Here is a 57671-nt window from a genome sequence, read left to right as displayed (position 1 = left end):
TCAGCCGCGTGGTCGAGCAGCAATCGCATAGGTACAAGCGCCATAGATATTCCTCCTAATTATTTGTGATTTTTGGGCAGTGAATTTTGGACAAGCTTAATTCTTACGATAATATTAAGACAATTTGCCACCGATCGCGCACTATCTTTCCAGATTTACTTAAAAGTTCAAAAAACAAAATTTTGAGTTCCGAGCATTCCACTCAAAACTCAAAATTTTTAACTCACAAATTTTTTATGGGTCGCCCGGGATTTGAACCCGAGACCAATCGGTTAAAAGCCGAATGCTCTACCGCTGAGCTAGCGACCCGCGAAAACATTGTTACCGCACACAATTTCAAATAGTAGCACCCCTCATTTGAAATAGCAAGTGTTTTTTAAATAAAATTTGCAGTCATGCGAACCAGCATCTCGCAAGTCGCTCCCGGCTGCAAATAAATCAAGTGTTCGCCAGTGTTGAGGGCATTTCTAGGAGCAGTCCAAGGTTCCAAACAGTAAAAATCCTTGCCCTTCACCATCCAGAAAACCAACTTCCCATAGCTGGAGTTGTAACTGAGGGTGAGCCGCAAGCCGCTCGCCGCGTCAGTGACAGTAGCAGCCAGACCGGTGAGCTCGTCAAAGGAAACATCAATTTCATCCAGCGTCGGGTCAAAAACCCCAGTGAAGTAACCCTTTTCATGGGTGTTCTGATCTCTGTACTGCATCCCCGGAATCTCAAAGCGGAGCTTAGATTTGTCCGTCGCCAAAAAATAGGGGTGCAAACCACTAGAAAACGGCATCGGTTCGGCAGACAGATTGGTGTATCGCTGAAAAATTTCCAAAGAATTGCCTTTAATCTGATAAGTGAAGGCTAGTTGGAAATCAAAGGGATAAACAGCCAGCGTCTTGTCGCTGCTGTCGAGAATCAGCGTCAGAGCGGCGCAACCCTCCGTAACTTGTTCGCCTATTGTCCAAGGCAAGTCTCGAGCAAAGCCGTGCTGTTTGAGCTTACGCTCCACTCCCTTGTGGGTGTAAGTATTCTCCGGGAGATTGCTGCAGATGGGAAACAGGATGGGAATCCCGCCGCGTACAGTTAGAGCGGGATTGGCGAACCGTTCCGCGTCCAAGTAGAAGATTTCTTTGCCTTCAACCAGCCAGCTAGTGGCAATACCGCCCCGTTCCGGCACAACTTCTAGAGTAGAGTTAGCGGTTTCGTCGGAGAGGATATAGGTTTTGTACTGCTTTTGCTTGAGCGCGATCGCAAACACATTTGTCATCGGTAGTAGGTCATTGATCATTGGTTGTCAGTAAATCGATCGTTAATCATTGGTCGCTAGTATCTTGATGTTCACCCATTACCGCCCCTATCCTCCCCCTGCATCCTCGCTCCTGCCCCCATCGGCTAACCAATCCTCCCAGCTATAGGAGGCAGGGCGATCCGGTGCTTGGAGCGGTTGCTGCTGGTAGCTGGAACGATCGCGGAGGCCGGCTGCTTTTTGAGTGCGACTTCAAAAGATACAGCCCGAGTGGGGGGAAGATAGCTTTGGGGACTCGGCACTGCTCCTTGACTGGGAGATGGGGGCGAAATAAACGGTTCTTTGATGAATGGCTCTTTTGTAAACGGCTCTGGTTCCCGGCTGGGATTTTGAGGTTGAGTGGGGTAGATGCGCGGCGGCAAATTTTGATTCCCAGGTGGGTTGGATTCAATTGCAGGCCCCGTCCCGTTCGGGAAAAATGAGGAGTTGTCCGGCTGTTGGGGCGCAGCCGGCAAAGCCGGCAAAATCAAAGTAGGTTTGGGTTGTCCGGGGCCTTGCAGATTGCTTTCACCGTCGCTGGCCCCGGAACCTCGCCCGGGCTGGGATGTACCGCTCTTTGCTGCTCCTGGCAATGGAGAATTTGGAGTTTTTGATGCCGCTCCTGGCTGGACTAGGGCATCGAGAACTACAGAAGAGCGCATCGGTCGATCGAAAATACTAGAAATTTGCTCGATGCGTTTGAGGATGCGATCTCCTGCGGCTCCCTTCACCACCTTCGGCTGAAACTTTTTCACCTCCACAGGCAGAAACTCTACCTTCATATTCCTGTCTTTGAGCGATACTTTCAGGACTGCGGTATCGTAATCCCTGCGAGCATTCGGGCCGAATATAAAATTACCCAGCGAGTAAACTATCGGGCGGCCCTTGTAAATTTCTGCACCTTGCAGTACCTGGGGATGGTGTCCCACTACCAAATCAGCTCCTTGGTCGATCGTGAACCGAGCCAAATCAATCTGCCAGTCCCCCGGATAATCTGCCAATTCGACTCCCCAGTGGTAATTAACAATAATCCAGTCTACCTGACCCCTAAGAGCTCGAATATCCTCGGCCACGCGATTGTTGCGGCGGGGGTTCGTGCCCGCTTTCCCTTGCTCGGCGACGTTAAGCTCGGAATCGTAATAACCGAGGTAGGCAATCCGCTGACCCTTAACTTCAATAATATCTGGACGCCTCGCTTCTTTAATATCTCTGCCGGCTCCCAGGTGTTGAATCCCACTATTATCTAGAGTATTCATAGTCTCCACCAGCCCCGGTTCCTCGTAATCCATAGCGCGGCTGTTTGCCAGATTGACAATATCCACTCCTCCGGCGGTTAATACTTTTACCGATTCTGGAGCGGCTTTAAAATTTAATTGTTTTTTGCCAGAGCCCAATGTAGAGCGAGTCAGGGAGTTTTCTAGGTTAACCATCGCCACATCTGCTTGCCGGTACTCGTCCATATTGGCGAAAGCCCATTGGTGATCGTTGGCAGCAGATGCTCCGAGCGCATCCGATAGATTCACATTTCCTCCGAACATCAGCGTTACTGTTGGGTCGTAAGGATTAGCAACTTGCTTTTGCTGTACTACTGGTACCACTTCTAAGGCCGCTTGCACCGTATCCGCACGTTTTGGAGGCGGCCCCGAAATTACAGCAGCTTGCTGGTAGCCGGATGCTGGAGAGCCTAACTGCAGGGCCACAGCCTCGTGGTAGCTGACCCAACACCCTAAAATAAATGAGGCAAGTGCCGATCCCACTAGCAGCAGAGAACGATACGTTTTAAATTTAACCCAATCGACGACCGGTAGGGAACGGTAACGCCGCCGCTGGCGGTTTGCCGGAGTGACAATTCGCACTGACTGTTTCCAGAGAATGTCTGCATCCCCAGCCAAGCGCGCGTGAATTCGCACTCCTTCTACTGCTGGCGAGTTGAGTCTCCAGAGTTGGTGGCAAATAAATTTGACTAAGCCTTCCCGGAGAGTGCTCCCGATTAATGCAGGATCTGGCGCAAATTCGCGCTGGAATTCTACGAGGATTTGGACGCAGCCGGCCTGAGCCTGTTCGACGCGGGCATAAATCCCTTCGGGGCGCAGCAAGCTGTCAATCCAGTAATTCAGGGCTTGAAAGTTGCCCGATCGCGCTAGCTCCAAGATAGACGGCTGCGACCAATTTTCTGCGTACACCATCAATTAGCCTCCTTAATACGCACGAGCGATGACTCCAATTTGTTTTGAACGGAACCGCAATTCTTTTAGCTTAACCGCCACAGGTTCCGCTGCCCGTTTTGAAGCTAGTTGTTGGCCGCCACCATTTTCTACATTTAGGGGCTGCCTGCTGTCAGTGATTTTTATCACACTCGGCTCGCTCGATTTGAGATTTGAGATTTGAGATGTTAGGTTGAGTTCACAGAGGGTACTCGGGGTCAGAACAAAAGTCGAAACAAAAGGTTTCTGGGGGAGTTGAGGTAGAAAAGAGGGAGATTTATGAGGCAGAGCCTGTTTTTATTGTCGCTGTTTGAGTGTCGCTTTAGAGCTTTGGCTTTGAGATTTGAGCTTTGAGCTTGAGCCTTGACGGCCTTAGCGGGCGATCGAACAAACGTCGCCACCAGAAAAGTTTCTGGGGGACTTGAGGCAAAAGAGATCGAGATTTATGAGGCAGAGTCTGTTGTTATTGTCGCTGTTAATCGCGTGCCGTCGTCAAGTCCTAATGTTTCGATCTGTGCTGGCAAATGCCTCTCACGAGGGATGCCACTGGCTGCACAACCTGTAATTGGATAAATGGCGTACTCGATAGATTTGGTGGTAAAATTAAATTTGGTAACTCCCATCGGTACAAAAGTTGCGGAAAACGTGAAACTGGCCAGTCCATACGGCTGTGCCTTCCGATGTAAAACCCAAAGTACGTTACGGTAAACAGGCCATATTTTAAGCAAGTTACACTGCGCAGGAGAACTGACAAATGCTACAGCGCAAAATCTATCAACTCTGTTGTGATGGTCGTGAGGTTTCTATTTTTCTTCGAGATCAGCAACGTTGGATAGAGCGCGCTCGTATCCTAGATATTGAAGGGGATCTAGTCACGCTGCGCTACGAAACCGACGAAGAAGACGAAATCAGCTCCTGGGAAGAAATGGTGCGTCTCGAAAGTATTGGATCTGTGTCCCAGAAGTTGGCTTCGGTATCCCGAACTAACTGCGAACCCCTAGTTTCTGACGATTGTCCCGAAGCCGAACAAATTCGCAATCACTACCCGGACTCGAATTTGGAATAGTTTTGACCTCGCGCTTGAGGCACAAGGAAAACTTGGGGGAAAAGAAAACGACTTTTCTCCCTTTTTTGTGGAGAAAGTATGCAAAAAACCCGGTTGAGGCCAAACATATTCTGGGTTGTGACCCCATCAGCTATTTTGCCTTTAAATTTAAGCTTGATGGCGGGAGATCCTGCCTACCCCACAAGAGCGTAAGTACACAGTAGTTTAAAAATTCAATCCGCGACACCCTAGCCCTGCTGAAACCGGGTTTTTTGTCTGGGTGCGTCCAGGACTGTTCTTTTGTTTTCTTTGCCTGCGGACTGGTTTCGAGCTGCCCGAGAGCTCATTCGCCGTCTGTTTCGCCATCTAGGAAAAGTTCGGACTCCGGTATCGCTTTAAACACCGGACAGAAACCGTCGGGGGTTACTTTAAAGCCAAACAAAGCACTCGACTGGTTCCAACAGCGCTGGCTGCGGTAGTGCTGGCAATTGCCGCAGCATTCGAGGTTTGCCTGAACGGCGCTGCCTTGAAAAAGGAGTTCCCGCTGGGAGATGCCGCGCAGTACCAGTTCTTCGCCTTGCCAGCGCGCTTCTACCAAGCCGGTATCGGCAAAATTTACCCACCGAGGATCGGCTGTAATCGGACTCGGCAAGCTAATTGCTACCTCTGTCCCCAATTCGCTGAGTTCTCCCTCATAGTTAGTTTCTGGGATAGCGGGCTGCAAAAACATTTCCCCGATCGGCAATTCGACCAGTGTTCCGGCCGCCGGAGTGTGCAACTGGTAGCGGTTTCGCAGCTCGTCCAAGTTAGCCAAGTCAGCTAAATATGCAGGGGAACCGTGGACTAAAATTACGTGCTGGGGACGCAAATTGTGGATGAGTTGGGTAGTCCCCGGCCCGTCGCAGTGTTCGGCTAGCAGATAAGTTTCGACACTTCTGATTCCAGATTCGGGGCTGTTGCCCAGCCAGTCGCTGACGGGATATCCTGGTTTTTGAGGCGCGAGCAAAATCCAAGGATTTGTGCCATCGGCAACATACAAAGCCAAATCAGCTAACTTGTCTGTAATTACAATACAGGGCGTGGCTCCCAATCCGGGGCGCTGTTCGGCAGACAGCCGGCGGACGCGGGGTTTCACTCTTTCGTCCCAAAACAAAGGTTGGTGCAGAGCAAAATTTTGGACGGCGGTGGGAAATTGGGGTAAGAGTTCCAGATAAGCGTCGCACCCGTCGGCGACAGTGCCGTCCACCCAAATATCCAAGTCGCGGCCAGTAAAGTAGTGGTGGCTGCGGAGCAGCATCAGCATTTCTTGGCCCAAACCAAGGGCCGGCGCGGGCAGGAGTACCGAGTACCCGTCGGCGATGGCGCGGTGGATGCGATCGGCTAATTGATTTTCCAGTTGTCGGCGGTGAGGGTGGCGCGCCGTGCCGTAACTGCCTTCCAAAATTAACACATCCGGCTTCATGCCCCTGAGTTCTCCCAGGGGCAAACCTTCCACCAAACGAGAATTGGACAGGAAAAAGTCGCCGGTGTAAACCACTGTGTAGGTGCGGTGCGGGGCGGCATAAGTCAGCAGCACAGTCGCCGCTCCGGGCAAATGGCCCGACGGGAACAACTGCACGCTCAGTCCAGGGCGCACTTCGAGCGGCGACTGCCAGGGCAGTCCCTGACAGAACCGGGACTCAGGCTGCTGAGGGAGTTCTGGCCAGTTGAGCGGTAGCAGTCGCGCTGTCACTTCGCTGGCGTAAATTGGCAAGTGGGGGAAAGATTGATGGAGTGCTAGCAAACCTCTGGCATGATCGGAGTGGGCGTGGGTACACACCACAAAATCGGCTGGCAGCGATCGATTTAGTGTCGCTGACAGCGGTGCAATATCCTCTATACCGCAGTCGAGTAAAATTCGGTGCGGCCCCATTCGGACTAGCAGACAGACCCCTTCCTGTGCGTGGCCTGCGCCGTAAGGTAAACAATCGAGATCCATCACTGCGGTTAGCTCCCTGCTTTGCACGCAACTTGCACTATCGCCACTTTTAAACATCGGTTGCGACTGCATTCATTCGATCGAGTTCAGTCTCGGACGCAGAAACCGGGGAAAGATGAACGAAAACACTTTGTTGCCGCCCTCGCTCCCGGTAAAAAAACCCAGTTTATCAAAGTTCTGGTGCGTAAGCCCCGGAGTTAAATGTTTGCTCGAAGGCTCCGGCTCTCGTGCAAGGAAAGTAATTGCACTTAAGATTTGATGCAGCGCCAAGAAAGCGATTTTCCGAAGGCATTGGCCCGACGGGCATTCTGCCTTCGACAAAGTTCAGGCTACTGGTTCTGGCATCAAAAGTTACATTTTATTGCACCATGTAAGAGCAGCGAACTCGATCTCATATTCTGAGTTTTAAACCTTTTTCCACAATTTGCGCCTGCTAAAAGCTAGTCTTTTTTATGAGAAGATTTTAATTCAGATGCCCAAACATCTTGATAAAACTTTACAATTCTTCATTTTTAGGGTTGTGAGGGCGGTGTAGAGTCCAATCTGAAAAACGGAGAACCGCATCATGCTAGCTAACTCCTTTTGTCAGGGCAGAGAGAGACTTTATGAGTTTGCTCGGTTTCTTTGTAAAAGTTTGATACATTCTTCTCAGCAAACCTTGTGGCTATCGAGGACAGAGCTTAAATGGCTTTTTGACACCGCCCAAAAACGGATATAAGTTTCCGACAGGAATCGCCAGCAGCCCAAAGTTTTAGACTCGTGTTCAAGCTCCAGATTCATCTGTGAAGTAAATCTCAAATCGTTCGACTGAGGGCGACTCGACGGCTCGCCCAAAGTCTGAGCGCGGCTCGACTGAGCTAGACTCGACGGCTCGCCCAAAGTCTCCCCGAAGTCTCAAAACTAAAATCTAAAATCGGCTGACTGGCCCATAATTAGGTTTGTTTACTCCGCTTTTTGACTACGGGACAAAACGATGTGTTTTTTTGTTTTACCCCAAACATAGCCACATCAATCCCCCGATAAGGGAGGATATTTATCCTGTACAAATCCCACTAACTTGCCAGAAATAATCTCAGGTAGATAAGTCTCCAACCAGTCTGTAATCTTCGGTTTTTTATCATTTCAGGGTCTTCTTTGGGGTGGGTTTTTGAGTCTTTTTTCAGCTAACCCGTGGCGGCTTAAACAAAGTGTAATAGCTTGGTTTTAAGTCAGACATCACATCGTAGTTCTCTAATAGTATCGTTGGAGTTGTGCTAAATTCCTGTTTTTTGACTGCTGTCAGCAAATGACTGCTGAGCTTTGCACAGATTCTAGATAAGCTGGCGTGCATCTAATTTGTATAGTAATTTTTATTAAAAGTCTTGTGGGGTGGGCGTCCCGCCCGCCCTAAAAATCTAATTTAGATGCGCGACAGCTTAACTGACTGAGCCTCGTCGTTCTGCCAATTTTAACCTAGAGATACCAGTAGTTTATAGAGTTTAGTTTATTAACGTAACGAATGATGCCGTAACTGACTTATTTAACCTGCTGAATCTCGGTATTTATAGCCTTTAGTAAAATCTTTAATTGGATGGATAATACTGCTTCAATTGACGTGGCATATCTAGGGATATATCACTCATTTATGTGGTTAAATAAGTAGGTAAAGTCTAGCTAACGTAGGTCAATGCTTGATTTTATCAATTGTTGTGTAGAGGATGAAATTTTAGATTAAACGACCGCTAAAAAACCTACCAAGTAATTTTTTTATACTTGATTTATTATTTTAGGTTAACAAATTAATAAATAATTATCTATTTTAACACCTGGCGGGGGATTGTTATAGTATAATTAATACTTGCGGAAGTTGCAATTGCAAGAAAGTTTAATTGTTTAATATGTTTGAGAGCATAGTACCCGATCGCAATTAAAGCGGAAATGAGGAGCGATCGCACAAACCGGGTTTTGTCAAAAAATCTGGTTTTTAGCTAGACAGACGGGAATCCCCACACCATACCGATCAAGGTTGGTGTGGGATGAAAGGCGCGTGAGACGAGGATTCCATCTGTCCACAATCTCAAGGCGCAGCTTTGAGCGGTGGACAGATGGATGACGAGACGAACAAATCTTATTCTACAGGTCTATCTTGCCCCTCAATATACTTCTTTAATTGCTCAACCGTCACGCCACCACATGAAGCAATAAAATATCCATTTGTCCAAAAAACATCTTTCCAGTAAACTTTTTCAACTTCATCTACAAACTCTTTCCGCAAATAGCGACTAGATACAGTCTTAAGATTGTTGATAAGCTTACTTGGTTCAGTTTGCGGTGTATATTGAAGCAGCAAATGTACGTGGTCACGCTCACCATTAAATTCTACCAATCTTCCTTCCCATTTTTCCATTAAGTTCTTGAAAATTTCCTCAAGCCTAGACAACATTTGATCGGTCAGAACTTTCCGCCGATACTTGGTTGTCAACACTAAATGACACTTGAGATCGGAAACTCCTCTGGCTTTATGGATAAAATCTGTACTCATAGACTTGACACCAAACAACATTCTCTGATAAATTAACACTAATTAATGCGTATCGGCTACGATGCAATGAAAGCGACCTACCAGTACCAGTTCTATCCCGACACTAATCAAAAGTTAACCCTCAACCATTGGCTGAGAATCTGTCGCTATTGGTATAATCGACAGTTAGGTGATCGATTTGATTGGTGGGAGATGAACCGCACTGCTATAAATGCTTGTCCATTGATTGCTAGCATCTCTGCGCCCCGTGCGAAGCCCAACTACTACTCCCAAAAACAACAATTGCCCGTCATTAAGAAAGACCTAGTAAAAGTTTTTCATAGTGGCGAACTTTTGGATTTTAAGCAGGTAGATTCAACCGTACTGCAAGATGTCTCTAAGCGAGTAGACAAAGCTTTCGAGCGGTTTGTCATAGGGGATAGTAAGGGCGGAAGATCGGGTAAACCCCGCTTCAAGACTGAGGCAGACTACCGGACGATGACTTTTTCTACAGCTAACAGCGACTGGATTAAGTTGGTTCGTAAGAATTGGCTTTATATCCGACTGCCAAAGCTAGGCATCATAAAAGTTCGGATGCACCGTCTAATCCCTGATGGGTTTAGCGTCAAGCAAATCAGCGTAACTAGGAAGGCTGACGGTTGGTTCATCCAAATAATGCTTGAAGACGCTTCAGTACCGCAGTTTATTCCTGATAAAATTACCCCAAACTGGAACAACTCGATCGGGTTGGATGCGGTACTGCATGAAGATGTCTACCTGGCATCATCATCGGGCGAAAAGTTGCCTTCGTTAAAACCACTTTGTAAAAACCAATCTAAGTTAGACCGCATTTCAAGGAAGCGGAATAAGCAAAAACGTGGCTCTAAATCTCGACGAAAATTAGCCAAAAAAGAAGCGAGACAACACCAAAAAATAGCGCGTTCTCGCCAAGACTTCCATTACAAAACGGCTCACAAACTTGTCAAGTCTGGAGCTAAGTTTTTCTTTCACGAAGATTTGAACTTAAAGGGCTTAACAAAGCGGAATAAAGTTAAGCAAGACGATGAGGGTAATTACCTTCCGAACGGTCAATCAGCAAAATCAGGATTGAATAAATCTTGGTTGGATGCTGCGTTCGGTCAATTTTTCAAGACGCTGGAATACATAGCCGAAAAAGCTGGATCAGTCGTCGTTTCGCAAAAACCTGCTTATACTTCAATGGTTCTGTGCTATCGGAATGAAATCATTTTTACCGATTGTGGGATACGGAATTATTGGGATGAGCAAAACTCTCTGATGGTTGATCGCGATATTAATGCTGCGATAAATCTAAAGAGACTTGGGTTGGACATTTTCCCAAGTATAAAACGCCGTAGCGGGAATCTTTCTGTGGTGGGAACTATGGATGACAGTACCGTAAAGGAAATCTTGCACACCCTTCATCGGGCTGCTAAGAAGCCCACATCATAACTGTACTCAGTTTGATGTGGGAGTATGTCACATGTGGTATTCATGGGGAGACTGAGGAGGAACCCGACGGCCAATAACGCCTGCAATTGAAACGTGCATCGAGGTGCGAAGGTTTTCCATAAAAAATATTCTGTAGGAAAAAACTTGACATCAGCGGGCGATCGAAAGTTAAAATAAATAATAGCCACAACAAAATGAGGCTTTATGTTTGATTCGCGATCGGCGATCGGCAAGTATGGCATTGAGAAGTTGCTATCCCCTAAAACAATTTCTGCTAAAATACATCCGGTAATATACGGAGTTTCTAGGATTTTTTCGCAATCTAAAATCTAAAATCTAAAATCTAAAATGGCAACAGCTATTCTTGAGCTGGAAATCTCCAAACTCCCGCCAGAAATTACGGTTGAGGAGCGTTACAGCAAAGCCTTGATCTTAATTCGACTGCACGGAAAACCGATCGGTCAAGCTCTTTTGCCCGTAGTCGGAGGCCGCTTTGGCGGTGACGAATTACGGGAAACACTGATGAATGCTGCTGGTGACAACTTGTGGAAAAACTGGCTCTACGACACTCTAGAATGGGATGAGCGGGGGCCGGTGGAGGCATTGCCGATCGCCACAGTAGCGGTTTGCACGCGCGATCGCCCGGAAGATTTGCGGCGCACTCTTGACGCGCTGATGCAGCTCCCAGACGAGGGTCAGGAATACTTAGTAATTGACAATTGTCCCAGCACGGACGCTACCAAGGAACTGGTCAAAAATTACCCACAAGTCCGCTATGTGCGCGAAGACTTACCAGGCTCCAGCGCTGCCCGCAACCGAGCTTTACGCGAAGCTAAACATGAATTCGTAGCCTTTACAGATGACGATGCGGCCCCCGATCCGAACTGGCTGCGATCGCTCTTGGGGAATTTTAGCGATCCGCGAGTCATGTGCGTCACGGGGCTGGTGATGCCCTTGGAACTGGAAACCGAAGCGCAAGAATGGTTTGAGTGCTACAGCCCCCACGGGCGGGGATTTGAGCGCCGAGTTTTTGACGGGGCGCAGTGCAATCCCCTGATTGTGCATCTTGTGGGAGTTTCGGCGAGTATGGCTGTGCGGAAAAGTTCGATCGACTACATTGGCCTGTTTGACGAAGCTTTGGGGGCGGGAACACCTACGGTGGGCGGCGAAGACTGTGAACTTTTTGCCCGCATTTTGCGCGCGGGCTACTGCATTGTCTACGAGCCGAGAGCATTGAGCTGGCACCGCCATCGGCGCACTTGGGAAGAATTGCGAAAAACGCTCCAAGGCTACGGCATCGGAGTCTATGCTTTCTGGACGCGGATGTTTGTAATCAACAAAGAATTCAGTGTGCCTCTATTAGCTTGGGGATGGCTGCGGTACAAGCAAATTCCTGAATTAATTGCTTCTTTGCGAAAGCAACCGGATGCGGTTCCGAGGGATTTGCTGTGGGCTCAATTCCGGGGCTGCATTAGCGGGCCGATGGCTTATTTTGCTTCTCGGAAGTTGTTACAAAAAATTAAGGGGAGCATTGAATAGGGATTTTTAGATTATTTTTAACGGCAGATGAAGGGAGATGAAATGCAGATGAAGTTAATTGTTGTAATGTAAATATGGAAAATCTAACAGTTAGCATAATTATTCCCAGCCACAACCGAAGTTCTTCGCTGCGGCGGGCTTTGGATGCTTTGCACTTGCAGACTTATCCGATCGACCTGCTCGAAGTTATTGTAGTGGCAGATAGCTGCATTGACGATACTTTGGCAATGCTACAAGATTACAAAGCTCCGTTTAAACTGCAGGTAATTGAGGTAAATTGCCGGAGTGCTTCGATCGCCCGCAATACGGGAGCGGCTTCGGCTAGCGGGAAATTGCTGCTGTTTCTCGACGACGATATCGAAGCGCTGCCACCTTTGGTGGAAAGCCACGCGCGGGTTCACTCTTTGCGTCCGGGAGCGGCTGTCATGGGGCCCTATCCGCCTAAGTTGCACGGAGGAACTAGGTTTTTTGACGTGGAAGTGCGCTCGTGGTGGGAACAGAAGTTTTATCAGATGAGGCAACCCGGTCACCGATTTACTTATCAAGATTTGCTCAGCGGCAACCTTTCTTTGGATGCAGAACTGTTTGCTCGTCTCGATGGGTTTGATTCGGCTTTTGGGAACTGCGGCGGAGAAGATTACGAGTTTGGGGTGCGTTTGCTGAAAGCTGGTGTACCTTTTGCTGTAGCGGGGGATGCTGTGGGCTATCATTACGAACACGAAACTAACAATCTCGATCGCTCTTTCCGCCGATGTCGTCAGGAAGGGCGATCGGATGTTTTGATCGGCCGCCGACACCCGGAACTCAGACCGACGCTGCAGATAAAAGACTACGAAACTCCTGATTTTTTGGTAGACAAGATTGTGGTGGCGATCGCGTTTTTATGGCCGGCGGTTGTGGATTGGCTGGCTGTGGGACTCAGGAAATCTCTGGATTTGCTCGAAAGCTTGGGGATGCGGGGAACTTGGCGGTGGTTGCGGGCAAAATTGCGCGGTTATTGGTATTTGCGGGGTGTGATTGATGAGCTAAAAAGTCGCTCTGCTATTTCTCGTTTTATGCAAGGGGGCCCGGCCCGTGCTGATTTGGGCGGACATGAAATTAACATTGATTTGCAGCAAGGTTGGGAAGCGGCAGAAAGTCTGCTGGACGCGGAACGACCGGCTGGGGTTTACCTGTATTACGACAAACTAACAGTCGGCCATATTTTTCCGCAAGCGGGCGCGGAACCGCTGCGGGGCGCTCACTTGCGATCGATTCTGGCGCTTCACTTTGCTCAACCGCTGGCTGGGGCGATCGCGGTTAACGGTATGCCCCGCAGTGCTGACACGCTTGAAGAAAAACCTTTAGTTGCTTTTGAAACTTACGAGTTAGCAATTAAGAGCTAAGTAAATAGGTGCAAATAAAGATTACATGATTCGGGCAGGTGAGTGCCTTCATCTTCTCGCTTATATCTCGTTATGCTTAACTAAACTAGCCCCTAGAAGATATTTTTTTAGTTTATATCTACTGAATTCGGGGAAGTTAAACCAAAAACTCCAACCTCAAAAGTTGGGAAATTGGAAAATTGCCATCCCAAACTTAAAAGTCCCAAGTCAAAAGTTTTCTATCTAGTGCCCGCTGCAAAATTTTCAGGAGCAAGTTATGGCAATAAAAGTGATGGAAATTGAGTTTACCGAACAGATTAATCCGATTCGGCAACTCGAACAATACGAAGGAGTTCGCATTTTAGTTCGCTACCGGGGACGGCCTCTGGGCTGGGCTTGTGTTAGTAACAATCCCTGGGAACAAACAATTTCCGCTGAGCGAGTGCGACAAACAATTGTGGATCAGTTAGGAAAAGAGTTGGTGCGATCGACTTTAGGAGAGCAATTCGGCGCTGTTTCTGAAGCAGTGGCGGATCGCTACCTGCCGTCAATTAGCGTTGTCATCTGCACGCGCGATCGCACGGACTTGCTCAAAGGCGCTCTGGAAGCTCTGCTCGCTCTCGACTATCCGCACCGCGAAATTATCGTTATAGACAACGCTCCTGCAAGCAGCAGCACCGCTGAATTAGTCGCGGATGCGCCTGTACGCTACATCAAGGAAGAACGGCCAGGATTGGACTGGGCGCGCAATCGCGCGATCGCGGAAGCGCGGCATGAGATTATTGCTTTTACTGACGACGACGTGCGGCCCGATCGCGGTTGGCTGCGGGGTATTGCTTCGGCGTTTGCTAACCCAGAAATTATGGCAGTTAGCGGTTTAGTCGCGCCGGCGGAACTAGAAACAGAGGCCCAAATTCAATTTGAACTCCGCTACGGGGGAATGCTGCAATACCTCCACAGTTTTAAATTTGATGGTAGCAAGCTCTCGACGCGGGAGTTGCTGTGGGCGAGCAAATACGGCGTGGGGGCGAATATGGCTTTCCGGCGGCAAGTTTTCGAGGCTGTGGGCAATTTTGACGTTGCTCTCGATGTGGGGACTGCGACTCGCGGTGGTGGGGATCTTGAGATGTTTCATCGGATTTTGGCTAAGGGATACTCGACTTTTTATGAGCCGAGAGCTTTTGTGTGGCACCTGCACCGGCGCAGCGCCGAGGCTTTGAGCAAGCAGTTGCAGGATAACGGGCGCGGTTTTGGGGCTTATTTACTCACGTGCTATCGCAACCGCACTGTGCCGCGCTGGGAAATTTGGAAATTTGCTGTGTTTCAGTGGCTTGGTTGGTGGCTGGTGCGCCGCTTGGGGGCTCCGGGTTTGCTGCCGCGCAAGTTGGTAGTCAGCGAGTTGCTGGGAGCTCTCGACAGTCCTTTTGCTTACAGAAAAGCGCAGTTGCAGGCGCAGCAGTTAGCTGAGATTGAGCCGAAAGAGCAGCTACAGTTGGAACCCGAGCAAGTTGTCGGAGGTGTGCGATGAGAAGTGTTCCAAGGCTGGTTGACAGGCGCAAAATCGCTCATTTCTTCGATTTGCTGCGGGTGTTGGTCGATCGCGATATAAAATTACTTTACAAGCGATCGACTTTGGGGATTGCTTGGACTTTAATCAATCCGCTGTTGCAGTTAGCTGTATTTTCCTTTGTATTTCGCTCTGTTGTACCGATTAACATTCCGCAATTTTCTTCCTTTGCTTTCAGCGGTTTGTTAATCTGGAGTTGGTCTCAAACCGCATTATTTCAAGCAACGGGATTAATTACCAACAATAAAGCGCTAATCAGACAGCCGAATTTCCCCACGGCAATTTTGCCGGTAGTCACGACTATGACGGGGCTAATTCACTTTCTGTTAGCTTTGCCGGTGTTAATTATCTTTCTGGCAATTGATGGCGTTCAGCCGAGTTTAGTGCTGTTTGTGTTGCCGCTGCTGATGGTTATTCAGTTTATTTTGACAGTCAGTTTGGCTTATCCCCTCGCCGCTTTAAATGTGACTTTTCGCGATACTCAGCACACTTTGGGCGTAGTTTTGCAGATGCTGTTTTACCTGACTCCGATTTTCTACGACCTCAACAGCGTCCCGAAACAATTTCAGCCTATTTATCAGTTAAATCCTATGGTGCCACTGCTGGGAGCTTACCGCGCCATACTGCTCAAAGGTACGCAGCCGGATTGGCTGGCGCTGTTAATTGTTAGCTTGGTTGTGGCTGCTCTTTTGCCGATCGGACTGGGAATTTTTAGACGGCAAAGCAATACTTTTGTGGAGGAATTGTAAATGCGTCCAGCTATTGTTGTCAAGGGTTTGGGGAAACGTTTCAATCGCTACTCTGCCGATCGACCTTATACGATTATGCAGGCCGCTTTGGCGGGTTTTCGGCAGATGAAACCGCAGGCGCGTTTTTGGGCACTGCGGGATATCAATTTCACTGTTTCTCCCGGGGAAATGCTGGGAATTCTCGGCAAGAATGGCGCGGGAAAATCGACGCTGCTGCAACTTATTGGCGGTATCGGTCACGCTCAAGAAGGAACTATTGAAGTTAATGGCAGAATTGGCGGTTTATTGGATTTGGGTGCGGGTTTTCACTCGGATTTAACGGGCAGAGAAAATGTGTTTGTGGGTGCGGTGGTGGCCGGTTTGACTCGTCGGGAAGCGGCGCGCCGGTTTGATGATATTGTTGAATTTGCGGAATTGCAACAGTTTATTGAGAGTCCGATGCGGACTTACAGTACCGGGATGCAAATGCGGCTGGCTTTTTCGGTGGCGGTGCACACCGATCCAGAAGTGCTGTTAGTTGATGAACATTTGTCGGTTGGTGATGTGGCTTTTCAAACTAAATGTTTGAACAGAATCTCGGAGTTTAAAAGTCAAGGATGTGCGATTGTTTTGATTTCTCACAACGCGATGCAAATTCAGAAAATGTGCGATCGGGCTTTGTGGCTGAAATCAGGTGAAATCGTGGCTTACGGGGAACCGGAAGTGGTAGTCGGTCAGTATTTGTCGGAAATGCGCCCAGCCACCGAAAAACCCACTCCCATCCGTCCTCCTGAAGTGACGAGTACGGGTTCGCAACTGCGAATCAATGACAATCGCTTCGGTTCTTTGGAAGTAGAAATTACGGATGTTAAAGTGTTGCCGGATGATGAGATAAACAGTGGCGATCCTATTACTGTGGAAATTCATTATTCTGTCCCGAAGCCAATTTATGCTGCTATTTTTGGCGTGACAATCAGCCGGGAAGACGGTCAAAGTTGTTTTGAGACTAATACTAATCAAATGGGCAGATTGCTGCCGCTGGCGGAAGGGAAAGGCACAATCCGCCTGCACGTAGACAGGCTGGATTTAGGCAACGGTCAGTATTACGTGAATGCTGGGGTTTACGAGAAGAGTTTGGCCTACGCCTACGATTATCATTGGCACCTTTATCCGCTGTACGTGCGATCGACTGTAAACCAAAAAACGATTCTTTGTCCGCCGTACCGCTGGGAATTTGAGGGCAAAATGCCGCTTTTGGATTTAGCCGAACCAGCCGCTGTAACTTACGATTTGGATAAGAATAATCCCGGGTACGCCAAGATTTTAACTCAGTTGGAAAATAAGCAAAAACCTGACTTTTTAATGATTGGCGCTCAAAACTGCGGCACGGAATCTCTATACAGCCATCTCGAAAATCACTTGCAAATTATCAAAGAAGGTTCCCGGGACATTCACTTTTTTGATTTAAATTTTGAGCGCGGTGTTAATTGGTATAACAAACAGTTGACTCGCAGTGTAATCGGTGAAAAGGTATTGCTGTGGGAGATGACTCCTTACTATATTTATCATCCTTTGGTGGCCGAGCGGGTTTACAAGTGTTTCCCGGATGTTAAGCTAATTGTAATGCTGCGAAACCCGGTAAAACGAGCTTGGCTTAACTATCATCTAGAAGTCGCGATCGGCTGCGAAAAGCTGGATTTTGAAAAGGCGATCGCCTCCGAGCCCGATCGCCTAAAAGGTGAAATTGAAAAGATCAAAGCAGATGAAAGTTATTACAGTTTCAACCACCAACATTATTCTTATTTGTCGCGAGGAATTTATGTTGAACAAATCAGGAATTGGCTCGATTATTTTGCGAGGGAACAGTTGCTAATTCTCAAAAGCGAAGATTTTGAGGCAAATACCGACAAGGTTTTTTCGGAAGTGTTAGATTTCTTGGATCTTAGTGCGCTCGCAAGTAAAGAATATGACATTAATGCGATGATCGAGGAGTACAGCAAAATACCAGCAGCAATCGAACAACAACTGACAGATTATTTCAAACCTTACAATCAGGAACTTTCTGATTTGTTAAAACAGGATTTTACTTGGAGTTAGAATGGGCAGGTTGGGTTCAGAGAACGAAACCCAACCCACCTCAAAATCTACCGTTAAGTTAATTATAGCAAAATGTTGTTATGAAACGCATATTTCTCCTAGGCTCGCCTCGCAGTGGCACAACAATTCTTCAAAGCTTATTAGCTGCTCATCCCGAAGTTATTTCTTTTCCGGAATCTAAGTTTTTTCACTATTTGCTATACGATCAGTTTGCGGGCAAGTTGCCAGGTAGAATGGAAGCTTTTTTTAAGGATGAGATTAAACGTCCTGAACTTTTGAAAGATTTTGATGACAGCCAAACTGTGGAAGCTAAAGCTAGTTGGTTTGTGAGAGTTTTGGATGGTTTGGCTGCCGAACAAAAAAAAAGCATTTGGTTGGAAAAAACGCCGGAACACATATATTTTATTGATGACATAGAGCGCTTTTTGCCGGATGCGAAATTTATACATATTTTGCGAAACGGTATGGATACAATAGCTTCTATGTATGAGGCTACTAGGAGTTTTAACGAATTGTGGGGCGCTGGTTGGGATTTAAACCACTGTATCAATCGCTGGGAACACGCGATGTTAACTAGCCACAAATATATTAATAAATCCCATCATATATTAGTTCAATATGAGGAGCTTTTAGATAACAAAACACAAATTCTAGGAGAAATTTGTAATTTCATGGGCATTGAATATGACGGTACAATGCTCGTTAATTATCAAGAAAAAGCCGCGAAGCTCAGTTTAAATCTACCTTGGCACAAAGGAATTGAGAGAGATGTCAAAAGTAGTAACGTTCACAAGTATCATAAAATTTTTACTCGAAATGAAATCAGATATATTTTAGAGAAAATTCAGCGAGTCAAGGGTGAAATTGCCTGGAAAGTTGCGGTGGAAGTGAGCGAACCAATTTCGGATATTTACGCTCTGCAAATATGCGATCGCCTGTCCTGTACGATCCAACTAGAAGGAATTAAACTCGGTATTATTGAATTGCCGATTTGCGATGGCATGGTTGCGGCTGCGGTTTTGGCGGATGCGGTTGCAGCCCAGTTTGCTTGGCAAATTCTCGATCGCTTCTTTCAACGCAATCGCTGCGAAAAAGGCAATAAATTGTGGGAAAATTTGCTGGAACCATTCCATCCTAAACATGACTGGACGCTATTTCTGCAAGAATTATGGGGGCGTCCGCATTGGCATTTGGAGGATTTCTACAAGCCAGAAATAGCAGATGAAGTTCCAACAATTACCCTCGAAAAAGATTTGATTGCTGTAGAAGTTAGCGAAGAATTTGCTAATATAAAAGTTGAGCTTTCTGAAATAGACGTGCTGGTGAAAGTAGGCGGCGTTGCTGTCGGTATTGTCACTGTGGCGGTGGAAAATAATTTTGTGTCGGCTCAAAAATTGCGATCGACAATTACTCGAAATATGGGTTTTGAGTTGTGCGTCGCCGCCGTGCGAGAAGCTTTGATGGGAAAACCACTCAACGGCAAGCAGTGGCTGCGATCGCGCTTAGCCTCTTGTGCTCGACAAAGGTCTAATTTGCCCGACTGGTTGAATGCACCGGGTGCTGGGGGCATTTACCCCCAAAATGCGGTGATGTTCGGCAGGCGATCGGGTGCGATCGGGACGAGTGTCAGCCGCCGCGCCTCACTCCCGGCGGCGGCGCTTCAGGAAATCGAGTCAGCCGCGGCAATCGCGGGGGAACCGACAATGCAAATTCCCCAAGAAAACGAGTTTCCCAAGCAAGTATTTTACGCACCGGAAATCATTTGCTCAAAATCTTCTTATCGGGAAGTTTCTCACTCGGTGAAACCTCAACTTTTGGACAATCATAGCGTTACACAAAAACTCCCGATTCTCTCCTACCGCCGCATTTCTCCTGACGGTTTAGACGCAGTTACTCCCCAAATTTTTGAACAACAGTTACACAATCTCAAAAATCTGGGTTATTACAGTGCGAGTTGGGAAAATTGGCGAAGCGCAAAACTGGCTAAAACTCCTTTACCCGGTAAAGCTGTATTGATGACATTTGACGGGGGCTATCTCGACTTTTTCCAATATGCTTGGCCTCTGCTAAAACGCTTTGATTTTACAGCAACTGTTTTTCTCGTAGCGGAGTCAATAGGAAAGACAAATAGTTGGGAAAAAGCCGAATTTGAAGAAGTGCCGTTAATGGGATGGCCAGAAATTTTGCAACTGCGGGATGCAGGAATTGAATTCGGTTCTATGTCTGCTACTCATCAACCTTTGACTGCATTGTCGCCGACAGAAATTGTGCGGGAGGCGGCCAAATCCCGTGCTATCTTGGAACGGGGATTAGAGAAATCTGTTAAATGTTTTGCCTATCCTTACGGCGATGTCGATCCAATTGTAGCGCATTTAATTGGAGCGAGTGGATATACATTTGGTGTATCATATACATTAAATTTTAGCAGTTTTGACGATTCTTTATTGTCGCTGCCCCGCATTCAAGTCACCGCAGAAAATGCCTTAAAATTAGCTTAGGATCGTCAATTAAATAATTTCCCTTTTTTCTTGTGGGATGGGCGTCCCGCCCGTCCCCGATAGACGGGATAGGAAGGCCCATCCCACAACAGTCATGAAAAGTGGATTTTATTTAATTCACGATCCTTAGTAAGGTACGTCAATCGATTTTAGATTTTAGATTTTAGATTAAAGAATTGAAGCATTGACCCCACGGATAAATTCGGGGGGAAAGTTTCATTGGATACAGGTTTTTTCTTCCTGAACGGATGAATCCGGGGGCTTGTATCCTGGATGCTTTCGGTCAATCAGCGAGATTTTTCCCTCCACTAAAATCTCTTAACGGGCGCACCTTACCAGTGAAATTTCTTAATCAATTCCTTGATTTTTCTCTGCAAATAACCGCCTAACCCTCGGGAAATTTTCTCAAATTTATAATAAAATAAAATATCCATCACCTCTTCAGTTTTCATATACTTTAAATAAGAAATTATTTTATCGGTAAGTTCATCATTAACATCATCGATATACTTTCTCACCGCCAACCGTTCCGAAATATGCCATTTCCGATCGAACTTGCGGTGCATTTCCGTCTCATAATCCCGAAAATCTGAGATTTTCCCCTCCAAATACCTTTGAATATATTTCCCGGCGATTTGGGCACCATCCATCCCGTGTCTAATGCCTTCGCCACCCAAAAAATTTACTGTCGAAACACTATCGCCGATCGCAATTATATTATCCTTGTAATAAATATCCTTCAAACCACGACTGTACTTCAGCATGGAACCGTGTTTGTCAAGAATTTTATAATTTTTAGACTTCAGATATTCATCAATCAGTAAATCAATATATTTTTTCAGCGGTGACAAATGCCTCAGCGTTTTCTGCTCTAAAAAAATGCGTCCCGCACCAACTTTCAGCCTATTTTGTTCCATTGGAAATATCCAAGAATAACCTTTAGGCATCCATTTATCACCCACAAACAAGATTAAATCACCGCTATATTTAGCATAAACTTCTGGTTCAACTTCAATTAAATATTCGATTCCGGTTCCCGACAAAAAATCAGGCTTATCATTCTCTTTTTCGTACATAATCGCCCTAGCAAAGCCAGTAGCATCAACCAATACTTTAGTGCTAACTTTGATAATTTGACCGTCGGATAACTGTTTAAATTCGACAGTAGTTTCGCCCTTGCTTTGTGAATGTCCGGTGTAGCGATAACCAAGCCAAACTTCACCGCCAAATCGCTCAACTTCGCTGGCCAAAAATGCTCTAAATTTAGCAAAGTTGAGAACAACTCCCAAGCTTTCGGGAGACTCCCAAGTTTGACTGACTTTGCTAGTTTCAATAGTAAGTTTGTGCCAAAAACTGCCGATAACGGACTCTGGTAAATCGAATTTAGCGAGGGTTTCTAGAGGCGTGGCGGCGCTAGAAAAGTCATTTTTATAAAAATTGTCGTTTTGCTCTGCCAGCAAGACTTTGTGGCCGGATTGGGCTAGGATTCTCGCACAGTGACCGCCTGCTGGGCCTGCTCCTACTATTACTATGTCAACACTTTTTAAATTCATTTTGCTTTTAACTCGCTTCCAATGTCAAAATATCTGCAGACATATCAACTACTAACCGCCGAGTTTTCAGCCACTGTCGGCCTATTAAAATTTCCGGTACTCCGTCACCCACATGAACGGGAATGTCAAATTCTAGGTACTCAATACGCACTTTTCCTACATAAATTTCAAAATCGAATTCTCCCTTAGCTGTTCGCATTTTTTCTTGTTTCACATATGTCCAATCAAGTGCCTCTAAATCCTGACTGTCCATTGCTAGCCAGCCAGAAAAACCAGTATCAAGCAGAGCATCAACAGGTAATTCTAAGCCGTTCTCAGCAATAAGTTCAACTTCCAAAAATAGCTCGTCCTCCTCACCAAATCTTCCTTGAATCATATTGTGCCACAAACTCCGGTTTCATTGATCCGAAAAACGTGCAATTTAGCTTTCGGGTATTTCTCATGGGCTATGTTTGCAACTTGCATATCATCCTTGTCGATAAAATATTCCCCACTGTCGGGTTCAACGGCCATGTACCAGTTGTAGTGGGTTTTAATCAATTCGGGTTTGAGGCGATCGAAAATAGGTTTGCAGCGCTGATAAAATGCCACTCTTTCAGCTCGCCACTGGGCTTTTTTTTCTTCTGACCACTGAATCTCTGGGAACAGTCTTCCCCGCCGCACGGTACGATTTGGTTTTACGTTAGTCATTGCTTTTTCTCCGCTGTGTCAGATGGTAATATATTTATTGGTTTAATTGAATATTGCTGAAATCAATTATGGAAAACACTTTCAACTTGACTCCTAATCCTGATAATTTTACAGTCCCCCCTGGTTTGATGGTTCAGTTCCCTGGAGGTGTTCTTGCTTTAGAAGGAAACGATCAAATTAGAGGTTCGTTGGAGAGTGAAATCATCAACGGAAATGCTGGTCAAGATATTTTATTCGGTAGTGATGGCAATGACAACTTGCAAGGCGGTAGAGACGAAGATGATTTATACGGCGAAGTTGGTCGAGATTCTCTCATTGGCGGTCTTGGTGATGATTATATCGCAGGTGGTGACGGAGACGACATTTTGAATGGCGGTCGAGGTGATGATTTCTTAGATGGAGGTGCAGGTAACGATACTCTGAGCGGCGACCTGGGTTACACTCTATATAAAGGTGGAACGGGTAGTGATGTGTTCGTCCTAAGAACGGATATTGTTTTAGGAGATCCCAAGCGCAACCCTAACAGTAGCGTACAGGCGTGGGATATAATTCTAGACTTTGAAAACTCTCTGGATCGAATTGGTCTTACTAATGGTTTAACGGAGGCAAACGTCAGACTCACCACTTATTCAGTACCACTGCAAAATATTCGGTTGGTTTCGGGGAGATTTCCTCAAGAAAGCAAAATTTCTTTAGCCGATTTAGATCCCGATCGCAATGGTAGTTATGACGCTACTACGATTCAAATTGCTTCAAACGGTCAAATTTTAGGTAGAGTTCTGAATGTGACACCATCCGATCAAGAATTTCAAAGGTGGTACCCGCCACGCGATCGATCCGTGGAATCAATCCCAAATCTCAAATCGAAAATCCTCAAGAAAGAGCATTTATCTCGCGCAAGTCAATCTAAAATCTAAAATCTAAAATCTAAAATCGATTGACTTGCGGGGTCGTTTTATTACACTGTCATAGATCGGGTATTTCTTAGGATTTGTCTCGAATGGTAAGGTGCGCTAGGCGCACCCTACGATTTTAGCTATTTACACGCTAACAGGAGACTGTTTGCGGCTGAATGTTGCTAAGATGCGATCGCACATTTGCGACGGATTTAATCCCAAACTGGCAAATGATTGTTCAGGCGTTGCATGATCTACCAATGTATCGGGTACACCCAATCGCATCACTGGAACAACAACATTATTGTCCAACAAAGCTTCGGCTACTGCTGAACCAAAGCCTCCCATCAAACAGCCTTCTTCCATTGTGACAACTTTGCCGATTCGCTGTGCTAAAGGCAAGATTAATTCGGTGTCCAAAGGCTTGACAAAACGCGCATTGATCACAGTTGCTTCAATACCGTGTTCGCTCAAAATCTCGGCAGTTTGCATCGCCGGATAAACCATTGAACCGTAACCCAATATCAGCAAATCGTCGCCGTTGCGGAGAATTTCGGCTTTGCCGATCGGCACCTCTTCCCAACCTTCTTCCATCAAAGGCACGCCGTAACCGTTGCCGCGCGGGTAACGCATGGCGATCGGGCCGCTGGTGTGGTTGATTCCCGTGACTACCATCCGCTGCAATTCTGCCTCATCTTTTGGTGCCATAATTGTCATATTTGGCAGGCACCGCAAGAAAGAAATGTCGTACATCCCTTGGTGAGTTGGCCCGTCAGCACCGACAATGCCGGCGCGATCCAAACAGAAGAAAACTGGCAAATTTTGGATGCAAACATCGTGAATTATTTGGTCGTATCCCCGCTGCACAAATGTCGAGTAAATTGCCACAACCGGGCGCATGCCTTCGCAGGCTAAACCAGCGGATAAAGTCACGGCGTGCTGTTCGGCAATGCCTACATCAATGTACTGTTTCGGCAGTTTTTCCTGAAGTTTATCCAGACCGGTTCCGGTTGCCATAGCAGCGGTAATGCCGACAATTTTCGGATTATTTTCTGCTAGCTTGACCAGGGCGTGGGCAAAGACTTTCGAGTAAGCTGGAGGCTTGGGTTTAGTGGAGGGAAGGCCTTTGCCGGTAGCTAAGTTAAAGGGATTTTGGGCGTGATATCCTACTTGATCTTTTTCGGCGATCGCATATCCTTTGCCTTTCACCGTCACCACATGAACCAACACCGGCCCTTGAATAGTATGGGCTTGTTTGAAAGTGGCAATTAACTCTTCCAAATTGTGTCCATCTACCGGGCCCATGTAAGTAAAGCCCAATTCTTCAATTACTGCTCCAACTTTCGAGACTGCCAAGCGTTTCATCCCTTCTTTGAGGCGTTCCATTTCTGGAGTAAAAGTTTCGCCGACAAAGGGAATATGTTTGAATTGTTCCTCTAAGTTATCTTTGAGAAACTGCACCGGTGGCGACAATCGCATCTTGTTCAAATAGCGGGTAATTGCGCCGACGTTGGGCGAGATTGACATCTCGTTGTCGTTGAGCACAACTAACAAATTGGTTTTCGGCATATGGCCCGCGTGGTTAATCGCTTCGAGTGCCATGCCGCCAGTCAATGCGCCGTCGCCGATGACTGCTACAGTTTTAAAGTTTTCCCCCTTGAGATCGCGCGCCATCGCCATTCCTAACGCTGCGGAAATGCTGGTGGAGGCGTGGCCTGCGCCGAAGTGGTCGAATTTGCTCTCGCAGCGCTTGAGATAGCCTGCAACGCCGTCTTTTTGGCGCAGGGTGTGGAATTGGTTGTAGCGGCCGGTGATTAATTTGTGAGGATAAGCTTGGTGGCCGACATCCCAGGTAACTTTGTCGCGATCGAGGTCGAGTGTTTGGTAGAGTGCTAAGGTCAGTTCGACTACACCCAATCCTGGGCCGAGGTGGCCGCCGCTAGCGGCTACAGTTTCTAAATGCTTTTCTCGAATTTGTCGGGCAATTTGTTCGAGTTGATGAATCGAGAGGCCGTGTAATTGGTTTGGGTGAGTCAGTTCGCTCAGATGCATATTTTAAAATCTTGCTCCTGTGAATCAGGACGAATCCTTAACAGATATAGGTTGTGCCTGCGAGGTTGGGTACGCGCAAACGTTAGAATAGTTTAACGGTTATTTGAGAAAAACTGTTAGGTGTAAAATTTTTGTTATTTTTGACCTGGTAATTATAGTTAATAAATTGTGCGCTGTCAAGATAAAAAAAGCTTATAAAACGATAGAATTGACGAGTAATTGAGCAATTGTGTAGGTAAGTAAACATGGGTGCTAGCCGAAAAACCAACAGCAACCACGCAAAAAAACTCACAGCCCAATGGTGGAATACATAACTCACAAGAATGCTAGCAAGAGAATGTTTTTTGTAGTGTAGACCTACTACCGTCACTCAACAAGCAATGTCTCAACGATTTTTAAGTTTTCCCGCCAAATTATTTGAGCGAGGATTCAAAAATTTATTACCGAGTTGAAAAACTGTTTGCTACAAGATCAATCAACGACCTCTACCAGAAATCATTCGCTTTACACTGGGAAAGTTTTCCCGAATTTGGATAGTAGAGAGCTGCGACGCTCGAAGCATTGTTTTGTAACCTCAAAAGCCTAGAAGATTTACCACAAGGGCCCGAAAGCCGCAAAGAAAGAACACGGGGACTGAAGTCCCCCGCGTCGCTTCCGTCTGGGCTCTGAAGACGCGATCGTTTCCCGCATCCGGTATTACTTTTATGAAAGGTTCTGCTGAATTAAATCTCCCTTACTCCGGTGAGGGCAAAGGAGTTTCCGCTTCTTCGGGCCGCGGACTCTCCGCAGGACTCGATTCGGGCGACGGCGAGGGACTCTCGGCCCGGGGCGAGGGACTCTCCGAAGGACTCGATTCGGGCGACGGCGAGGGACTCTCGGCCCGGGGCGAGGGACTCTCCGAAGGACTTGGGGCGGGAGTTTCCGGCGGTGGCGGAAGTTGTGCGGGATCTGGTTGGGGGCTTTGGAGGCTTTGCACCCACAAACCTAAACCGCCGCCGGCTAATATCAGCCCCAAGACCCCCAGTAGGGACAGCGGCAGCTTCGATCGCCGTTTTTGAACGGGTTCCGGGGCGGGGGGAGTTTCGGGGTACAACAACTGTTTGGACGATTCTGAAAGCTGAGATTCTGGAATCCTTCCCGACTTCTGGAGGGATGCCGCGAGGGAAGGCGGCAGCGACACCGAGGCTGAAACTGGCGTTGACGCCGGCGCTGAGGCCACCGTCGGATCGAACAGTACCAATCTCTCCGGCGACATCCGACAGTGAGTCGCCACCACGGAGGTGTTATCGTAACCGTTTTTCTCGTTGGCGAGACGAATCCAAGACTGAACCGCGGCTTCCAAAGACATTTTGCCCTCGAGCACCTCTGGGCCGTAATTCTCCCAAGATTTCTCCACCCAGTCGTTGTCGCTCAAACCATCGGAACACAGCAGCAGTAAGCCTTCCTCTTCGACAATAAATCGCTGAATCGTCGGGCGCAGGAAATCGCCGTCCCGCGTTCCCAAAGCTTGAGTCAGGGCTCCTGCATCGGCTCGCAGTTGAGTCTCCCAGTATAAACAATGTCCTTGCTCGACTTCCCTTGAGGCTACGTCGTCGTCCACAGTCAGCCGGTGACAGTAATTTTTACCAATCCAATAAGCGCGGCTGTCTCCAACATTGACTACATAAAGTTCGTGACTGTTATTCGAGGGCAAATCCTCGGAAATTTTCACTTTTTGAGGCAACTGGAGGGCCATCACCAAAGTCGTCCCCATCCGCTGCCGCAACTCTTTTCCCTGCTCGTTATTTTGAGCGGAAATCACATTATTCACAACTCTGACTATTTCTTCGAGTTGCTTGATGACCATTGTTGGAGTCATCAACTCTTCTTGTTGAGTGATTTCTGCGAGCAAATTTTGGATTAAAGCTTTCAGGGACTGCACGGCTAATTGACTGGCAACTTCTCCTCCTTCGTGGCCTCCAACCCCGTCGCAAACCATTGTCAAGTAAGGAATTAGTTTCTCGCCCCCTGAAGTTTTGCTAAATTGAAAATCAGCAGCAGTTGGATAGCAACTGTCTTCATTTTGGGAGCGCTGCGGCCCGGTATCGGTCATGCCGACTACTTCTAAGTGCAGAGGCAATTTAGCGGCTTGTTCTAATAGTAAATCGTTTAGTTCCAGGGCGATCGCGTCGAAATTCATGCTGCTGCGGCGCATAAACTGACAAATCTCTCCGAGTTTCGGCTGCACCTCGGGCTCGGCCGATTCTACCAAACCTGACCACACATCTCCCAAATCCCGCAGCGTCGGTACAAAATTGCCCCGGTGCAGTTCCAGCAGCCGTACCCGCCAACCTTCCACCCGCAAATTTTCCGGTACCAGCAAACTCGAAGCGACTCCCTGTTCCGATAGCGGCCTCCACAGTTGGAGCATTTGCCACAGCCAGTATACTTGGCGCGCCCCGGTTGTCCCAGACCAAGCTTCTAAAATAGAAGGATACAGGCGACCGAAATTATTGATGGGCACATTTTCCAACAACAGCACCTCTGCGGCTTCCGGTGATTCCCCCAGCGAACAAAAACCGTATACTTCAGGCGTATGCAGCCGTTGGGGATACAAATGCAGGTAAGGCATAATCGTATCCGGCAGTTGTTCCGGGACGCTCGGAGGCAATGCTGGACGGCTGTCGAGCCAGATTTGGGGTGCAATGACAAAGTATCGATCGGCTATTACCTTACCCACCGGCACTTCCTCGGCTGCTTGCCCCACCACCCACAAATATCGATAAATTAAATCGGTTTCGCAAGCTGCACAGTGCTGGCGGCCAAAGGTATTGCGGGGATCGGCACAGCTAAGATTCGGGCAATAAATGGGTTCGGAGAAACTGCTGATCATGTCGAAATAGTTTGTGTAAAAACATTCTGAAGATATATGATTCGCCAGCCCAAATTCATGAGCTTGAGAATAAACTGATTTTAGCCCCTATCAATTTCTTAACTGCCTTTGGGCCCGTAGAAATTGTAGTTTCTACCAGACTGCACCGGCTTAAATTGTAATTTAAGTTACTAAACTCAGACTTGGAGTACGATGGAAGCCTCAACCTGGTACCGCTGCGCGAAAAATCGCGAGGAAGGCTTGCAAGTGGCAAACCCTTGCAGAGTCAGTTGTTTGCATTTCTTAAATCTTAAATTTCCAATCTAAGATCTAAATAGTATCACCTATTCTTTTTATGATCTGGACTCCGACGCTCCTTTGGCTGCTAGCTGGGTCTTTGCTCTGTTTGACAGAGCTATTTCTCCCGACTGCTTTTGTCGCTTTTATGATGGGACTGAGCGCCTTCGCCGTAGCTGGATGCTCTCTAGTTCTACCTTACGTTAATTTACAAATATTCCTGTGGATGGTATTTTCGACAGTTTTTGTGCTGCTGTCCCGGCGGTTGATACCAAAAGGCACGGCAAGGGCGATCGCAGATTCTCAGGAAGCCAAAACTTTAACAGAAATTCCCCCCGGAGAAGCCGGCCGAGTCATTTATGAGGGGAATTCTTGGCAAGCTCGCTGCGAAGACACCAAGGTCACTATCCCCCCCAACCAAAACGTAATTGTCGTGGGACGGAAAGGCACTACTCTGATAGTTTTGCCAGAAAATTTATTGCATTCTTAAACAAAATGCGTAATTAATCACAGGAAATTAGTAGTTAGTCATCAGTCATCAGTCATCAGTCATCAGTCATCAGTCATTGGTCACTGGTTATTGGTCACTGGTTAGTAGTTATTGGTTATTGGTTATTAGAACGAACAACTAACAATTAACAAATAACCACTGACCACTAAAAACAGTCAACAGTCAACAGTCAACAGTCAACAGTCAACATTTATAGGAGGCGACCGTGGAACAATTTTTTTTACTTGTATTTTTAGCACTGGGCGGCTCAGCCCTCGCAGGTTCCGTCAAGATTATCAATCAGGGAAATGAAGCGCTGGTGGAAACTTTAGGTAAATACAGCGGCAGGAGACTGGAACCCGGTTTGAATTTTGTCAAGCCGTTTCTCGATCGCGTCGTGTACGAGCAAACAATTCGGGAAAAAGTCTTAGATGTTCCCCCGCAAGCTTGTATTACCCGCGATAACGTTTCCATCACCGTTGATGCTGTGGTTTACTGGCGCATTGTAGACTTGGAAAAAGCCTGTTACAAAGTAGAAAATCTCCAGTCAGCAATGGTAAATATGGTGCTGACTCAAATTCGCGCCGAAATGGGTCAACTGGATCTCGAACAAACCTTTACTGCTCGTTCTCAAATTAATGAAATCTTGCTCAGAGATTTAGATATTGTTACCGATCCTTGGGGAGTCAAAGTAACGCGGGTAGAATTGCGCGATATTATCCCTTCTAAAACTGTACAGGAATCGATGGAATTGCAGATGGCAGCCGATCGACGGAAGCGGGCGCTAATTCTGACATCCGAGGGAGAACGCGAGTCAGCAGTTAACAGCGCCAAAGGTAAAGCAGAAGCGCAAGTTCTAGATGCAGAAGCGCGCCAAAAAGCGACTATTTTGGAGGCGGAAGCTCAACAAAAGGCGATCGTCCTGAAAGCTCAAGCAGAACGCCAAAGTCAAGTTTTGAAAGCTCAAGCTACTTCTGAGGCCTTGCAAATAATCGCCAAAACTCTGCAAAATGACCCCACTGCCCGGGAAGCTTTACAATTTTTGTTAGCTCAAAACTATCTGGATATGGGTCTAAAAATTGGCACCAGCGACAGCAGCAAGGTGATGTTTATGGACCCGCGCAGCATTCCCGCTACCCTCGAAGGAATGCGATCGATCGTTGGGGAAGGTAATAATAATGAGGTGAAAAAGTAGTCTTAGCTAGAATGGGCAATTGAAAGAGACTGCTAACTCTGTATGAGGGATGAAACTCCTCATACAGAGTTAGCATGAATAGCAAAAATGAGTGTGTCATCACGCACCACATTATTAAATAATCGGCGTTGCTGAATTAAGATATAATTGATTCTGAGAGCAATTCACAAAAAACCATTTAACACAAGTCATATTCTATGAAATGTCCTGAATGTAAGTCAACTCATATCAATAAAAATGGGCGAAAAAAAGGTAAGCAGAACTACCTGTGTGTTACCTGTGGTAGACAATTTATAGACTGCTATGAACAGCACAGAGGTTATGCTCAAGAAGTGAAAGACGAATGCCTACAAATGTATGTTAATGGCATGGGTTTTAGGGAGATTGAAAGAGTCAAAGGTGTACATCATACGACAATTATGAATTGGGTTAAACAACTAGGATAACTCACAGCCCATAAAATCCTTATTAAGAATGATGCAAAATTTTAGGTTTCACCTTTTTTAAATTGGCAAACCCTCTCTTGCAATCGCCTGGTATCTATTTAAACATCGATATTCAGGCAACTTCTCTTCGCCGTTAACCTAATAACTCGACACAGTTAAAACGATCGCCTCCCTATCTCCCAACACCAAACCATACTCCAAACCCTCAACAACCGCTTGATAAGAAGCATCCAAAATATTACCAGAAACCCCAACAGTCGTCCAGCGGTCTTGACCGTTACTAAACTCAACCAACACGCGAGTTTTAGCAGAAGTTCCCGCACATCCGTCCAGAATTCGCACCTTATAATCGGTTAAGTTAAAATCAGTAATTGCCGGATAAAAATTCCGCAAAGCCTTCCGCAAAGCCGCATCAAGTGCCGAAACAGGCCCGTTTCCTTCCGCGCATTCCAGAATATCTTGACCGTTAACAGTCACTTTCACAGTTGCTAAAGAATTAACTGTTTCCTCCCTACCTTTATCGCAGTGAACTTGAAACCCTTTGATTTCAAATAAACGCTTGCGCTTGCCCAAGGCCTCCCGCATTAACAATTCAAAAGAAGCCTCCGCACCCTCAAATTGATATCCCTGACTTTCCAAATCTTTCAATTTTTCCAAAATTTGGCGGCAAGCAGGATTTTTGCGATCGAGATCCATGCCAAAAGTGCGGGCCTTCGCCAAAACATTGCTCAAACCAGCTTGATCGGAAATCACAATTCGCCGCCTGTTGCCAATTTTTTCCGGTTCCAAATGTTCGTAAGTTAACGGATTTTTCTCAACCGCCGATACGTGAATTCCGCCTTTGTGAGCAAAAGCCGAAAGACCGACAAAAGGAGCACGATCGTCGGGAGCAAGATTGACAATTTCACTAATCGATCGGCTAACCTGAGTTAATTTAACTAATTGCTCGTCTTGAATGCAATCAAGACCCAATTTGAGCTGAAAATTAGGAATCAAGGAACATAAATCGGCATTGCCGCAGCGTTCGCCGTAACCGTTTATAGTTCCCTGCACCATCGTCACCCCTTCCTGCACCGCAGCCAAAGCATTAGCAACTGCAACTCCAGAGTCGTTGTGAGTGTGAATTCCCAGTTGAATTTTAGACTTTCTCCCCCCCTTAATAAGGGGGGGTTGGGGGGGGTAAATTTCGGATTCAGAAATATCCCAACTTTCTATTATTTCTGCCACCTCGCGAACAACCTGACTGACTTCGTGCGGCAAAGTACCGCCGTTAGTATCGCAAAGCACTAGCCATTCTGCGCCGGCATCGGCGGCTACTTCTAAAGTTTTAATAGCATAATCTCGATTGTGTTTGTAGCCGTCAAACCAGTGTTCGGCATCGTAAATAACGTGCCTTCCCTGACTCCGCAAATATTCAATTGTATCTCGAATCATCGCCAGATTTTCTTCTAGCGTGGTCTTCAAACTTTCAATAACGTGCAAATCCCACGACTTGCCAAACAGCGTCACCCAGCGAGTACCGGCGGACAAAATAGCCTGCAACATTTCATCATTAGCTGCCGTAGTTCCCGGCCGCCTAGTCGAACAAAAAGCTACAACTTCTGCTTGAGTTAGGGGCTGTTCTTTGAGACGCCAAAAAAATTGTACGTCTTTAGGATTCGCCCCCGGCCAGCCGCCTTCAATAAAGGGAATTCCTAAACTGTCTAACTGCCGAGCAATTCGCAGTTTGTCTTCGAGAGATAAGCAGAGTCCCTCGCACTGAGCACCGTCTCGCAGCGTGGTATCGTAGATCCAGAGCCGATTTGTCATGGGAAATTGCGATCGAGAAATTGGTAATATATCACTTACCATATTAGATGAATTTATTGGAATTTAATGCGATAATATATAGGAAAATTAACATAAATCTAACTGGGGTAAATTGCTGTGGTCAAGGTACAAGCGCAAGGAAAAACATTTGAGTGCGATCGCGGAGCCAATCTCCGTGAAGTTTTGCTCAAAAACGGCATCGATCTCTACAACGGCAACGCCAAAGTCATCAACTGCCACGGGCTCGGCACTTGCGGCACCTGCGCCGTCACCGTCGAGGGCGAAGTTTCCGAGCCCCAGTGGCGGGAAAAAGCGAGACTTTCGGTTCCTCCCCATTCTCCCGCCTCCAACCGCCGTTTGTCCTGCCAAACCAAGGTTTTAGGCGATATTAAGGTGACAAAACATGACGGTTTCTGGGGTCAAGGTTCTGAAACTGTCTGGAAACCACAAGCATAGATTTTTTGTTAAGGAAGGCAGAGAGGACGATCGCCTTGCCAGATAATCTGTCAGACTTGTGGAAGAATTCTCACTGTAAGGTGCACGCGGGGCACCTTACCATAAAGAAATCCGAGAGGTCAATCGATTTTAGATTTGAGATTTTAGATTAAAGAATTGAAGCATTGACTTGCGCGAGATAAATTCGGGGGGCAAGTTTCTCGGATACACGTTTTTTTTATTTCTGGACGGATGAATCCGGGGGCTTGTATCCTAGATGCTTGATTGTCAAAAAGTTCAGAAAGTCCATATAAAAGTTAATGAATTCATCTAAAGATATTCTGATTATTGGCGGCGGAATAATTGGCCTTTCGCTAGCAGTTGAACTCAAATTGCGAGGGGCATCTGTCGCAGTTCTCACCGCCGATTCTAAACAACCCACGGCCCGGGCTGCCGCTGGAATGCTTGCCCCGCAAGCCGAACGAATTCCCCCCAGTCCGATGCTGGATTTGTGCTTGCAAAGCCGCGCCCTGTATCCCGCCTGGGTGGAACAGCTAGAAGATATTACCGGATTGAAAACGGGATATTGGCGATCGGGAATTCTCGCACCAGTTTGTCAAAATGAGCCTCAAGAAAAGCCGCTTTTGTCAAACCTTAATTATCAATGGTTGGACGGAGATACTGTTCGCCAGCACCAGTTTGGATTAGGTCAAGAAGTAATTGGCGGTTGGTGGTATCCTGACGACGCTCAAGTTGACAACCGCGCTTTGTTTCGGACGCTTCAGACCGCAACTAAAGAATTGCAGATTGAGATTATTCAAGGCAATGCAGGGGAAATTATTCGGCAGGGAAACCGAGTTGTTGGCATTGAAACAACATCAGGAAAATTGCAAGCAGACCGTTATGTTGTGGCGGCGGGTGCTTGGTCTGAGCAGTTATTGAATGTTCCTGTTTTTCCAAGAAAGGGACAAATGCTGTCAGTATGTGTACCAGAAGATTGTGGAGTTATCCAGCCCCTGCAAACCGTTTTATTTGGGACTGGCATTTATATTGTGCCGCGTCAAGATGGCAGAATTATTATTGGCGCAACTAGCGAAAATGTGGATTTCACGCCGGGAAATACGCCTGCGGGAATCCAAAGTTTGCTAGCAGGATCGATTAAGTTATATCCCGAATTACAAAATTATCCAATTCTGGAGTTTTGGTGGGGATTTCGCCCTGCTACTCCTGATGAGTTGCCGATTTTGGGTGCTAGTGCTTGGGAGAATTTGACATGGGCTACGGGGCATTACCGCAATGGCATTTTGTTGGCTCCGGTGACGGCTAAATTGTTGGCTGATTTGATGTGGGAGCAAAAGTTAGATCCGTTATTGGCTGCTTTTCATTATTCGAGGTTTCCTGAATCTGGGAAGTTTGAAAATGGTAAATAGTGAGATTTTTTGCTTTTTTTAAGACGATGCAGAGCCGGGAAGAAACGAAAGTCAACCAAAAGGATATTTTTTGCTATAATCTAATCAGGACAATAGGGTTTTGTAAATTATGACTTTCAGTGATGTGGTCGAGACGATCAAGAATCTTTCTACTGACGAAAAGCAAGAGCTTCAACTGTTGTTGAAGCAATATCTCCGGGAAGAACGTCGCGAAGAGATGTATCAAAACTTTAAGTCAGCGCAGATTGAACAACAAAAAGGTGAACTGAAATTTTTCGCGAACATCAATGAACTCAGAGTAATGATAGAGGAATAATCGTGGAAGTCAGTTTCAGTTCTTCATTCAAGCGTGCTTTCAAAAAGCGGATCAAAGGCGATGCTGATTTGGAGGCTAGGTTTTGGCAAAAGCTGGAACTGTTCATCAGAGAGCCGTTTGAACCAAGCTTAAAAACTCATAAATTGTCCGGTAGGCTCAAGGAGTTTTGGAGCTTTAGCGTAGATTACGACGAAAGGGTACTTTTCTACTTTACAGAAGACGGAAAAGCCGTGTTTGTAGATTTAGGAAGTCATGATGAAGTATATTAATCGACCGAACAATTGCTACAGTAATTTATATCTGTAGGGTGCACAATGCGTACCTTACTGCTATAATAGGCGCATCCAACAATTTTTTGGTAAGTCCTGAATTAGTTCTCATCCTGTTTTTTGGGTTTGTTTAATTCCCTGCATTTAGCGGCAGCCAAATCGTAAGCATTTTGGTAATCGCTACCGCCTAACATCAAATCGCCGTAATATTCATAAGGTTGATTGCCATAAATCGGCAGCGGGTCGTCTTCAGGATAATCTTCTTTTGATTCTTCTAGGATTGCTTTGAGTTTCTTGACGCTGAAGCGCTGGACTGGGAAGTAATGAATGTCTTGAGCGATGAAACCGAGATGGGGAAAGGTTGGGTCAACAATTCGCTCGTCGAGTTCAATCCAGCTATACTCGATGGGTTTGTATGGCACTCCGGGCACAGCTAAAAAGCCTTGAACATAAATCGCGCCCTCTGTGGCTAACGCTGCTTTACAGGCGTTGTCAAAGCAGTTTTTACGGTTGCTTTTGATGCGAGCGGCCATTTCAATAGAAAGCGTCTCATCTAATAGTTCGGTCATAACCCATTTCTAGTCGCGTGTGCGATTAGATTGTAGCAAATCCGAGCTATCTCCGAGCACAAAAAACGCAGGCAATTGCGATCGTTCCTCAAATTCTCTTCTCAAGGAGTTGAGCCAAAATCCTCTGGGGTTCTGGATGTTGTGTCAGCTTTGGTTTCCGGGGCGGGCTGTTTGTCGATCGCCCCTATAGCCCGCCAATCAAAAGTTTTCGCGAGTAGCCCAACTTTTGAGCGTGCGATCGAGTTGGGGTAGAACCCGCTACGGTAAAGTGTGGCACAGACGATGCCAGCAAAAATAGCGGCATATATCACCGAATGCCGATCGTGCAACCAACCAATCATATTAATGCCTTCCTGCTTATCTAGGGTCTAACTCTAGATAACTCAAAGTATCGGTCACTTGTCAATGCAGCAATTCCTCTAATTTTTGCTGGTTCCACAAATACTGATAAAGCCCTGTTTGCCCTACCAATTCAGCGTGAGTGCCGGTCTGAACTATTTCTCCTCTCTCCATCACAAAAATGCGATCGGCAGTAGCCGCCGCTGACATTTGATGCGAGATAAAAATTACTGTTTTGCGATCGGTTCCTGTTGCCAAGTTTTGCAAAATGTCGGTAGCAGTTTGATTGTCAACGCTGGAAAGAGCGTCATCCAAAATTAACACCGGGGCGTCAACTAACAAAGCGCGAGCAAGTGCCGTCCGCTGCCGCTGTCCGCCTGATAAAGTAATGCCGCGCTCGCCGACAACTGTTTTGTACTGCTGCGGAAAGTTGAGGATTTCGGCGTGAATTTGCGCTTGTTTTGCCGCCGCTTCAATCTCCGGCTGTTCCGCTAAAGGGTTTCCGTAGCGGATGTTATTCTTGATGGTTGTGCCGAACAGAAAACTTTCTTGGGGAACGTAGGCGATCGCCCCGCGCAATTCGGTCAATTTTACCTTGGTAATATCCTGTCCGTCTAAAAATAACTCGCCCGGATCGATATCTAGCAAGCGTGGCAGCGCATTAGCTAAAGTAGATTTGCCCGAGCCGATCGCCCCGACAATTGCGACAGTTTCGCCCGGTTTTATGGTAAAATAAACATTTTTAAGCGCGGGTGTATTAGCACCGGGATAAGTATAATGTAGATGGCGGGCGACAATTTCGCCTTTGACTGGAGTTGGCAGTTCAACTGCACCGGCAGCATCCTTAATTTGCGGTTCCACAGTCAGAATTGATTCGATGCGATCGACACTCACTTCTCCCCGCTGGTAAGCAGTAATTGTGAAACCCAACAGCGCCGTCGGAAACACCAAACGCTCGACATAAATCAGCAACGCCACAAAATCGCCAATGCTAATTTGGCCATTAGCAATTGCCCCGCCACCAGCAGAAAGCAGTACCAACAAACTGATGCTTGCCAAACCGCCCAGCAGCGGAAAAATAAAGTTTCTAGTTTTTGCTAATTCCAAATTTGCTGATAGCAACTGTGCGTTGGAATTGCGAAAAGCTCGGCGTTCGTTTTCTTCTTGAGCGTAGATTTTAATTACGGACATCCCGCTCATATCTTCCTGAATTAAATCGCTCATCGCCGACAGTTCCTCTTGCACGGCTAACTGTTGGATGCGAAGTTTGTCGCTAAATAACTGTACCAAAACCAGCATGAAAGGATAAACTGCGATCGCCAGCAGCGTCAGCCTTACATTAATCCCCAGCATCACCGGTAAAGTCAAAGCATAGGCAAATGCCGTATTTGCCAAACTCAGCACCGCAAACCCCACCAAGCGCCGAATATTGTCCAAATCGGAAGTAGCGCGGTTAATTAAATCTCCTACCGTATTGGCTGCAAAATAAGACGGTTCTAATGTTAATACATGATTAAATATTTGCTGTTTGAGGTCAAATTCGACTTGACGCCCGACGCCAAACAGCAAAATCCGCGACGCCATCCGAATCACCCACATGATTGAGGCGAGTAGCAGAATCAGTAGCACGTAGTTGAAAACTTGGTCAAATTTAGTCGCAATTTGCAGAGTGTCAACTGCATTCCGAATCAGCAGGGGAATGTAAACGCCCACAGCATTGACAACTAATAGCGAAAAAACGCCCCAGAATGTTGGTTTCCAGTGCGGGCGCATATAAGAGCCGAGTTTTTGCAGTCTAGAATAACGAGCCATGTGTTAGTGGGTAATTTGAGATTGATTGAGGAAAGGAAGAAGTAAGAAGGAAGAAGGAATAAGGAAGAAGGAAGGCGCAATCTTCAGCTCATGTTTCAGCAATTAAGAACGTCATCATCGTCGGGCGTGGTTGCTATAGAAGGTAGAAGTTGGAAAAAAGAATAGAAGCTCTATCGAAAGGTAGATGACCGAAAACACAAGTTAAGAAAATTTTAATAAAAATTCTGCTTTGGGATGACGCGCCATCAAAATTAGGTTTTGGCCTCAACCAGAACCTGATTATATCGATATGTAACAAACCACATTATATCTGTGGCGACACGAGATATGTGGGGACACGGCATTGCCCTGTCCTTAGCCACCCGGAACGAGCTTGCCCAAATCTCCAATCCGTCCCCCCAACCCCCCGCACCGTTGAGGCGCGCTACAATCAAAAATCGATCGGCTTAGCACTCAGACTCAGAGAGTGCTAAATTTGCTAATGTAAGCGATTGGAGACAAACATGACCAAAATAGTTGCATTTAGCGACAAATCTCGGCGGGCACTAGAACGCGGCGTCAATCAACTCGCCGATGCTGTCCGCATCACCTTGGGCCCGAAAGGCCGGAACGTCCTATTGGAAAAGAAATACGGCAGTCCCCAAATTGTTAACGACGGTATCACCGTTGCTAGGGATATCGAGCTCGAAGATCCCCTGGAAAATGCCGGCGCTCGCTTAATTCAAGAAGTCGCCTCCAAAACTAAGGATATCGCAGGCGACGGCACAACAACCGCAACGGTTATAGCTCAATCCCTCATTCGCGAAGGTTTGAAGAATGTCGCAGCAGGCGCCAACCCAGTCGCGCTGCGCCGGGGTATTGAAAAAACGATCGCCCACTTGGTGCAGGAAATCGAGAAATTGGCGAAACCCGTCGAAGGCAGCGCCATTGCTCAGGTCGCCACTGTCTCCGCAGGTAACGACGAAGAAGTCGGCGCCATGATTGCCCAAGCAATGGAAAAAGTCACGAAAGACGGCGTAATTACTGTTGAAGAGTCGAAATCTCTGACAACGGAATTGGAAGTTGTCGAAGGGATGCAGTACGATCGCGGATATCTTTCTCCGTATTTCGTCACTAACGGCGATCGCATGGAAGTTGATTACGAAAACGCTCGCATCCTGATTACCGACAAAAAAATTAGCTCGATTCAAGAACTAATTCCAGTTCTCGAAAAAATCGCCCGCACCGGTCAACCGTTCCTAATTATCGCCGAAGATATTGAAGGCGAAGCTTTGGCAACACTGGTAGTCAACAAAGCCCGCGGCGTATTGAATATTGCAGCTACCAAAGCTCCTGGTTTTGGCGATCGGCGCAAAGCTATGCTTCAAGATATCGCCGTACTCACCGGCGGTCAACTGATTTCCGAAGAAGTCGGACTCAGCATCGATACCGCAACTCTAGAAATGCTCGGTACCGCCCGCAAAATTACGATCGACAAAGAAAACACGATCATTGTTGCTGGCGACGAACACAAAGCTGACGTGCACAAACGGATCGAACAAATCCGCAAGCAGCTAGAAGCGACGGATTCCGAGTACGACAAGGAAAAATTGACCGAACGCATCGCCAAACTCGCCGGCGGCATCGCTGTCATTAAAGTCGGCGCAGCTACCGAAACCGAGCTCAAAGACCGTAAACTGCGTATTGAAGACGCTCTGAACGCTACTAAAGCTGCTGTGGAAGAAGGTATCGTTGCCGGAGGTGGCACGACCCTAATTCACCTGATTACAAAAATAGATGCGATCGCAAATACTTTAGACACCGAAGAACAAGTAGGCGCTGACTTGGTGAAGAAAGCTTTGGAAGCACCTTTGCGTCAAATTGCTGATAATGCCGGCGTTGAAGGTTCCATCGTCATCGAACGAGTGCGGGCAAGCGAGTTCAACATTGGCTACAACGCTCTCACCGACGTGTACGAAGATATGATTGCCGCCGGGATTATTGACCCCGCTAAGGTGGTGCGATCGGCTTTGCAAAATGCCGGTTCCATTGCTGGTATGGTGCTGACCACTGAAGCTGTGATTGTCGAAAAACCCGAGAAGAAAAAAGCCGGCGGCGACATGGGCGACATGGGCGGCATGGGCGGCATGGGCGGCATGGGCGGCATGGGCGGCATGGGCGGCATGGGCGGCATGGGCATGATGTAGTCTTCAGCCATTAAGCACCATGCGTGTAAACAAGCGCGTCTTATGTACTACCCGTCTACTGTTTGACGATTAAGGCAGCTTATCCCCCCGGCCTCCCCTGATAGTCCGGGGGGACTTGAAGCTATCAAAGTCCCCGCAACGATTCGGGAGATGCAATGGGGCGCGGCATTAAGCTACAAGCGATAGTTTTCAGGGATTTTAAGCTTGAGTTGCCACCTATGCAGTGCGCGCCCTCTCGGTCAACTCAAATCCTTCCCAGAAACCGCGTCTCCCCCTCTCCCCTTCTCCTTTAAGATGACGGAGTTACATTGTTGCTGTGCAAGTCTTGAGGAGATTGAAACAGAGTTTCGAGATACACTCTCGCAGCTTGGCGATAACTGCGCGAAGCTTCAGGCGTACCGCTATCGGCATTCTGCAACAAAAACAGCGACAGGGCCGCGCAAAATACTCGGTCTAGATCCCATTCGGGATGGGTTTCCAGGTAAGTTTTGAGAGAATCGTGCAGCGTTTCGGGAATTTCAGCAAAAATACTGACTGTTGGGTTCATCATTTTTTTTAGTCTCGCTAATAAATTGAAAACAGAACCCCCCCTTCGGCCGGATACAGGTGCAGGCACAGCCGAAATCAGAGCGCTTTTTTTAGGTCGGTCGCATCATTGTGCGCTATGAGGGGGTGGGTTTGTCAATGTTGCGAAATATTACAAAGTCCTTTAGATAAAAAAAAGGTTTACCAAATAATCAGCTTTTCAGGGCATTTTTTGTTACATATCTTTATGTGTTGGGAGGTTTATGAGGAATTAGGCAGCAAGTTAAGGAAATCCCCAATTCCGCAGCAAGATGCTACCGTGCCGTTAATTTCTGTGGAAAACTTTGTCGCATCTGTGGAAAACCTCAGACTTGCCTGGGGAAACGCTGTGGAATGTTTAGGGAAAAGTCAGGGAAAAAATAAGAATTGCAAAGGGGATGGGGGATGGGGCATGGGGCATGGGGCATGGGGCATGGGGCATGGGGCATTGTTGACTGTTGACTGTTGACTGTTGACTGTTGATTAATGTTATTGGTTATTTGTTATTAGCCACTGCAAAGGATTAACAAATGACAACTGAAAACTGACAAATGACAAATGACAACTGACAACTGTCAACTGACTCAGTGCCACTCTGCCGCTTTTTGGCGGATGGTTGCCAATTCTGCCGGCGGCATTTTGTCGAGATTGGCTAAGATAAAGCTCATGCGACCGATCGACTGAAGTTTGTCCCGGTGGCGCGCTAGGAAATCCCAGTAGAAGAAGTTGAAGGGACAAGCATTTTCGCCCGATCGCACTGTGCGATCGAATTTGCACCCCCGACAATAATCGCTCATTTTATTAATGTAATTGGCAGAAGCAGCATAGGGCTTCGAGGCCAACACACCGCCGTCAGCAAACAAACCCATGCCCAGCACATTAGTCTGCATTACCCAGTCATAGGCATCCACAAACGCACTGTGGAACCATTTTTCTAGCTCCTGGGGCGAGATTCCCGCAATTAGACCAAAATTGCTCAAAATCATCAACCGCTGGATATGGTGCGCGTAACCGCTGCCTTCGACTTGAGTTAAAACTTGGCGCAAACAGTTCATATCTGTTTTACTAGCGTCCCAAAAAAACTCCGGCAGCGGCTGAGTGTGGTTGAACCAATTCTTCTCAAAATAATCAGCATCCACGTAAAAATACATACCGCGCATGTATTCTCGCCAGCCGAGAATTTGGCGGATAAAACCTTCGACGCCGTTTAAATTTAAGTTTTTTTCGAGGTAGGCTGTTTCGGCCGCTTGAATAACTTCTAAAGGATGCAGCAAGCCAATATTGAGATAGGGAGAAATTAGGGAATGCCACATTGTTTCCTCCCCCGTTACCATCGCGTCTTGATAAGGGCCAAAAGCGGGGAGACACTGTTCGATGAAATTATCTAATACTTGCATTGCTTGCTCCCGTGTAACTCCCCAGCGAAAAGGTTCAATCTTGCCGTAAGTTGGGAAAGATAGAGATTTAACTTGTGCGATAACTTCTTGAGTTATGGCGTCCGGTTCAAACCAGAGAGGTTTCGGTGTATCCAGTTTTCCTTTTGGTGGCTGACGATTTTCTTTGTCAAAATTCCACTTCCCTCCCACAGGTTTATTGCTGCTATCCATTAAAACTTGAAAACGTTGGCGGCTGGCTCGATAGAAGTCTTCCATTAACAAACGTTTGCGGCTTGAAGCCCAATCTTTGAATTCTGTTTCTGTCCAGAGGAATTGATTGTTGGGAATTAGGGTTATTTGACAGGGGAGTTGCAAGTTTTGAACGATCTGTAAAAAAAGTCTATCGTTCGGAGCCATCACCCGCACTTCGGTGATATTGTGAGCTTGTATCCAAGCTTTGAGAGGTGCTTCAAAGTCCTCCGATTTTGTGTAAGTAACTTGCCATCCACCGCCGCGCAATTCTTTAGCGAAGTGCCGCATTGCCGACCAAATTAATACTAATTTTTGCTGGTGGTAGCGCCGCTGTTGAACGTGCTGCCAAGATTCAATTAAAATTATAGGTAGGGAGGATTTATCGTCTGTGCGGTTGAGAGCAGCTTGGTTCTGCCACAGTTGATCGCCTAATATCCAAACGCCAACAGTCATTTTACTTTTTTTAGTGAAACTTATTTTTTACTTTTTATGAGGTCTGGTAGTCTAGTCAATAAACTTAATTTATTGACAACTAACAACTCATAAGTTTTCAGGTTATCCTGAAAACTTACTAGAGCATAACATTGATTTCCAAAGATAGGGACACCGACCAGCAAATTTAAATTTTATGTCGGTGTATCCTTCAGATGTTAATAACTTGGTCAGCGTCTCTACTGAAAAAAATTTAATGTGACCGTTATCCCAAAGAACGGTAAAATGTTTATCTAGTTTGCCAGAAACCGCTAAAGCCAGATTTTTTAAATAGCCGTGATAGGGTGTGGAAATAATTAGTCGTCCTCCCGGATTGAGGCATCTTTTTGCAGTTCTTGCTAGTTCTTTAGGATAAAGCAAGTGTTCGATTACTTCAATAGCTAAGACCACATCAAATGAGTTCAGAATATCGGTATCTGGAAGGTCGTAAATATCTGCTTGGATAAACTGACACTCGGGGAAACTTTGACGGGAGATGGCAATTCCGGGTGCAGAAGTGTCAACGCCGACAACTTCGCAGCCGTGCTCTGCTATGACGTGACTGAGGCTGCCATTGCCACAGCCGAGATCCAAAACTCGGAGTTTTGTCTTGCTGGGCTGCTGAAGTGCCGCCAGCATTTCTAAAAGGGGAGATATCAAATAAGCGTGATGATATCTGGGACGGTTATTTGTGTAATAATACGTATAATTGCTAAAGTTTTTTTTCATCGATTAAGCTAGGGAGATTATTGCCGAGATCGCGAATTTACGGAGGGCGGGTGTACTGTTTGGGCCAAGGGTTCCCCAGATTAGGGTTGTCAGAGTCGATCGGCAGCTCGATCGTCTCATTCTTTTTGTTTGAAAGGTGAATTATTGTCACTGAATCAATCGGATGGCAAAAGAAATCTTTGACAGGGTGCAAAATCTCGCATCGCCCATCTATGCCCCATCTCTCGAAGGCATTCGGAAAGAAAAAGTCCGATCGAGCAGAATTCTCTCTGTGCACTAGCCGGAGACAGAACTTTTTGCCCGTTAATTTGGGTGTCAGAGTGCATCTATGCGATTCTAGCTTCAAGCACCTGCGGTATGTCCACCCGACGCTTTTTGCAGCCTAAAAAATGGGCCCCCGGGCGATCGGGTGCCAATCGAGCCGAAAATTGAGAAGGGAAGTGTGACCGAAATCACAGGCATTTGCCAAACAAATTGCTGAGTATCTTTGAGTCCACACACTGAGAATCGAGATTGCTACAGTGGCTTCTATAATTGTGTTTAAATGTTGTTCTGAAGCTGTGTTGCTCAGTCAGCAGAGCCCCCTAGACAGATTCATGCCTTCGGTCTGGTTTATTTCACTTTAATGGTCGCTGTTGGGTGTTGCACCTTAATTTAGATATTTCCTATGGTTAAGTTAGGTCAATCCTCCTTTCGCCGTATTTTACTGTCGCGGATTTTGTTGCTCAGCGTACCTGTTCTACTGGTGGGGGAGTATGTTACCTATCGGAAGGCACGCTCGACGCTTCTGGAAACTGCTCGTCAAAACTTGACAGAAAGTGCAGTCAGAAAAGCAGACACTATTGAACAGTGGGCGAAATCGCTGAAGTCGAATCTGATCGGTGCTTCGGAAAGCTCGATGTTGCAGTCGGTAGATCCGAAGGATTATCAAAAGTTTATCGCGCAATTAGGGCAGCGGTTGCCAGCGCAGGTTGATTGCTTGCAATTGACTAATTTAAAGACAAATCAAGTAATAGCAAGCACTTGCGGGCAGCAGCCGATTCAGTCGTTGCCGGCAAAATTTTGGCCGCCCGTACAGCAGCAGCAAACGCTGCTGGACGACAAGAGCGTTTACATCAGTCTGTCCTTACCTCCGCAGCGACAGGGGACAGCAAACGATCGGAAGGTGGCTTTGGGGGCTGAGGATTTTCCCGATGCGGGTAAAGAAGGCCCCGATAGCCAAGCTAGTTTGGTGTTGAGCGCTCCTGTTTACATTCGTCGGGGCAATACCCTGCAGTTGAATTATGCTTTGAGTTTGCGCTCGGCCTTGCCTGTGCAAACCAGCGCTCCCAAGGGTTCTCTAGCCGGCTATACGGTGGCGATCGACCAAGATGGGACGATTTTGGCGCACCCGAATATCAATCGCGTGGGCCGCAATATCGACCAAGAGGCAGATGCCGATCGACTAAAAAGTATTGTCAGAAGGGCGATCGCCGGCGGAACAGCTTTTCTCCACCTATTTTCCTTTGAAAGAAATGGTGTAGAGTTGCTAGCAGGATACGCTGCTATCCCGAGTCCTTCAACTACACAGGAGAACAGCAAGTGGATTATTTTAGCTGTCTCTCGCTTAGATTACGCTCTGTCAGGTTTGGAAGAAATTCAGCAAGTTTTATTTAATTTAATTGTAGGTTTGATTGCTGCTAGTATCATCGCGACTTTATATCTGTCTCGCGACTTGGCGCGTCCTGTGGAAAAACTGAGAGACTACGCGATGAAAGTAGATACGGAAGCGTCGCAGACAGTGCCCCAAGATTTCCAAATTAGGGAATTCAATCAACTATCAGAAGCACTCAACAGCATGGTGCAGCGCCTCAGATCCTGGGCCAGAGAATTGGAAGTCGCAACCAAAGAAGCGCAAGTTGCCAATCAGTTAAAAAATGAATTTTTGGGGAATATTTCTCATGAATTGAGAACGCCGCTCAACGGGATTATTGGTTTTATTCAAATTGTGCGGGACGGCTACTGCGATGACAGAGATGAGGAAATGGAATTTTTACAGCGGGCCCACGACTCGTCTATGCAATTGCTGAATATTATTAATGATATTTTGGACATTGCTAAAATAGAATCCGGCACCTTCTCCATGATGTTAGAAGTAGTTGACATTACCCAGGTACTGGAAGACGCGATTGATTTGCAAGCGGCTCAAATTGAGGAAAAAGGCTTGAAGTTAAGTTTGCCAGAGCCTCACGATCCGATTATTGTTCATGCCGATCCAGAGAAGCTAAAACAGGTGTTTTTAAATGTTTTGAGCAATGCCGTTAAGTTTACAGAGTCGGGCAGCATTAATATATCTGTGCGGCTAGAATCGAGGACTAATTCTGGTAGTTTTAACGGCAGTGCGGAAAGTACGACGAGTCCCAGCGGTCAAAGCGATTGGGTGGTGGTGACAATTAAAGATACGGGAATTGGTATCGATCCCGAACACCAGCAGAAATTGTTTCAACCTTTTGTGATGGCTGATGGTTCTACAACTCGCAGGTTTGGCGGTAACGGTTTGGGCTTGGCTATCTCGCGAAGGATAATGGAATCTATGATCGGAAGCATTACCCTGCACAGCGCGGGGGTGAATCAAGGTACTACGGTGATGATTTCTTTGCCTGTCAATCAGCAGTCAAGTTTTTATTTTCACAGCCCGGACTTAGTAACGGAAAAGGGAAATTTCAAAAGTTGAGGAGTAATTTTCCCAATCTAAAATCTAAAATCTAAAATCTAAAATCTAAAATGGTATTAGGGGCTGTCCGCCGAGTGCGAGGGATTTGCTCAAAGTGCTGAGAATGCGGATTAATTCGACGGAGGCCGCGCCCGAAGAGGTAAGACAGGGGGTATTAGTTTGCACGCATTTGAGGAAGCGATCGCACACTCTCCTCAGCGGTTCTACTTGTTCTAAACTCAACACTTCGCGGTGTCTGAGGCCCGTTGGCTGCGGCGCTAACGCACTTTCACAAGAGTTATTCTCTTCGCCTCCCCAATCTGAATGGCCGCGCTGCACAATCAGGGGAGTTTCTAGCGACATTTCGTCAAAAATCAAGGTTGCCAAACTGCCAACAACTGTTAAGCGCCGCTGTTTGTCGGGATTTAGCCAGCACAGGTGAATAAATGCTTGAAATCCGTCGGGATAGGTGAGAGTTACCCAAACTAAATCTGCTAGTTTTTCTGCAGGATTAGTAGTCAGCAGTGCAGGAGCAAATTGATTTTCAATTTCTGCTGCTTGTTGATTTATTCCTTCTTCCTTGTTCCCTCTTCCTTCTTCCTTCTTCCGACTTCCATCGAACTTCTTCCGACGGACATCGGACTTCGGAAAAACAGTGCCGATCGCCCTTACTTCAATTGGCGTTTGTTCCAGCCAAGTATTGAAAATAGCGATATCGTGAACGGCCAAGTCCCAAAGGGCATCAACGTCATGGCGAACCGGTTCAAAATGGGTGCGCTGGGCGTAACCGTAGCGCAATTTTCCGAGTTGATGGTGTTGAATAATTCTTTGGCCTCGATCGACTGCTGGATGAAACAGATAAGTGTGGTCAACGAAGAGTTGCCGCTGCTGTTTTTCGGCTAATTGACAGAGTTCTATTGCTTCAGTCAGGTTGAGGGCGAGGGGTTTTTCTGCTAAGACGTGGTAGCCTTGTTTCAGCGCTGCTGCTGCGAGGGTGTAGTGTGTTGAAGCTGGAGTAGCGATCGCCACAGCTTGCAGTCCCGGCAAGGCTTGCACTTGAGACCAATTGGTAGCTAAAATCACCGAGGCATCCAGATTAAACTGTTTTTGAACGGCCGCCAATGAATCTCGATTCGGGTCTACCACCGCTAAAACTTCGCTGTTGGGATGTTCGAGAAAGTTGCGAATTAGGTTAACTCCCCAGCGGCCCGCACCCAATACAGCTATTCCGATTTTCATTAATTATAATTTCAAAAATCGCAGAGTAATTATAGCATATTTTGTTATTATTATCTATGTTTTAACTCAAAAAAATCACTGTTGCCTGTTGACTGTTGGCAGTAGTTATTGGTTATTGGTTATGGTAAGCTGCTAAGCTGTTCTACATTTAAATTGTCTGTTAAAAACAATTCCCGGTCTTGTGGGGTGGGCGTCCCGCCCGCGGAGAATCTACAATTTAAATGCGTAAGCTGTCGCGCATTTAAATTGAATCCAGAGACGGGATCTCCTGCCCGTTCCACAATAATTGTAGAAAATTTGACTTTCAAATTAGATGCACAACAGCTTAGCAGCTAACAAATAACAAATAACAAATAACAAATAACTGTCAACTGTCAACTGTCAACTGTCAACTAATTTATTGAAAGCTACCTGAGCCGCTGCTTGTTCGGCCGCTTTGATCGATCGACCTTTTCCCTCTGCTACCAACTTTCCCTGAATGAGAACTTCTGCGGTAAAACGATCCTCCCCGCCCTGCACTGTCCCAGTTTCTTGCACGCTATATTTGGGCAAAGTTTTGTATTTGCCTTGAGTCAACTCTTGGAGAGCAGCTTTGTAGTTTTGGCGGGCAGGATCGCTGCGGATTTCCGCCGCTAGGCGTTGAAAGTGAGAATCTAGCCAAGGGCGAATTAATTCTAACGTCTGGGTACTCAAATAAAGCGCAGCCAGTACCGCTTCCAAAGCATCTGCCAGCCGGGGTTCAGCGCCTGTTTTGTCTGCGGCGGCGCTGCTGGAAACAATTAAATAGCGATCGAACCCGTAACTTTCAGCGATTTTAGCCAGAATGCGATCGCTCACCAAGATCGATCGAATAGCAGCAAATTCCCCCACTGTACAGTCAGGATAAATCTCAAACAACAATTCCGAAGCCGTCAGCCGCACGACTGCATCGCCGACAAACTCTAGTTGCTCGTAATTTGCCTTAGCTGACGCGCTCGCATGAGTTAAAGCTAAATCGAGGAGATGCCATTTTATCGAAGCATTCTTTGGCAGTCCCAATTTTTGAATTAATGTTTCAAGTTGCTTTTGGCGACCCGGATAAATCATACCATTTTAGATTTTATATTTTAGATTTTAGAAGTGGGAATCACGGATTACTATCCGGGTTGGGAGGTTTTCAAAAGTGGCATTATTTTTTTTTACTGGTATCAGATTCATATTAATATTTTTTTTACTTGAAAAACTAAACATTCCTCCGGTTGCTTGTGGTGCACCTTACCCAAAATATTCCTCCGGGTATGCAGTGCACGCCTTTCCCAACATAAAACAGGTCGAAAGGATTTGTTGACCTTATTCCCAAGCGGTAATTTTAATTAAATGGGGGGGGAAAAAGTCGGACATAAGCCGGGTTCTGTTCTCTCCACTGCAAGCAGTTTTCGAGGGCAGTTATCTATCTGGGACGCCTGTTACCAGACGCCTCAAGCGGTACCAAAAAACGGAACTGGTAAAAAACCAACCATAGTCCCTCCGACCTTGCTCCCAACTGGGGTTTACCGAGCCAGCACCTCTCGATGCTGCTGGTGCGCTCTTACCGCACCTTTGCACCCTTACCAAATTAGTTGTTGCTTCCCAGTCAAAAATCCTCAGTTACTTACTAACGAGCAATGACTGCTGACTAATGACTAATTGGCGGTATCTTTCTGTGGCACTATCCTCACGATCGCTCGCACTGGGCGTTACCCAGCAAGTTTGGTTTTTCGGGAGCCCGGACTTTCCTCAGACAAGCTTTCGCTCACCCGCAACCGCCTGCGCCTACTTTTTCCCCAAATTTATTGTACGCGATCGTTCGTCAATCTATTGGGGATTTGAGATTGAAGATTTTAACTTGTCGCCCACTTAATTTGGACATTTGTGTTTATTCAAACTCCTGTACGGTGGGCCCGAAAGCCCGCCCAACAATTAAATTTCCATGCAACTCCCCTTACAATCACTCACGGATGAATCAGGAGGATGGAAATTTGGGGCACTATGATGCAAGGATTTATGGCACGGATTCAACTAGGGGCAGGAAACCTTTTTACCTAACAGGATTTTGAATTCTTCAATCTTCAATCCTAAATCTCAAATCTTCAATTCGGTTACTTTAAGGAGTCATCTTTGATAGTAGAAAAATTATCAAACCAGCCGCGCCGCCAGAAGAAGTAAACTAAACCAGAGGCGATCGCTAGCATCATTGCCCAACAAAGCGGATAGCCAAAATACCAATTCAGTTCCGGCATATTCAAGGGCGATTTCTCTGTATTGAAATTCATCCCGTATACTCCCGCCACAAAAGTGAGAGGAATAAAGATACTAGAAATTACTGTCAGCAACTTCATGATTTCATTCATTTTATTGCCAACCGATGACAGATAAACATCCATTAAACCCGAAGACAGCTCTCGATAGGTTTCCACCATATCCATCACCTGTACTGTGTGATCGTAACAGTCGCGCAGGTAAATTCGCACTTCGGGAGTAATCAAATCACTGCTATCTCGAATTAAAACATTAATTGCATCCCGCTGCGGCCAAATGGCGCGGCGCAGCGTCAGCAATTCTCGCCGGATTTTATAAATTTTTTCCAGGGTTCTGCGGGTGGGGTTCACCACCACTTCATCCTCTAGTTCTTCAATCCGCTCTCCGTACATTTCTAATACAGGGAAGAATCCATCTATAATAGAATCTAACAGACTATAAGCCAGATAATCTGCTCCGTGTTTGCGAATAATTCCTTGTCCTTTACGAATGCGATCGCGCACTGGTTCAAAACAATCATAGTCCGGTTCTTCCTGAACAGTTAACAGGTAATGCTTGCCCAAAATCAAACTTACTTGTTCTTTATGAAAAGTATCTAATTCTGGATGCAGCATCACCATCCAAGCAATAATTAAAATGTGCTCTTCATAGTCTACTACTTTCGGTCGCTGGGGAACATTAACTACATCTTCCTGAGCCATTAGGTGCAAATTAAATACTTCGCCCATTTGTCGCCAGGTTTCTTTGTTTCCCAATCCCAACATATCAACCCAAGAAACAGATTCTGTATCTAAATACCCAGCAGCTTTTTGAGGATTTGCCAAGTGGGCGCGAGTAGCTGCTGTGTCGCAATAGTCAATTAATACAATCTCGGGAGGCGGCGCATCGGGTTCTAAGTCGAGAGTTCCCGGCGGAGCCCCCTGATCGTCATAAAAATAGTCAACATAGGAATCATCATCATCATCTTCTTCTTTAACTTGTTTTGCAACGGGACTAGAAGTATGTATGCTTTTGTAGACCATGCTAATATTCCTGACTTTTAGAACCTTTAATTAGATTATCATTTTTCTGGTGCAACTACCAATTACCAATGACTAATTACCTCTGCCGAATTGGAATCTCGATCGCAAATTCAGTTCCCTCTCCCGGCGCGGAAATGCACTGCAGCGTCCCTCCGTGTCTTTCCACCACAATCTGATAGGAGATAGACAGTCCCAAACCTGTACCTTTGCCTACTGGTTTAGTAGTAAAAAACGGGTCAAATACCCGACACTTAACAGACTCTGCCATGCCAGACCCGTTATCTGAAATTACGATCGCCACCCGATTATTCTCCAGCACCTCCGTGCGAATCCGAATCCACGGCAATGCGGCGCAACTTAAAGGTAAACTAGCAAAATCTTGCCGTTCCTCTTCCGAATAACTCGGCAATTCTAACTTCCTATGCCTGACATCTGCTAAAGCATCAATAGCATTATTTAAAATGTTCATAAACACTTGATTTAACTGTCCCACGTAGCACTGTATCTGCGGCAATTTCCCATATTCTTTAACTATTTGAATATTACGATTTCTGCCATTTTCTTTAATTTTGTGTTGCAAAATTAACAGAGCGCTGTCTATTCCCTCGTGAATATTAACACGCTTAATATCTGATTCTTCCAGGCGCGAAAAATTACGCAAAGATAGAACTATTTGGCGAATTCGCTCGGCTCCGGTTTGAATTGAATTCAGCAGGTGCGGGAAATCCTCTTTCATGAATTCCAGTTCTATTTCTTCTGCCAAAGCTTGGATAACAGCAACAGGTTCCGGGTAATGTGCGCGGTACAAACTGCACAGTTCCAGCAAGTTTCTGGCATACTCACTAGCGTAAGTGATATTACCGTAAATAAAACTGACAGGATTATTTATTTCGTGAGCAATTCCCGCCACTAGCTGTCCCAAACCAGACATTTTTTCCGCTTGAATTAGTTGAGCTTGAGTCCTGCCTAATTGTTTCAATGTTTGCTCTAGTTGGCGATTTTTATGTTTTAATTGAGCTTCCGCTTGTTTGCGCTTGGTAATATTGCGGGCGAGAATAATAATCTGATCTGAATTAAACGGCAACAGTCGGGCTTCATAAGTTTTTTCTCCTTCCGACATGGAAAGCGAATATTCTATATCGATTGAAGTTCTTGTTTCGGAAATTTCAAAGATTGCTCGGGCAAATTTACAGGCGACATTGTGTGGCAATATGTCTGTGATTCGTTGACCGATAAACTGTTCTGGAGGTAAGTATAAACTAGAAGAAGTTCCTGACAAATAATCCACGATTATACCGTCAGCATCTAGTCGAAAATACAAATCAGGCAAAGCGCGAAAAACTGCTTCTAACTCTAAAGTTTTTTGGCGCAATGCTTCCTCGGCGTAGTAGCGATCGCTAATATCAACAATCACCCCATCCAAACAGCAAACGTTCCCATCTGCGTCGAACACAGGAGAACCTTTATCCCACACCCATTTAACCGTCCCGTCTGCTGCTAGCAAGCGGTATTCCAAGTTATAAGACTCTTTGTTTTCTATTGCTTGCCGAATAGTGGCTTCTACTTTTACCAAATCTTCCGGATAAATAATGCTAGCAAAAGTCCTACCTCCCCTGTTCAAAGGCGAAATAAAATCCCCAGCAGGGTAGCCCGTTAGTAAGTAAACCGCATTGCTAATAAAACTTGTCGAAAAATCGCATTGCCAGCGATAAACCACTCCCGGAATATTCGCTACCAAAGACCTAAATCTGGTTTCGCTACGGCGCAAAGCTGCTTCCGATTCATGGCGTTCTGTAATATCGCGAGCGAACGCTAGCACTGCAAATACATTACCTTCAGCGTCGCGCAGGGGAAGTTTTTGGGTATCAAAAATATGTACTGAACCGTCAGCAATAGTTGCCGGATCGCAGGGATTGTGGATGATTTCGCCTGCCAGTACAGCAGAATCGTCTGTGCGGAAGCCTCGGATATTTTTGGCAGAATTTCCAAACACCAGCTCTACTGAAAACCCTAAGTCTAAATCGGATTTGCCAATTATTTCTTCTACTGTTTTGCCGATCGCTTTAGCAAAACTCCTGTTGACCAAAATATAGCAAAAATTTTTGTTTTTGGCAAAAATCCAGTCGCTGGTTTTGTCTATTACTGTACGCAGGAGTTGTTCGGAACGTTCGGTTTTTTCCAAAGACGCCTGCAGTTCTAGTTCTAGGCGCTTGCGAGCAGTAATGTTTTCAAAAGCAACACCGACGCAGTTGTTGGGTAATGGAAAAGCTTTAATAGAAAAAGCGCGAGTTATTCTGCCGCCTTCATCGCAGTCAATATCTTCAAGTTCTACGGCTTTCTGGGTGCGAATTACCGAAGCAAATGCTTGGGGAATGTTTTTCGATCGCAGTTGGGGAAAAATCTCGTCGATTGTCATTCCCAAAACGTCGGCCATTTCTAACCCGGTAAATAGGGTAGCTGCCGGATTGGAGGCGATCGCCCTGAGAGTGCTGTCATCGTCTATATTTTCTAAATGGTAGACGTACAAACCAATTTGCATATTCTCGACAATTTGGTCGTAGAGGCGCACGCTTTCGTCTACCTGCCTGCGTTCGGTGATATCTTCAGTAATCCCCAAAACGTACTGGGGACGGCCTGCGGCGTCGAGAATGGGCACTTTGCGGGTGTGCAGTATTCTCATACCTTTGTGGCGAGTTTGGATCGGCTCTTCGGCTATGTCTTTAACAGTAGATTGGTTGCGATCGCCGGTCAGTATTTCCCTGTCTTGAGCAGTAAAAACATCAGCTTGTTCTTTGGGGTAAATATCGTAGTCATTTTTGCCGATCGCCTCTTGAGAAGTAACACCTGCGATCGTTTCCCCTGCTTTATTCCACAGCACAAATTTCAGCGAAGAAGCATCTTTAGCAAAAACTCCCACCGGCAGATTTTCTACTACGGAATTCAGAAACCCTCTAGCTGATTTTAATTCAGCTTCTGCACGCTTGCGTTCGATGCCTAAAGCGATGACATCGGCAACCGATGCTAAAGTTTCCTGAAAGGGTGCTGTCAGCGGCTGGCAACTGATAATTACCATGACTCCCACCAGCCGTTCTTCGACTATCAAAGGGTAGCCTGCGAAGGTAATAATTTGCTTGGGTATTGGGCAATTTGTCGGTTTTTGACTGGTGTTGATAATTGCTAATTCGGAACTTTGCACCTCTGTTGCTTTTGCGGATTCTTCCTCTGGGAACCCAAAATTGTTCAGTTCAAATCCGCAGTCAAATTCCGGTTTTTGCTGTTTGGCGATCGAGTTAACCTTACTTTCAATAAACCTAGCGCGATCGTCTGTGCGACTGTATATTTCCGAGGATGCTTGCAATTCCCAAAGATTATGTTGAGAGTTGAAAGTCCAAATTTCAGCCGAAGCGACATCGAGATTCCGCACCATTGCCTCGCAGCAGGGAAGCAGGATATCTTGAGGGTGTTTGGTGAGGGCAATACCCACATCGGCTACCATTGCTGTGAGGCGAGAAGCTTGGGCTTTTTCTGCTTCCAACCGTTTGCGATCGGTGATATCTTCCACCAAAGAAAGCACGGTAAAAGTGTCGCCGCTGCGAATAATTGAGTTGAACCAGCGACACCAAATTACCTGTCCGCTTTTAGTATAGTTGCGGTTAATTGAAGTATTGCCTCTGCCTGTGGCTAGTTCGAGTTCGATCGCGCTTACAGCCTCTCTATCTTCTTCGCAAACCAAATCTAAATCGCCGAACTGCTTGCCCATCATATCATCGGCTGTCCAGCCCAAGATTTCTTCAGCGCGTTTCGACCACTGAACGATCCGAAAATCTTCATCCCAGCCCACCATTGCCAGGGGACTGTTAGCTGCATTCAACCACAGTAAATGGTTCGATCGGCGCAACTGTTGAGTTTTCTGCTGCTGCCAGCGGTAATGCCTGGTGATATCTCTACCGACGCCCAAAACCCGCATCTGCTTGCTAGAGGCATCCACCGCTGGCGTGTAAGCAGTTTCGTAAATTTTCATCGCGCCGTCTGCCGTCGTCACCTCATGAATTGCCAGCCGTTTTTCCCCGGTTATAAATACTTGTTGCAGGCAAGAATCAATCTGCAAAATTATATTTTTGACAGCATCATTATTGGGATATAATTTTAATAATTCCTGATTAGTTTTGTTGACTATTTCAGCAGGCTCCAATCCCATCCAAGCAGCAGCAACAGGATTGATCGATAGGTAATTTTGCTGTCGATCGCACTCTAGGAAAGCATCAACAGAGTTAGAGAAAAAAGACTGAAACGAGTTGATAACTTCCTGCATGGGTATTTTTTCATGAGAAAAGCTTAGTATTGTGGAAACCTCGTGTCTTTAGACTCATATGTTGCACCATTTTCAATAAGCTTTTATGGGCGGGCAGGATGCCCACCCCACAAGAAATTAACTCTTCGCTTCACAGGCATCTTACCTGTTCTTGAGAATGGTGCAAGATGTGAGTAGATCGATCGAGGAAACACGCATCAGGCAGTTTTAACCGCCTTGAATATTGATTATTGCTACAGGGGGCTACTTGGTCGCTTGGTACTTTTGCGATCTATTTTCAACGGAACAATTACCGTTGCCAATATTTCACGGGCAATCGCATAGCAGCTTGGGCTTACACCCATATTTTCGATCGCCTAATCAGTTAAAACCATAGCTAGTCAACTCTCTCTTTTGATTAGGGCATAAAGCCCCATATCTTCAGAGCGGGGTGCTGACTTGCTTAAGCTGTAAAATTTTCCTAAAGTTAGTTTAACTGATATCTTGCACCATTGTCAGCAACAGGCTGTCCGGGCTGTGAAGCGAGAAAATTTATACTTTGTGGAACAGGTCGGAAAGCCTGTTCGTAAAAGGCTAATTGAGAATGGTGCAACATATAAGTTTAACCCACTCAAATCTTTTTGGGTACTGTACTGCTGCGTTTCCCGGTGCAATTTTTGGCGCTGTTCCCTATAATACAAAAATTTTAAAGCAATAGTATTTTTGGGAATATAGCTTAATTACACCAAATGCTCTTTTTTTAAACCAAACCCAGCGGAGACAAAAGCGAGATGGAGAGACGGGGAGACGGGGATGCGGGCAGGGGTTAATCCACAACCTGCGAGAAAAATGGTTAAGAAATGCCGGACAGCTTACCGATTCCCAATTTCCGATTTGGTAATCTGAAAGCGGTTTGGCAGTACGCGAAGCAAAGAACGCAAGCCGTGCAAAGCCATGTAACATAAAGATTGCGATATTTTTCTATGTAATATGGAACTATTAGATACCTTGATTGTGGGTGCGGGTATTAGCGGTTTGAGTTTGGCGCACGCACTTCACAAGGAAGCAACGAGTGCATCGCCGCTGAAGATTTTAGTCGCTGAGAGTCAGGGACGTGTGGGCGGGAACATCACGACTGTGACAGCAGAGGGGTTTCTCTGGGAGGAGGGCCCGAACAGTTTTTCGCCGACGCCGGAATTGATGAAGTTGGCTGTGGATGTGGGATTGAAGCAGGAGTTGATTTTTGCCGATCGCAAATTGCCTCGTTTTGTGTATTGGGAAAATAAGCTGCAACCGGTGCCGATGACTCCACCGGCGATGATTCAGTCTCAGTTGCTGAGTTTTCCGGGGAAACTGCGGGCGTTGTTCGGGGCTTTGGGGTTTGTCGCGCCGGCAATGGGCGATCGACTTTCGCAGCAGGGTAACGAGGAAACAGTTTCTCAATTTTTCCGCCGTCATCTCGGTACGGAAGTGATGCAGCGGTTGGTGGAACCTTTTGTTTCTGGGGTTTATGCCGGCGATCCGCAACAACTTAGCGCGGCGGCGGCTTTTGGCCGGGTAGCCAAGATGGCTGATGTGGGTGGCGGGCTGGTGGCGGGGGCGCTGCTTTCTGCTAAAAACAGACCGAAGAAAATGCCTGCAGACCCGAATGTTCCTAAAACTAAGCCGGGGGAGTTGGGTTCGTTCAAGCAGGGGTTGAAGGCTTTGCCAGAGGCGATCGCTGCTAAGTTGGGCGATCGAGTGAAACTCAACTGGCACTTGACTCGCCTCCAGCGCACAGAACGCGAAACTTACATTGCTGAATTCTCGACGCCCGACGGACAGCAGGAAGTTGAGGCGCGCACCGTGGTTTTGACAACGCCCGCTTACGTTACAGCCGATTTGTTGCAACCTCTGGAACCGCAAGTTAGCAGCGCTTTACAAGCTTTTACTTATCCTACGGTTGCCTCCGTTGTCTTAGCATACCCGCAGTCGGATGTCAAGGGTAAATTAGTGGGTTTTGGAAATTTAATTCCGAGGGGGCAGGGAATTCGCTGTCTCGGGACGATTTGGACATCGAGTTTATTTCCCGATCGCGCGCCTGCAGGGTGGCAAACTCTCACCAGTTACATCGGCGGGGCAACAGACTCGGAAATTGGCAATCTCGACTCAGAACAAATCGTTCGGGAGGTACACCGAGATTTGTCTCGGATTTTGCTGAAACCAGATGTGCCACAGCCAAAAGTTTTAACGGTGAAGCTGTGGAAACGGGCGATTCCTCAGTACAATTTGGGGCATTTCGATCGCCTGCAACAAATCGATGAGGGCTTAAAATCTTTGCCTGGAGTGTATTTGTGCAGCAACTACGTTGGCGGAGTGGCTTTGGGAGATTGCGTGCGAAGGGGTTTCGATCGTGCGCGAGAAGTGGGCGAGTATTTGCAGAAGAAACAATCAGATACTCGATCGATCTGAATTCTTGTGTGGGGAGGGCGGGTTTACAAATATCGAGTATGTTAATCCGAGATATTGGTGAACCCGCACCTACAGCCTTCTGCCTTCATATCCGCTGCCCAATGCCGAATGTTATTAGGTTGTGGGTTCAAACTTGTAACCCACGCCTCGGACGGTTTGAATCATCGAAATTTGATTGGCATCTGGTTCAATTTTGCGGCGAATTTGACCGATATGGACATCCACCACGCGATCGGCTCCTACATACTCGTAGTCCCACACTTCATGCAGCAATTCCGATCGCCTCCACACGCGACCGGGTTTGCTGGCCAAACAGTACAGCAGGTCGAATTCTAAAGCAGTCAAAGCAACTATCTGACTGCCGAGAATTACCTCGCGGCGAACCGGATCTATTAGTAGCTCTCCAAAA

The 57671-nt window shown here is 46.5% G+C and carries 44 protein-coding genes, 1 tRNA gene, 1 other RNA gene and 1 pseudogene (2 of these 47 cut by a window edge); 22 read left to right on the top strand and 25 right to left on the bottom strand.

The window, feature by feature from the left end; genetic code table 11:
• From fba to OSC7112_RS39865, 5 genes are all read right to left on the bottom strand, one after another.
• On the bottom strand, window positions 1–44 hold the beginning of the coding sequence (gene fba / locus OSC7112_RS17475) for a class II fructose-bisphosphate aldolase (RefSeq protein ID WP_015177149.1). Its footprint begins 1036 nt before the window's first position; only the first 44 of its 1080 coding nucleotides appear in the window; it begins with the start codon at window positions 42–44; its stop codon lies beyond the left edge, outside the window.
• Between the two features lie 193 nt (window positions 45–237).
• Window positions 238–309, bottom strand: a tRNA-Lys gene (locus OSC7112_RS17470).
• Window positions 310–376: 67 nt separating this feature from the next.
• Window positions 377–1246 carry an aldose epimerase family protein gene (locus OSC7112_RS17465; protein ID WP_445933952.1) on the bottom strand — a complete coding sequence of 290 codons (870 nt, stop codon included), beginning with the start codon at window positions 1244–1246 and terminating at the stop codon, window positions 377–379.
• A gap of 134 nt (window positions 1247–1380) precedes the next feature.
• Complete coding sequence (locus tag OSC7112_RS17460; protein WP_015177147.1) at window positions 1381–3459, bottom strand: CapA family protein; 2079 nt, start codon at window positions 3457–3459, stop codon at window positions 1381–1383.
• A gap of 12 nt (window positions 3460–3471) precedes the next feature.
• On the bottom strand, window positions 3472–3627 hold the full coding sequence (locus OSC7112_RS39865; RefSeq protein WP_158307982.1) for a hypothetical protein: 156 nt from the start codon (window positions 3625–3627) through the stop codon (window positions 3472–3474).
• Between the two features lie 213 nt (window positions 3628–3840).
• Here OSC7112_RS39865 and OSC7112_RS39860 point away from each other — a divergent pair, with 213 nt between their 5' ends.
• Both OSC7112_RS39860 and OSC7112_RS17455 read left to right on the top strand, forming a co-directional pair.
• Window positions 3841–4050: a hypothetical protein gene (locus tag OSC7112_RS39860; protein ID WP_190274225.1), complete on the top strand. Its 210-nt coding sequence runs from the start codon at window positions 3841–3843 to the stop codon at window positions 4048–4050.
• Between the two features lie 181 nt (window positions 4051–4231).
• Complete coding sequence (locus OSC7112_RS17455; protein ID WP_015177146.1) at window positions 4232–4543, top strand: DUF6679 family protein; 312 nt, start codon at window positions 4232–4234, stop codon at window positions 4541–4543.
• Between the two features lie 322 nt (window positions 4544–4865).
• On the opposite strand, the gene OSC7112_RS17450 is transcribed toward OSC7112_RS17455, so the two are convergent.
• Window positions 4866–6500, bottom strand: coding sequence for an MBL fold metallo-hydrolase (locus OSC7112_RS17450; protein ID WP_051041599.1), 1635 nt, complete (start codon window positions 6498–6500; stop codon window positions 4866–4868).
• A gap of 2107 nt (window positions 6501–8607) precedes the next feature.
• Window positions 8608–9021 carry an IS200/IS605 family transposase gene (tnpA, locus tag OSC7112_RS17440; protein ID WP_015175269.1) on the bottom strand — a complete coding sequence of 138 codons (414 nt, stop codon included), beginning with the start codon at window positions 9019–9021 and terminating at the stop codon, window positions 8608–8610.
• 45 nt (window positions 9022–9066) lie between these two features.
• Here tnpA and OSC7112_RS17435 point away from each other — a divergent pair, with 45 nt between their 5' ends.
• From OSC7112_RS17435 to OSC7112_RS17405, 7 genes are all read left to right on the top strand, one after another.
• A complete protein-coding gene (locus OSC7112_RS17435; RefSeq protein WP_015177144.1) occupies window positions 9067–10470 on the top strand; it encodes an RNA-guided endonuclease InsQ/TnpB family protein in 1404 nt (467 codons plus the stop codon).
• A 348-nt stretch (window positions 10471–10818) separates the two neighbouring features.
• The gene (locus OSC7112_RS17430) at window positions 10819–12009 is read left to right on the top strand and encodes a glycosyltransferase family 2 protein (RefSeq protein ID WP_015177142.1); all 1191 of its coding nucleotides are present in this window, start codon (window positions 10819–10821) and stop codon (window positions 12007–12009) included.
• A 74-nt stretch (window positions 12010–12083) separates the two neighbouring features.
• Complete coding sequence (locus tag OSC7112_RS17425; protein ID WP_015177141.1) at window positions 12084–13394, top strand: glycosyltransferase family 2 protein; 1311 nt, start codon at window positions 12084–12086, stop codon at window positions 13392–13394.
• Window positions 13395–13650: 256 nt separating this feature from the next.
• The gene (locus tag OSC7112_RS17420; RefSeq protein WP_015177140.1) at window positions 13651–14901 is read left to right on the top strand and encodes a glycosyltransferase family 2 protein; all 1251 of its coding nucleotides are present in this window, start codon (window positions 13651–13653) and stop codon (window positions 14899–14901) included.
• Window positions 14898–15689, top strand: a complete 792-nt coding sequence (locus tag OSC7112_RS17415; protein WP_015177139.1) for an ABC transporter permease — start codon at window positions 14898–14900, stop codon at window positions 15687–15689. Before OSC7112_RS17420 ends, OSC7112_RS17415 begins: the two co-directional genes overlap by 4 nt.
• The gene (locus OSC7112_RS17410) at window positions 15690–17765 is read left to right on the top strand and encodes an ATP-binding cassette domain-containing protein (RefSeq protein ID WP_015177138.1); all 2076 of its coding nucleotides are present in this window, start codon (window positions 15690–15692) and stop codon (window positions 17763–17765) included.
• Between the two features lie 80 nt (window positions 17766–17845).
• Window positions 17846–20263, top strand: a complete 2418-nt coding sequence (locus tag OSC7112_RS17405; protein WP_015177137.1) for a sulfotransferase — start codon at window positions 17846–17848, stop codon at window positions 20261–20263.
• A 332-nt stretch (window positions 20264–20595) separates the two neighbouring features.
• On the opposite strand, the gene OSC7112_RS17400 is transcribed toward OSC7112_RS17405, so the two are convergent.
• The 3 genes from OSC7112_RS17400 to OSC7112_RS17390 are packed head-to-tail and all read right to left on the bottom strand — an operon-like array spanning window position 20596 to window position 22506.
• The gene (locus OSC7112_RS17400) at window positions 20596–21816 is read right to left on the bottom strand and encodes an NAD(P)/FAD-dependent oxidoreductase (RefSeq protein ID WP_015177136.1); all 1221 of its coding nucleotides are present in this window, start codon (window positions 21814–21816) and stop codon (window positions 20596–20598) included.
• 7 nt (window positions 21817–21823) lie between these two features.
• A complete protein-coding gene (locus OSC7112_RS17395) occupies window positions 21824–22192 on the bottom strand; it encodes a hypothetical protein (RefSeq protein WP_015177135.1) in 369 nt (122 codons plus the stop codon).
• Entirely contained in the window at window positions 22189–22506 is a 318-nt protein-coding gene (locus OSC7112_RS17390) for a hypothetical protein (RefSeq protein ID WP_015177134.1), read from the bottom strand. The genes OSC7112_RS17395 and OSC7112_RS17390 overlap by 4 nt, the downstream gene beginning before the upstream one ends.
• Window positions 22507–22574: 68 nt before the next feature.
• On the opposite strand from OSC7112_RS17390, the gene OSC7112_RS42185 reads away from it, so the two are divergent.
• Window positions 22575–23423, top strand: a complete 849-nt coding sequence (locus OSC7112_RS42185) for a calcium-binding protein (protein ID WP_015177133.1) — start codon at window positions 22575–22577, stop codon at window positions 23421–23423.
• 123 nt (window positions 23424–23546) lie between these two features.
• Here OSC7112_RS42185 and dxs read toward each other — a convergent pair whose 3' ends face one another.
• Window positions 23547–25454 (bottom strand): 1-deoxy-D-xylulose-5-phosphate synthase, encoded by a 1908-nt coding sequence (gene dxs, locus OSC7112_RS17380; protein ID WP_015177132.1) that lies wholly within the window; start codon window positions 25452–25454, stop codon window positions 23547–23549.
• A gap of 733 nt (window positions 25455–26187) precedes the next feature.
• Window positions 26188–28326: a protein phosphatase 2C domain-containing protein gene (locus tag OSC7112_RS17375; protein ID WP_015177131.1), complete on the bottom strand. Its 2139-nt coding sequence runs from the start codon at window positions 28324–28326 to the stop codon at window positions 26188–26190.
• Window positions 28327–28660: 334 nt separating this feature from the next.
• Here OSC7112_RS17375 and OSC7112_RS17370 point away from each other — a divergent pair, with 334 nt between their 5' ends.
• From OSC7112_RS17370 to OSC7112_RS17360, 3 genes and pseudogenes are all read left to right on the top strand, one after another.
• Window positions 28661–29092 (top strand): NfeD family protein, encoded by a 432-nt coding sequence (locus OSC7112_RS17370; protein ID WP_015177130.1) that lies wholly within the window; start codon window positions 28661–28663, stop codon window positions 29090–29092.
• 226 nt (window positions 29093–29318) lie between these two features.
• Entirely contained in the window at window positions 29319–30287 is a 969-nt protein-coding gene (locus OSC7112_RS17365) for an SPFH domain-containing protein (RefSeq protein ID WP_015177129.1), read from the top strand.
• A gap of 197 nt (window positions 30288–30484) precedes the next feature.
• A pseudogene (locus OSC7112_RS17360) lies at window positions 30485–30730 on the top strand (IS1/IS1595 family N-terminal zinc-binding domain-containing protein); the annotation flags it as partial.
• 141 nt (window positions 30731–30871) lie between these two features.
• Here the strand turns inward: OSC7112_RS17360 and cimA are convergent.
• Window positions 30872–32584 carry a citramalate synthase gene (cimA, locus tag OSC7112_RS17355; protein WP_015177127.1) on the bottom strand — a complete coding sequence of 571 codons (1713 nt, stop codon included), beginning with the start codon at window positions 32582–32584 and terminating at the stop codon, window positions 30872–30874.
• Between the two features lie 75 nt (window positions 32585–32659).
• Here cimA and OSC7112_RS17350 point away from each other — a divergent pair, with 75 nt between their 5' ends.
• The 4 genes from OSC7112_RS17350 (at window position 32660) to OSC7112_RS17335 (ending at window position 34992) form a co-directional block, all read left to right on the top strand.
• Entirely contained in the window at window positions 32660–32998 is a 339-nt protein-coding gene (locus OSC7112_RS17350; protein WP_015177126.1) for a 2Fe-2S iron-sulfur cluster-binding protein, read from the top strand.
• Between the two features lie 299 nt (window positions 32999–33297).
• Entirely contained in the window at window positions 33298–34407 is a 1110-nt protein-coding gene (gene thiO, locus OSC7112_RS17345; protein WP_015177125.1) for a glycine oxidase ThiO, read from the top strand.
• A gap of 109 nt (window positions 34408–34516) precedes the next feature.
• Entirely contained in the window at window positions 34517–34723 is a 207-nt protein-coding gene (locus OSC7112_RS17340; protein ID WP_015177124.1) for a hypothetical protein, read from the top strand.
• Between the two features lie 2 nt (window positions 34724–34725).
• Window positions 34726–34992: a type II toxin-antitoxin system RelE/ParE family toxin gene (locus OSC7112_RS17335; protein ID WP_015177123.1), complete on the top strand. Its 267-nt coding sequence runs from the start codon at window positions 34726–34728 to the stop codon at window positions 34990–34992.
• Between the two features lie 101 nt (window positions 34993–35093).
• On the opposite strand, the gene OSC7112_RS17330 is transcribed toward OSC7112_RS17335, so the two are convergent.
• The 3 genes from OSC7112_RS17330 to OSC7112_RS17320 all read right to left on the bottom strand — a co-directional run bounded on the left by OSC7112_RS17330 (window position 35094) and on the right by OSC7112_RS17320 (window position 37712).
• Entirely contained in the window at window positions 35094–35561 is a 468-nt protein-coding gene (locus OSC7112_RS17330) for a hypothetical protein (RefSeq protein ID WP_015177122.1), read from the bottom strand.
• A gap of 101 nt (window positions 35562–35662) precedes the next feature.
• Window positions 35663–35902, bottom strand: coding sequence for a hypothetical protein (locus tag OSC7112_RS17325; RefSeq protein WP_015177121.1), 240 nt, complete (start codon window positions 35900–35902; stop codon window positions 35663–35665).
• Between the two features lie 61 nt (window positions 35903–35963).
• Window positions 35964–37712 (bottom strand): ABC transporter ATP-binding protein, encoded by a 1749-nt coding sequence (locus tag OSC7112_RS17320; protein WP_015177120.1) that lies wholly within the window; start codon window positions 37710–37712, stop codon window positions 35964–35966.
• Between the two features lie 312 nt (window positions 37713–38024).
• Between OSC7112_RS17320 and OSC7112_RS39855 the strand changes: the two genes are divergently transcribed.
• Window positions 38025–38162: a hypothetical protein gene (locus OSC7112_RS39855; protein WP_190274224.1), complete on the top strand. Its 138-nt coding sequence runs from the start codon at window positions 38025–38027 to the stop codon at window positions 38160–38162.
• A 53-nt stretch (window positions 38163–38215) separates the two neighbouring features.
• On the top strand, window positions 38216–39898 hold the full coding sequence (groL, locus tag OSC7112_RS17315) for a chaperonin GroEL (protein WP_015177119.1): 1683 nt from the start codon (window positions 38216–38218) through the stop codon (window positions 39896–39898).
• 289 nt (window positions 39899–40187) lie between these two features.
• Here groL and OSC7112_RS17310 read toward each other — a convergent pair whose 3' ends face one another.
• Entirely contained in the window at window positions 40188–40445 is a 258-nt protein-coding gene (locus tag OSC7112_RS17310) for a DUF2811 domain-containing protein (protein WP_050813024.1), read from the bottom strand.
• 210 nt (window positions 40446–40655) lie between these two features.
• On the opposite strand from OSC7112_RS17310, the gene OSC7112_RS17305 reads away from it, so the two are divergent.
• Window positions 40656–40931: a hypothetical protein gene (locus OSC7112_RS17305; protein WP_223300633.1), complete on the top strand. Its 276-nt coding sequence runs from the start codon at window positions 40656–40658 to the stop codon at window positions 40929–40931.
• Window positions 40932–41046: 115 nt separating this feature from the next.
• Here the strand turns inward: OSC7112_RS17305 and OSC7112_RS17300 are convergent, their stop codons facing one another.
• Together OSC7112_RS17300 and OSC7112_RS17295 are read right to left on the bottom strand one after the other, a co-directional pair.
• Window positions 41047–42543 (bottom strand): cryptochrome/photolyase family protein, encoded by a 1497-nt coding sequence (locus OSC7112_RS17300; protein ID WP_015177117.1) that lies wholly within the window; start codon window positions 42541–42543, stop codon window positions 41047–41049.
• A 102-nt stretch (window positions 42544–42645) separates the two neighbouring features.
• On the bottom strand, window positions 42646–43290 hold the full coding sequence (locus OSC7112_RS17295) for a class I SAM-dependent methyltransferase (RefSeq protein WP_015177116.1): 645 nt from the start codon (window positions 43288–43290) through the stop codon (window positions 42646–42648).
• A gap of 667 nt (window positions 43291–43957) precedes the next feature.
• On the opposite strand from OSC7112_RS17295, the gene OSC7112_RS17290 reads away from it, so the two are divergent.
• Window positions 43958–46003, top strand: coding sequence for a sensor histidine kinase (locus OSC7112_RS17290; RefSeq protein WP_015177115.1), 2046 nt, complete (start codon window positions 43958–43960; stop codon window positions 46001–46003).
• A gap of 45 nt (window positions 46004–46048) precedes the next feature.
• Here the strand turns inward: OSC7112_RS17290 and OSC7112_RS17285 are convergent, their stop codons facing one another.
• From OSC7112_RS17285 to OSC7112_RS17270, 5 genes are all read right to left on the bottom strand, one after another.
• Complete coding sequence (locus OSC7112_RS17285; protein WP_015177114.1) at window positions 46049–47221, bottom strand: Gfo/Idh/MocA family protein; 1173 nt, start codon at window positions 47219–47221, stop codon at window positions 46049–46051.
• 381 nt (window positions 47222–47602) lie between these two features.
• Window positions 47603–48307, bottom strand: coding sequence for a ribonuclease III (gene rnc / locus OSC7112_RS17280; RefSeq protein WP_015177113.1), 705 nt, complete (start codon window positions 48305–48307; stop codon window positions 47603–47605).
• Window positions 48308–48585: 278 nt separating this feature from the next.
• An RNA gene (rnpB, locus tag OSC7112_RS34870) (RNase P RNA component class A) lies at window positions 48586–49019 on the bottom strand.
• A gap of 319 nt (window positions 49020–49338) precedes the next feature.
• Window positions 49339–50520, bottom strand: a complete 1182-nt coding sequence (gene corA / locus OSC7112_RS17275; protein WP_015177112.1) for a magnesium/cobalt transporter CorA — start codon at window positions 50518–50520, stop codon at window positions 49339–49341.
• Between the two features lie 76 nt (window positions 50521–50596).
• Complete coding sequence (locus OSC7112_RS17270) at window positions 50597–54832, bottom strand: PAS domain-containing protein (RefSeq protein WP_015177111.1); 4236 nt, start codon at window positions 54830–54832, stop codon at window positions 50597–50599.
• Between the two features lie 969 nt (window positions 54833–55801).
• On the opposite strand from OSC7112_RS17270, the gene hemG reads away from it, so the two are divergent.
• Window positions 55802–57262, top strand: a complete 1461-nt coding sequence (gene hemG / locus OSC7112_RS17265) for a protoporphyrinogen oxidase (RefSeq protein ID WP_015177110.1) — start codon at window positions 55802–55804, stop codon at window positions 57260–57262.
• Between the two features lie 114 nt (window positions 57263–57376).
• Here the strand turns inward: hemG and OSC7112_RS17260 are convergent, their stop codons facing one another.
• Window positions 57377–57671, bottom strand: partial view of a response regulator transcription factor gene (locus OSC7112_RS17260; protein ID WP_015177109.1) — the end only. 398 nt of this gene lie beyond the right edge of the window; the window shows 295 of its 693 coding nt (coding positions 399–693); its start codon lies off the right edge, out of view; it ends in the stop codon at window positions 57377–57379.

It is taken from the genome of Oscillatoria nigro-viridis PCC 7112 (assembly GCF_000317475.1).
In the GTDB taxonomy this organism is placed as follows: domain Bacteria; phylum Cyanobacteriota; class Cyanobacteriia; order Cyanobacteriales; family Microcoleaceae; genus Microcoleus; species Microcoleus nigroviridis.
Note: the sequence above shows the minus strand (reverse complement) of the source record. Positions and strands in the feature narration are given on the sequence as shown.

Coding starts and splice junctions, on each gene's coding strand:
- OSC7112_RS17430 (WP_015177142.1), top strand. CDS start 10,819: ATGGCAACAGCTATTCTTGAGCTGGAAATCTCCAAACTCCCGCCAGAA.
- OSC7112_RS17395 (WP_015177135.1), bottom strand. CDS start 22,192: ATGATTCAAGGAAGATTTGGTGAGGAGGACGAGCTATTTTTGGAAGTT.
- OSC7112_RS17330 (WP_015177122.1), bottom strand. CDS start 35,561: ATGACCGAACTATTAGATGAGACGCTTTCTATTGAAATGGCCGCTCGC.
- OSC7112_RS17450 (WP_051041599.1), bottom strand. CDS start 6,500: ATGGATCTCGATTGTTTACCTTACGGCGCAGGCCACGCACAGGAAGGG.
- OSC7112_RS17310 (WP_050813024.1), bottom strand. CDS start 40,445: ATGAACCCAACAGTCAGTATTTTTGCTGAAATTCCCGAAACGCTGCAC.
- OSC7112_RS17300 (WP_015177117.1), bottom strand. CDS start 42,543: ATGACTGTTGGCGTTTGGATATTAGGCGATCAACTGTGGCAGAACCAA.
- OSC7112_RS17320 (WP_015177120.1), bottom strand. CDS start 37,712: ATGGCTCGTTATTCTAGACTGCAAAAACTCGGCTCTTATATGCGCCCG.
- groL (WP_015177119.1), top strand. CDS start 38,216: ATGACCAAAATAGTTGCATTTAGCGACAAATCTCGGCGGGCACTAGAA.
- OSC7112_RS17425 (WP_015177141.1), top strand. CDS start 12,084: ATGGAAAATCTAACAGTTAGCATAATTATTCCCAGCCACAACCGAAGT.
- OSC7112_RS17455 (WP_015177146.1), top strand. CDS start 4,232: ATGCTACAGCGCAAAATCTATCAACTCTGTTGTGATGGTCGTGAGGTT.
- tnpA (WP_015175269.1), bottom strand. CDS start 9,021: ATGAGTACAGATTTTATCCATAAAGCCAGAGGAGTTTCCGATCTCAAG.
- OSC7112_RS17405 (WP_015177137.1), top strand. CDS start 17,846: ATGAAACGCATATTTCTCCTAGGCTCGCCTCGCAGTGGCACAACAATT.
- OSC7112_RS17400 (WP_015177136.1), bottom strand. CDS start 21,816: ATGAATTTAAAAAGTGTTGACATAGTAATAGTAGGAGCAGGCCCAGCA.
- OSC7112_RS17285 (WP_015177114.1), bottom strand. CDS start 47,221: ATGAAAATCGGAATAGCTGTATTGGGTGCGGGCCGCTGGGGAGTTAAC.
- OSC7112_RS17270 (WP_015177111.1), bottom strand. CDS start 54,832: ATGCAGGAAGTTATCAACTCGTTTCAGTCTTTTTTCTCTAACTCTGTT.
- OSC7112_RS17390 (WP_015177134.1), bottom strand. CDS start 22,506: ATGACTAACGTAAAACCAAATCGTACCGTGCGGCGGGGAAGACTGTTC.
- rnc (WP_015177113.1), bottom strand. CDS start 48,307: ATGATTTATCCGGGTCGCCAAAAGCAACTTGAAACATTAATTCAAAAA.
- hemG (WP_015177110.1), top strand. CDS start 55,802: ATGGAACTATTAGATACCTTGATTGTGGGTGCGGGTATTAGCGGTTTG.
- OSC7112_RS17290 (WP_015177115.1), top strand. CDS start 43,958: ATGGTTAAGTTAGGTCAATCCTCCTTTCGCCGTATTTTACTGTCGCGG.
- OSC7112_RS17340 (WP_015177124.1), top strand. CDS start 34,517: ATGACTTTCAGTGATGTGGTCGAGACGATCAAGAATCTTTCTACTGAC.
- OSC7112_RS17415 (WP_015177139.1), top strand. CDS start 14,898: ATGAGAAGTGTTCCAAGGCTGGTTGACAGGCGCAAAATCGCTCATTTC.
- OSC7112_RS17420 (WP_015177140.1), top strand. CDS start 13,651: ATGGCAATAAAAGTGATGGAAATTGAGTTTACCGAACAGATTAATCCG.
- OSC7112_RS17410 (WP_015177138.1), top strand. CDS start 15,690: ATGCGTCCAGCTATTGTTGTCAAGGGTTTGGGGAAACGTTTCAATCGC.
- OSC7112_RS17325 (WP_015177121.1), bottom strand. CDS start 35,902: ATGATTGGTTGGTTGCACGATCGGCATTCGGTGATATATGCCGCTATT.
- corA (WP_015177112.1), bottom strand. CDS start 50,520: ATGGTCTACAAAAGCATACATACTTCTAGTCCCGTTGCAAAACAAGTT.
- OSC7112_RS17375 (WP_015177131.1), bottom strand. CDS start 28,326: ATGATCAGCAGTTTCTCCGAACCCATTTATTGCCCGAATCTTAGCTGT.
- thiO (WP_015177125.1), top strand. CDS start 33,298: ATGAATTCATCTAAAGATATTCTGATTATTGGCGGCGGAATAATTGGC.
- OSC7112_RS42185 (WP_015177133.1), top strand. CDS start 22,575: ATGGAAAACACTTTCAACTTGACTCCTAATCCTGATAATTTTACAGTC.
- OSC7112_RS17370 (WP_015177130.1), top strand. CDS start 28,661: ATGATCTGGACTCCGACGCTCCTTTGGCTGCTAGCTGGGTCTTTGCTC.
- dxs (WP_015177132.1), bottom strand. CDS start 25,454: ATGCATCTGAGCGAACTGACTCACCCAAACCAATTACACGGCCTCTCG.
- OSC7112_RS17435 (WP_015177144.1), top strand. CDS start 9,067: ATGCGTATCGGCTACGATGCAATGAAAGCGACCTACCAGTACCAGTTC.
- OSC7112_RS17460 (WP_015177147.1), bottom strand. CDS start 3,459: ATGGTGTACGCAGAAAATTGGTCGCAGCCGTCTATCTTGGAGCTAGCG.
- cimA (WP_015177127.1), bottom strand. CDS start 32,584: ATGGTAAGTGATATATTACCAATTTCTCGATCGCAATTTCCCATGACA.
- OSC7112_RS17295 (WP_015177116.1), bottom strand. CDS start 43,290: ATGAAAAAAAACTTTAGCAATTATACGTATTATTACACAAATAACCGT.